Origin of the sequence: Phytobacter massiliensis JC163 (genome assembly GCF_000321045.1) — a bacterium.
Lineage (GTDB): Bacteria > Pseudomonadota > Gammaproteobacteria > Enterobacterales > Enterobacteriaceae > Phytobacter_A > Phytobacter_A massiliensis.
The window spans coordinates 684,620-742,290 of sequence record NZ_HE578946.1 but is presented as its reverse complement, the minus strand read 5'-3'; the positions used below and the strand labels follow the sequence as shown (position 1 = coordinate 742,290).

Genomic DNA, 57,671 nt, shown 5'->3' with positions numbered 1-57,671 from the left:
CAAACCCAAAAGAGATCGCGTGGATGCCTTGCCTGGGGTTGAAGCGTTAAATCTAATCAGGCTAGTCTGGTAGTGGCGTGTCTGTCCGCAGGTGCCAGGCGAATGTAAAGACTGACTAAGCATGTAGTACCGAGGATGTAGGAATTTCGGACGCGGGTTCAACTCCCGCCAGCTCCACCAATTTTTGATATATTGAAGTTCAGTGAAGTCTATCAAGCCCGCATGGAACCAGCCTTGCGGGCTTTTTTACGTCTATAGTAGTCTACCGAGAATTGCTAGAATCTACTCGTTATGGCACCCTTTTTGGGACCCAACACAAAGGGTCCAAACATGAGGGTCCCAAACATGGCAAAAATCGCTAAGAAGCTCACTGACACTGAAATCAAAAGCACCAAACCTGCCGAGAAAGAGGTTAACCTTTTTGACGGCGATGGTTTGCTCCTGCGAATCGCCCCCTTGGCGAAGGGAGGAAAGAAAAATTGGTATTTCAGATATGCAGTGCCTGTGACCAAAAAGCGAACTAAGGTAAGCTTAGGAACCTATCCTTACCTTACACTTGCGAAGGCACGAGCTTTACGTGATGAGTACTTGTCGTTGCTTGCAAATGGTATAGACCCACAAGTTCATAACACCCGCAAAGCCAATGCCCTTAAGGATGCCACGGAACATACATTTCAAGCAGTAGCCAAGAAGTGGCTTGATGAGAAAGTCAAAACGTCAGGCATCTCCCAGGATCATGCTAACGACATCTGGCGAAGCCTAGAGAGAAATATCTTTCCAACGTTGGGTGATACCCCCATTAAGGAGATTCGCCCTAAAATGCTTAAACAGCATTTAGAACCCATAGAAAAACGAGGTGTCCTTGAAACACTTCGCCGCATCATATCCCGCCTGAATGAAATTTTCCGCTATGCAGCAACAGAAGAACTCATAGAATTCAATCCGGCTGACAACCTGGGGAAACGGTTTAGCAAGCCAAAAAAACAGAATATGCCAGCATTACCCCCTTCCGAACTCCCCCGCTTCCTGGTTGCTTTAAACAATGCTTCTGTCCGTTTAGAAACAAGGCTACTGATTGAGTGGCAACTTCTCACATGGGTTCGCCCTGGTGAAGCTGTTCGCACAAGATGGTCAGATATTGATATAGAAACCGGCATGTGGAACATCCCGGCGGAGTTTATGAAAATGAAGAAACCTCACAAAGTTCCACTGAGCAAAGAAGCTTTGCGAGTCTTGGATTCAATGAAAGCCATCAGCGGGCATAGAGAGTGGGTTTTTCCCAGTATCAAAGCTCCACTCAATCACATGCATGAACAAACAGCTAATGCGGCTATAATCCGTATGGGCTTCGGAGGTGAGCTTGTAGCTCATGGTATGCGATCAATCGCCAGAACGGCTGCTGAGGAGTGTGGCAAGTTTAGAACTGATGTCTTAGAAGCCGCCCTTGCCCACTCGAAAAAAGATGAAATAATTGCAGCATACAATCGTGCAGAGTATCTCACAGAACGTGTGGTTCTCATGCAATGGTGGAGTGACTATGTTTCGTCTCAAAAATACAAAGTTATTGCCGCATAACTTTTCCATGTTGGGTTAACTATCTTGATTTATTTGAAGAATTAATGATCACACCATTAACCTATGTGGACTAAGCATAGCCATTTACGAATGGGTACCTTGAGGCCAAATAACGAAAGCTGTCGGTCATATCAGCTAAATAATTCACATCTCTTCTCGATTATCATACACCTCGAAGATCTACCAAATTCGCTCTAATCAATGATAAAACAGTTGAATTCGGTTAAAATTTGATCAATTTTATCCTCTACATTGTATTGAATCATCCATGAGGTTTCGTGCATGGCTAGCGAAAATGACAAAAATCATAGAGTTAGGGTCGCGCAGTACTTGAGGATGTCTACCGACCATCAGCAATATTCTTTACATAATCAGTCCGAATATATCAAAGATTATGCTGAAAAGAACAATATGGAAATCGCTTATACCTACGATGATGCAGGTAAGAGCGGAGTCAGTATCGTAGGCAGGCATTCTTTGCAGCAGTTACTTAGCGATGTAGAACAAAAGAGAATAGATATACAGGCTGTATTATTTTATGATGTGAGCCGTTTTGGTCGTTTTCAAAATAGTGATGAAGCGGCATATTATTCCTTTCTATTTGAGAGAAATGGTGTAGATCTTATATATTGTTCCGAACCTATACCCACTAAAGATTTCCCTTTAGAGTCCTCTGTTATACTGAATATAAAAAGATCTAGTGCTGCATATCACAGCAGGAATTTATCTGAAAAGGTATTTATAGGGCAAGTAAATTTAATAAAGCTTGGTTATCATCAAGGCGGTATGGCTGGTTATGGGCTGAGACGTCTTTTAGTAGACGAAAATGGCATAGCTAAAGAAATATTGAGTTTCCGCAAAAGAAAGAGTATTCAAACAGATAGGGTAATATTAATTCCGGGACCAAAAAATGAAATAAAAATTGTAAATAGAATATATGATCTCTTTATAGATAATAATGTCCCAGAATTCATTATTGCTGAGAGATTAAATGAACAGAACATACCTGCAGAAAATGGAACATTATGGACTCGTGCAAAAATACATCAAATTTTGACAAATGAAAAATATATTGGAAACAACATATATAACAAAACCTCATCTAAACTAAAAAGTAGGCTTGTAAAAAACCCCAAACATGAATGGGTTAGATGTGACAAGGCATATAAACCTATTATTTCAAAGAAAAAATACAATAAAGCTCAAGAAATAATTCAGCTCCGATCCATTCATTTGACTAATGAAGATCTATTAGAAAAACTAAAACAAAAATTAGAATCTAATGGAAAACTATCAGGCTTTATCATTGATGAAGATGATACAGGCCCTTCATCTTCTGTTTATAGAACCCGATTTGGTGGTCTTTTAAGAGCATATACTTTGATTGGTTATAAGCCAGAACATGATTACAGCTATCTCAAAATAAATGAAGCACTAAGATCATTTTACTCAGAGATAATTGAGGATTTTAAGGGTGAAATTTTAAAAGTAACTGTCATATAGACGAGTATAAATATGCCCCAATGCTTTACATCAATGATGAGTTTTTAATTTCCGTCCTTGTTACTAAATGCATACATATGAAATCAGGTAAACTTAGATGGAAAGTCCGGTTTGATAACTCACAGAAAGCAGACATAACAATTGTTATACGAATGAATTCACAAAATATTTCACCTCTTGATTTTTATATCATACCAAAGATTGAAAACGAATATAATAAAATGTGCATGACGGAAACAAACAACATTCGATTAGATCTCTATAGATTTGATAATCTTGATAAACTTCTACAAATTATTACTCGCATGAAAGTGAGGGAACTATATGCTGCCTGAAAAAAATGAATTCCCAATAATTCAAATTGAGATTGCAAAAATAAAATTTCTTAACCCACGAACAAGAAATAAGCTAGTGCATGAAGAAATAAAGGAAAGCATAAAAAAAGAGGATTAAGCAAGCCTATAAGCGTAAGAGCTATTGATGAAGGCGATTTCAAATATGCTTTAATTTGTGGTCAAGGGAGAATAGAGGCTCTCGTTGCATTAGGTGAAACTATTATTCCAGCAATTATAAGAGATGTATCAGAAGAAGATGCTTACGTTATGAGTTTAGTTGAAAACATTGCAAGGAGAAGACCACGTTCTAATGAGTTATTACAGGTGATTAAAGACATGAAAATCAGAGGGCTTTCAGACTCCGAAATAAGTGAGATTACTGGATATTCATCGAACTGGGTGAGCAGTATTAATATGCTACTTGATAAAGGAGAGCATAAACTTCTCTCAGCAGTCGAACGGGGTAATTTGCCTCTGTATCTCGCAGTGCAATTTGCAAGATGTGAAACTGAGGAAGCACAAGATATTCTTACCGAAGCATATGATAAAAAATTAATAAAAAGTCGGGACATTATAAAGATAAAACACATTCTAAATCAAAGAACAGTTGGGAATAAAGGTGCAAAAGCAGCCGGATTTTATTATCACAAACCATCAAAAAGGATGACTGCAGAGGAGTTGATTGAGCTTTATGAAAATAGTATCGCTGAACATAAATCTGTTTATAACAACTCAAAATTCATAAAAACCAACCTACTAATAGTAAATGAGATTTTTAACATCATAATGATGAATAAAAGCTTTCAACATATACTTGAACAAGAGAATCTTTCAGAACTACCATCTCAGATATTAACCCCTGTAAACAAAGAGATATTAAAATGATTCAGATACGTTTTGGCGATAATTTTATTTTCCTGGAAACTAATAAGTTAATTCCATCTAAGGAATTATTAGAAAACGTAAAGCGAAGCCATAAATATCATCAAATAGTTACCTCTATCGAAAGCTTAGGTATTATTGAACCAATAATAGTATTCTATGACAAAGATAAAGATGTCACTAAGATACTTGATGGCCATTTAAGGGTTGAGGCTTTAAAAGACTTAGGTATAGAAAAAGCTCCATGTATACTTTCGAGCATAGATGATGCTTTCACTCCTAACAAACAAGTGAATCATATAAATGTAGTTGAAGAACATAGAATGATAATTAAGTCTCTGGCAAAAGTATCAATTGAAAAACTTAGTGCTGCTTTGGGCATATCTGTTGATGCCATAAAAGATAAAGCGAATGTGATGAACGGCATAGATCCAAGTGTAATTGCGAAACTTTCTGATAAACCTATACCTAAGGCTACATTTGACGTTTTGAGGAAAATGAAGCCAATTCGCCAAATTGAAGCAGTCGGTACAATGATTAATTTTGATAATTATAGTAAAAAATTTGCAATGAGTATCTTGGATGCAACACCGGCATCGATGATAGTAAATAAAGGGAAAAACACTCCCTATAAAAAGGACATAAAAAAAACCATACTTCGTCTGGAACAAGAAATGGCAACAACTTCGGAAGAAACGAAAAAGCTTCAAACCGAGTATGGTTCAGATATGTTGAAATTCGTTATAATCCAGTCATATATTAATAAATTACTTGGCAACTCTAAAGTTCTTCATTGGTTCTTAGAAAACGAGGTTGATTATCTTAATGAGTTAAAAAGAATTTCTAGAATAAATTCTTTGGATGATAAGACTCTTACTGAAAACAGCAAGTCATAGTCATGGTTTTATATAGCCTAAATAAACCAAGAAGTATACTTACACAACGACCTTCACGCCGAAGAAGCTGTCAGATACGCCAGCAACCAAAGCATTACGTTTAAGTGTCAGTCATTGATACGAAGGGATAACTGCGTATCAGCAGCCGGACATTGAGTCGAATAAAGGCTGGTAGAGAGGGACAGTTCTGTGTCACCGGCAGATTAGTCAGAAACATCAGCGGCAGAACAGATGAACCAGCAATTGGTAGTGCACAGAAAACTCTCCAGTATTTAATTATTCAACTTAACACTAAAAAATCACATAGTTAATATCATAATTTTCTTTGGTCTACGTATGCGAGAGATATTGTGGCTTTAACCGGGTATTAGGAGTCGTTTCAGATAAAAGATGTTCTTCGATTCGACTGGACTTGGTAATAGCAATAAGTAATCGTTAATATTGAAGGACGAAAGGCTACTTCAAAACAAAGTAACCTTTCCAATATTCCCATATATGGGACAAGTGGTACATTAACTGCACATAGTGCAGGATACATATGACATAAAACTTTTTATTTATGGCATACATTATAAATAACTTGTATTTTATGAATGTCAATAGGTTCTTGTTTAATACTTTTAAAATAATTAATTGATTGTTTTTATTATAGCTTCGCTTGTACAAGCGAAGATCCTATTGTTCTTGAATGAATAATGCCAATTATAAGAGAAGCAAGGGCTAACCCTGCGAAGCCGCTGCGCTTGCTTCTCCGGATTGTCCTTGCTTTTCTTCCCTTCGGTCAGAAAAGAAAAGCACTACCTGTAATGCTGTTCATTCTACTGATACGTTTCTACTGTGCGCGCTATTCTGTTGGCGGTGTGGATTCACCACCAAAGCTTCCCGACATTATTTCGCATATCAAACCACTATCAGAGAATACATGCAAAATCATGATTAGTTCGGATACTAACTCGTGATTAATTGAGATACTACCTTGCAGGTATTATTCTATATTTATTTATACCAGACAGCTAATCCTTATGTTAATTTAAATGGTATAACACACTCGCATTAAAAATAATTAAAAATAAATTTGAAAAACAAAAATCCATTGATTATTGTTGTTTTGCATTATAACCAAGGAGATAAAATATGAACCAACAATCTTTAATCGATAATAACCTGAAACTTTTTAAAATAAAATCACCAGCAGAACTCATAAATTTATTAAAGACAGGAATTGACATAAACACGCTAAATTCATCGAACCAGAATGCGCTGTTCGGTTGCAGATACCCTGAGCTTATGGAAGCAATGATTAATGCCGGAATAAATATTAATCATACTGACATGTTTAACAGGAATGCGCTTTTCTATGCAACTTGTCCAGAAACCCTGTGTGTGTTGACTGAGAACGGGATTGATATCAATCATACGGACACGCTGGGCAGGAATGCGCTTTTCTACACCAGTGACGCTGAATCAGTTCAGTTACTCGTAAAAAATGGTATCAGCATAAACCACCCTGAACTTGAAGATAAAAATGCGCTTTTCTTTGCGACCAACGAAAGCTCAGCCAGAGAACTCATCGACAGTGGTATAGATATTAACCACACTGACAGCTATGGAAGAAATGCGCTTTTCTACATCTGTGAGGCTGACGTTAAGCGTCTGCTGATTAAGAAAGGTATCAATGTTAACCAAAGGGATATATATGGTCATAATTCCATTAACATTATCGGCATAGATGCTGACTTACTGGATGTTTATTTCGCTGCGGGCCTTGATCCTGACATACAGGATCGAAATGGGAACAGCTTAATTTTTCACCCTTATAAAAAACCAATTACAGACATTTTAATCAACAATGGCTGCGATATAAACCGTGTTAATAATAATGGAGAAACCGTCTTTGAATACATACAGACCATGTTGTTCAGCAACTATCAACTTGACCAGTGTCTCAGAGTGCTTACACCTTACATTAACCTTATTAAAGCAAGACCATTAATTTTCAATCGCCTTACTTATGGCTGCATTGAGCTAATTAAATTTTTGCAAAGCCAGAATATCGATTACAAAATTAATGACCGTTGCGTTGTTAGATACGCCAACAAAGATATTAAAAATTTCATTACTGAAGCGCAGAAAGTTATTGATCTCAGCAATATCACCCTTTGCTCATGGTATGACACCCCGCTGGTCAGCGTAAAAAACAAGGAGATCATTAAATGGTTCATAAGAAACAATGTAAATGTAAATATTAATGACATTGAAGATCAGGACATTCTCACTGAAATTCTTGCCTACCTTGCACTAAGGGAACATAAAACGCTTAAAACCGTAATTAAACCGTATATAAAACGCACCGCCTGTAAAAGAAGGCTGTGAGGATTTTATTCTCATATCCAGTTTTGATTCACTCTCGATACTTACAGTAAGAAATTATGTGTACGTCAATAAATATGGGCGCTGTATAGTGTGATATAGCTATCAGCGTCTCCCTGATTGACTACGTCATAGTAAAGGTTGTATGAATGACGACCTCGGCACTCTGACAGTAATAAATAATACCGCCTTCAACATAGTATAGGAAAACATTCTCACACACTAAATGAACTTAAATCCTAATGTGATAATTAACTAAATGGGGGTTAGATAACCTAAATTCTATTTTCATACATGTAATGATTTGAGTCGATGGCTTAGCCATTGGAAAATTATAGTTTCGAGAAATGGGCTATTGCACTGAAGAAAAATCCAGAAAGAATTATCGGTTTTGGAGGACTTAGCGTTATCCGTTATGACTGATACACAGATAATTAACTTGGGGTATCGTTTCTCTATAAAGTGATGAGGAAAAGGTCTGGCAACAGAGTTAGCTAAATATGTGGTCAGCTATGGAATTAGTATTTTAAAACTGGCTGAAATTTCTGCGTTAGTAAGACCAAACCATCTGGCATCCCAAAAGCTCCTGACTACAGCAGGTCTCCGGTATGTGCGTGATATTCATAATGTGAAAAATGAGCCCGCAAGCATGCTTTTCACTCTGACTCTGGATGAGTGGAACAATACTCTAAGTTTGGATACTACCTCACCCATTAACCACTATAGTTCGTGCGTAACGTCCGCTCTTGACACAAAGCAGGCGTTCGTTACCTTAACGTAACTCTTCTTCATTTAACCCAGTCTTTCAGTACCAGACACGCAAACATATAAGTTGTCCAGGGGTTGCGGATTTATACATATTGATCAGGATAACGTCGGTTGATGACGCTTGAATGTTCGGGCAAGAAAAGCTTTGGCCTGCATAAAAGTCATTACGTCAAATAGTGGCGACCTGAACTAAACCAGGCATTCAGGGTAAGCGGTCAAGGGATAAAATAATATGCAGGTGACTACCGAGGGGAGTAAAGGCTCTTTTGGCGCCCGATTTTACAATGATAGTGGTATTGTAAATCGGGCCGCAGGTTTTCAGATTAATGGAAAACAATAGCACCAATAGCAGCCGGCTCCAGATCTGTGCCGTCATTCATTGCCCAGCGGACAAAGCTGCTGCCTTCAAGGAGACTTAAAATCTGAAACGCTTTCTGCCGGGGTGTGCCTGTTGCCGCGAATTCACCAGCCGCAGTACCTTCCTCTATGGTTTTCTCAAGCCACTGCAGTTGCAGGGTAAAGTATTTCCGCGTAAGGCTTTGCATGGTTTCCGGCAGGGCAGCCATTTCAGCTGCCAGTGCTCCGCATAGCGGTAACATACCATCAGCCATTGCAGCCCGAAACAATGCAGCGAAAGCACAGAGCCGACCAAAAGCATTTGGAAAGTCATGATCGATTTTTTCGAAATCCACAGCCGAACGATTGATGTAGGTTTCAACAATTTCCACACCAAGATCTTCTTTTTTTGGGAAATAATGGTGAATACTGGCCTTTCTGATACCGACCATTTTTTCCAGATCAGCGTAACTGAAGGCAGCATAACCTCTGGAACGCAGCATAAACTCTGCAGAATTGATTAATGATTGTCGGGTATCCATAGACATAAAATCGACCTGTGTGAAAAATGACGAAGCAAGGGCAGGCGCTTGCTCCTGTTTCAAATCAGGGCGTCTGCCATCATGCAACTTAGGTTATTGTGCAATGACGAGTTTCGGCTCCATCTTAATGGAACGCGAGAAATTCGCATAGTTTGGTGACGTCTTCAGTACGGCCTGATGAATTTCTTCAATTTCTGCCGGCTGAGCGTCAGCATCAATAAACGCGGTGTACTGGACTGAATCGTATCCGGGGTTAACATTTTCATCCAGCCCAAGGAAACCACGCAGATCCAGTTCGCCTGACGTTTCGATTTTCAGGGAATTAACCTTAATGCCCTTGCTGGCAGCTACCGCCACATACGCTACGGTCAGACAGGCATTCAGCGCAGCCATGAGCAGTTCCTGTGGGTTAGGTGCAGTATCGCTTCCAAGTATTTCTGATGGTTCATCAGCGGCGACATGGAAGGTACGCTCGATGCTGTCACCAAAGAGTTCATATGACTTCATGGTAGAAACTGAACGGGTCTGTCCTGCCCAGCGGGTCTCTACGTTAAACCTGGCTTTTGCTTTTTCCGGGTTTTGGGTCACTTTTTCGGCGAATTGCTGGAATGCAGCAACATCAATACCGTTCATTTTCTCTGTCATCTTGATATTCCTGTTCATTGAGATTTACCGGGCAGCCGGATTACAGAAGGCGCCCGGATTTGAGTCTGTCGGTAACTAACCGAGCCGGAATTACAGCTCGTCGTAGGCGTCCATTACCCGTGCTGAATAGACAAAAGCAGCACCGGCGTTAAGCGCAATCGCAGTCCCTACTGCAGCACCGATTTCATCTTTCGTTGCACCAGCTTTTTTGGCGGCGGCCACGTGTGCGGAAATACAACCGTCACAACGAGTAGTCACTGCCACAGCAATGGCAATCAGTTCGTGAGTTTTGGCATCCAGAACACTGTTTTCGCGCGTAGCGGTTTCAAGACCATGAAACGCGTTAGCAACAGGTTTATTTGTTTTGGCCAGATTACCGACGCTTTTGATCAGCGCGGAGAGACGATTGCCCCATTCTGCAGACATGATGATTTCCTCTGATTAGTAAAAAATTAATTGCCGAGTTTCCGGGCTGCCATTACACCGCCATCCACATCCCAGACTGCCCCGGTTACCCACGAAGCTTTATCTGAAAGCAGGAAAACAATAGTTTCCGCAACATCGCGCGGTGTACCATTCCGGCCCAGCGGATGGAAGTTATTGAAACTGGCCAGCGCACCATCCAGTTGTTCACCCGGAATAAAACGTTCGAAAATTCGGGTTTCAACAATACCAGGGCTTACTGCATTGACACGGATACCGTGCTCAGCCAGCTCTGCTGCGGCGTGGCGTGTCAGAGTATCCAGACCCGTTTTGGCCATGGAGTAAGCTGAAGCGGTGATGGTTTCTACTGCCTGGCGTGCAGCGACTGCAGTAACATTCACAATAGATCCAGCTTTCTTCTGATCTACAAGTGATGCAGCAACATGCTGTGTAATAAAGAAGAATGCCCGGTTCAGATCGAGGAAGTTGTTGTAATCCACGACTGAATGCTCAAGGAAACTTTTTGGATAGTAAATGCCAGCGGAATTGACCAGCATATCAATATCGCTGTGATCCTCTTTCAGGGCAGCGATGAGCTTTGCAACACTTTCCATACTGGATAAGTCAGCAGTCAGAGCGAATGCATTCTCCTCACCCGAAATAGCCACGAGTTCTTGGCGTGCGGCTTCTGCTTTTTCAGCACGGCTACCTACAATGACAGCCTTTCCGCCCTGCTCTAAAACCATCTTTGCTGTTTCAAGACCGATCCCACTGGTGCCACCAATGATCAGGACTTTATGATTCGTAAACTGTGTATCTTGCATAATGCCTCCGGTGAGGTAAGTTTCTGTAGTTGCCTATCAACTGGTAGGTAGTCTGGGCGAGAGTATTTTCTTTGTCAAGTTTACGTTTTATTTTTTACTGACCGATGTTGGGTTCTGACATCTAAAACATCGTCAAAACCCAACGGATGGTATCGTCAGTGTACGTCTGCTTCGTGTTCGGTAATTGATGAAAAAATAGCTGCGTATTGCTCTGCAGTTTTCTGTCCTGTAAGACGTTTCATCAGCTGACCATTTCTGAACACCAGAACAGAAGGAAGCCCAAAAACCTCATACCGAGTTGATAAAACAGGTGATTTATCAACATTCACCACACCAACTTTGACATGTGGCCCCAGTTTTCTTGCGAATTGCAAATATTCCGCTTCACTCTCACGACAGGGTGGACACCACGGTGCAAAGAACCTGATTACGGCCAGTCCCTCACCCCATGCGATATCATGAAAGTTGTCTTCATTGTAGGTGCGTACATTTGTCATCGTTATCTCCGGCGTTGTACGTATCAGTCATTACGGCACGAAAAAACATATTTTCACTTGCCTACCTAGTAGTAGGTTGGTATGGTACGCACACTTTCACTCGCTGACAAGATTGACCCGACATCCATGATTAATGCTGCGGGTGATTTTTGACGGAGTGACCAGAACGGTCGTTGCGGCCAGAAATTTCGTGACTCTTAAGATGAGGAATGCAATGAAGACGTTATTTACCCCTTACAACCTCGGTGGCGTTGAGCTGAAAAATCGCGTGGTTATGGCACCTATGACACGTACTCGCACGTTGAATGACATCGCTGATGACGTAGTTGCCTTGTATTACGCGCAGCGTGCTTCAGCCGGATTGCTGATCACTGAAGGGCTGCCTGTTTCCGAAGAAGGTCGCGGGTATCTCTATACGCCTGGTCTCTATAATGATGCGCATGTTGAGGGATGGCGTAAGGTAACGGATGCTGTCCATGCGAAAGGTGGCCGAATTTTCGCGCAGCTGTGGCATGTGGGGCGTATGTCTCATACCTCACTACAACCTGGTCATATTGCCCCCGTCTCTTCAGGCACCATTCCTGCGACTAATACAACAGTATTTGCCTGGGACGAAAGTGGTAAACCCGGCCCGGTTGCCCCAAGCATTCCGCGTGCACTCGAAACGTATGAAGTGAAGCGCGTTACCCGCGATTTTGTGAAGTCAGCACAACTGGCGGTGGAAGCCGGGTTTGATGGCGTTGAAATCATGGCGGCTAACGGTTTCATCTTTGACCAGTTCCTGAGCAGTGAGCTGAATACCCGTACCGATGAGTATGGTGGTTCGGTAGAAAATCGTCAGCGCTTCCTGCTGGAGACCATTGATGCCGTTTCCGATGCAATTGGCGGCAACAAAGTCGCAGTACGACTCTCTCCGTTCGGTCGCATCTATGATCTTGCCCCCTATGCCGGGGAAGAAGAAACCTGGTCAGAAATGGCAAAGGCTCTTAGCCAGCGCTCCCTGGCCTACGTGCACCTCTATTTCCAGCCGACCTACGTCACCGCACCGCAAGCCGCTGAGAAATTTAAAGCTGATTTCCGTGAATCATTTGGTGGGACGATCATTGCAGCAGGTGGATTCAGCCGTGATATTGCAGAAGAACGCCTGAATAACAACGAAGTTGACCTGGTTGCGTTTGGTGTGCCATTTATCGCCAACCCGGATCTGGTTGAAAGAATGAAAAATAACTGGCCGCTGGCGGAAAGCGATCGCACGACCTATTACGGTGTAAGCGGCTCTCCGGAAAAGGGCTATACCGATTACCCGGTATACAGCGAAAAATAATTAAGTCGGCCCGGATAATATAAATCCGGGCATTTTACTTTACCTGTCATATATCTTCAGAGTACAAAATGAAATCATTAATGCCCCGAATCTCAGTAGATGTCTGGTCTGATTATGTATGTCCGTGGTGCTGGATCGCTAAAAAAAGATTTGAAAAGGGTCTGGAAGAGTTTGAATATTCTAAACAGGTCGATGTACGTCATCACAGCTATCGTATTGCAAATGACCACCCCCCTATTCCATTCAGATCGGCTTTGTATCAGAAGTTTGGTGGTGAGCATGGCGCAGAGTTAATGATGAACCAGATTGAAAGCACGGGGAAATCAGAGGGATTGATCTATAACTTTGACACTATGCTTTTTGGCGATACACGTGAAGCGCATACCCTTGCAGCTGCTGCGCGTGAGGCAGGGCTCGGAACACAGATGTCAGAAAAGTTGTTCTCTGCGGCCACAACTGAAGGGCGTTCTATTTTTGACAGGGATGTATTGATTGCTCTGGCAATTGAAGCCGGTATGACAGAGTCTCAGGCTGAAAGTGCCCTTGAAAACCCTGTATTCAGGGATTCTGTTGATGACGATGAGGCAAAGGCTCGTGCGATAGGTGCAAGTGGCGTACCTCTATTTGTGATCAATAATAAATATGCAATCAGTGGCGCACAGCCAGCCGCGAATTTTTTGAGCGCCTTGAGACAAGTCTGGGAAGAAACCAAAGATGAGTCCATGTTCATGGAGGGGATGGTCTGCGGAATAGATGGTTGTAAATAATGTCTACAGGCATTCGTGGCTAACCTGGCTTCCGTCAGTAATCTTCAGTCTGAAATTGTTCCGGAAGTCAGCTTAAATTCGCCAATTAATTTTTTCACTTTGCCCCTGTTTCCCGGTTATTTTGCGGGCATCTTCAGGCATTCACGATAATTCGATTTCTAAACATAAATTCAATCTATGCTTCCGTTTTCTATGGTTATTTCTGCCAACACCCTGAATGGCTGTAATAGTACGGAGGGATCACGTGTCCGCCAGACAACTGCAATTTCTAATTCAGGTATCGGTGCTGCTATTTCAACAAATTCTAACCCTTCTGAAGGAATATCCTCTGTTCTGCCAGAGACGAATACTACGCCAAGACCAGCTCGTGCCAGTCCGACACACGTCTGGTTTTCTCCACATGAACGCAGGCGGGGACGAAATCCTGCCTCCTCACAAAGTCGGATAATTTCATCATAAACGGCAGGGAACTGCTCTTTGCAGGGGATAATAAACTCCTCATTTGCAAAAGCAGCCAACGGAAGCGGTTTATTTTTTCCTGCCAGAGCGGCTTGCGGGTGACGGCTGGATACGGCTAATCTGAGTCGCTCTTTATGCAGCGGAATGACTGTCAGCGCCTCATCTTCAACCGGCGTTAATACGAAGCCTACATCAATTTCGGCTGACAGCAGCGCTTCGACCTGAGCATGGGTGGTCATTTCCCTGACGTCCAACTCAATTTCAGGATACTTCTCGCTGAAAAGTCGCAGTAAATCAGGAGTGACCGTCTGCATAGCCAGAGTGGTATATCCCACCGTGAATTTACCGCTTTGTTCAGCCACAACATGACGAACCGTCTGCTGGACAGACTCAACATGTGCGATAAGAGGCCGGACTTCATTAAGCAGAACAGTTCCTGCGGGTGTCAATGAAACGCGGCGGGTGGTTCTGTCAAAAAGCCTGGTGCCAATCTCATGTTCGAGTTGGGCGATAACACGTGTCACTACGGGCTGTGATATGTTGAGCCGTTCAGAGGCGCGATTAAAACTGAGGGTCTCTGCGACTTGCAAAAAATAACGTAATGCTTTGATATCCATCTAACAACCTCAATAATAACATCAAAAAACACCGCCATAGCAGATAAACCATACCATCAATTAATGCAGAAATAGAATTAATATTGATTCGTTATTGCGAATTAACTCTTCCTGTCTTGCAACCTACAATGCAGTCATTCAAGAGCATTGCGAGAGGTATCCTATGTCAGTCAAGAGTGTTAATAAAGAGACGTTTTCACAGGAAGTACTGAACAACAACCTTCCTGTTTTGGTGGATTTCTGGGCGCCATGGTGTCCACCCTGTGTCTCAGTCGCACCAACCATCGAACAACTTTCAGGTGAGCATGAAACCCGGCTGAAAGTTGTGAAGGTCAATATCGATGAAAATGTCGAACTGGCCAGCATCTATGGTATTCGCTCGATACCCTCCTTCAAAGTATTTAATAAAGGGGAGATCGTTCTGGAATTTGGTGGTGCTTTGCCCAAAAAACAGATAGAAGAAAAACTGAATGATTACTTAACTACTGAAAAATAGTTATCGTTAAAAGCAATGAGGAAGATAAAGCAATTGTTTAATTTCATAGACGATAGCGTTATTAAACCATCTCATTAAACTGAAGCACATAAATGAAATTACCATGGGTTATTTTTAACCCGTCACATTTGTATCTTAACTTAGCAAAGTGTTATTAAATAACTGAGGAAATATCATGAAAGCCATTAATAAATTTTTTATCATCACTGCTCTTTCACTGGTTTCGTTAACCAGCTTTGCACAGTCTGTCACCGCAACAGGCAGTACGCTCGATGAAGCCCATGCAAAGATCGCAGCAAAAGCAAAAGAAGCCGGAGCAGAATATTCCATCACTGAAGCATACAGCGGCAACAGAGTGCATATGACTGCAAAATTAACACACTGAACGGGTTTGTGGCAGGCAGTAGGTTTAAGTACTTAATACAAGGCCCTGCAGCGTACAGTTGAATGGCAAAAAGGGAAGTCCTGTTGGTATTTCCTTAAAGGATCTGTTCCTTAACATAGACTGTATCGCTGTTAAAAGCATGCGAAAACAACCCATACATAATGATCAGGGAAGTACGTATTTCTGAGACGAGCCCAACCCGTTCTGAATTCATCATTATTGATGCCGCTGACGGAACGTGCGTCACGTGATCAGGTAGGTAGCGGCGGTGTTTGATGTGCAGGTAATACAAGAAATCGAAACAGAGCATGGAGAGGATATCTCCTCACTACCGTTGGAACAGTACAGGATCTGTTTTGTGTCATCACATTCTGTGGTCACGATGATCCGTTTACTTGGCCAGTCTCAGGACACTGCAACGCATGATCCCTGGAGATAAACAGTCAAAGTCATGTTTTTTAATGTTTGACTTAAAACCAATGACTTAGTTGGGATAATATTTCTTATATTAAATCTACTGTTAAAGAACAAAGTATTGCTGTCGAGGGTGATTCACATACTTCCTCTCTAAGCCCATACTTGCCTTTATTTAATGCAATAGAAAAAGGCCATCAATAGATAGCCTTTTGAGTCAATTATTTCAATTTTAATTAGATGTGTGGAATGCAGGCATCAACGCGCGGTTATGTACAATAACTTCATCCAATGCTTTTTCAAGGGATGCTCCGCTCTTGATTAACGGATTTATTACTAATCCGCGCCATGCTGTATGTCGGTCTCCGGTCACGGCTGCTTCAATAGTCAACTGCTCAAAAGTTTTCATCAGCTGAATTTGGCACATAATATCGTCCGGGAAAGGTTCGACATTGAGCGGTATTGGACCTGAGCTGGTGATCATCGAACTCACTTCTACCGCACAATTATCAGGAAGACCTGATATAGCGCCATTGTTACGCGTATTAACGTGCATAATGATACGTTTATCATTGTAAATTGCGCTCATTAATTCGCAGGCGGCATCGGAGTAAAATTGCCCGCCGCGGCCCTCAAGAGCTTTGGGTTTTTCAGCAAGTTCTGGATTGCGGTAAATATCAAAAAGCTCTTTTTCGAGTTGCTTCACCACTTCACCACGCGTACCTTCTCCTTTTGCTTCACTGAGTTCCTGGCGATACATATCATCACTCATATAGTAGTAACGATGATAAGGACATGGAAGCATCCTCATGTTTTTGAGCATTCCTGCTGGCCATTTAAACGGAGGGATGTTTTTCGGAATAAGTGGATCATTTCCCTGCTCAATATTGCTGATTATGTCCGGAATAATATCTTTCCCTTTAAACCAGACATGTCGGGCAAAAATAAAGTGGTTCAGCCCCGCAACCTGCATGATAAATTCGTTGATATCCTCTACGCCGAACATACCGGCAATACCTTTCTGCATAATTACCGGCACATTACACAATCCCACTGTTTTCACCGAGGAATGCTTAAGTATCGCTTCCGTAACCATGCCTGAAGGATTTGTAAAGTTCAGCAACCATGCGTCTGGACAAAGTTTTTCCATCTCGGCTGCGATTTCCAGTGCAATTGGAATAGTTCGGCAGGCATTAGCAAAACCGCCCAGTCCGTTAGTTTCCTGACCAATCATGTTATATTTTAATGAAATACGCTCATCGCTTATGCGCGCTTCCAGGCACCCAGCCCTGAATTGCGAACAAACAAAGTTAGCCCCAGCCAGCGCCTTCTGGCGATCCAGCGTTTCATGGACGGTAATATCGAGACCATTTTTTTCCAACATTCTGCGTGTCAGCCCAGCGATGATGGCCATTTTTTCGCGCCCGTCTTCAATATCGACCAGCCAAATTTCACGCACCGGGAACTCATGCTGGCGTTTAATAATTCCCTCCATCAGCTCAGGGGTATAACTTGAGCCAGCACCTATAACAACAATCTTCAAACCTTCCATAGGGTCACCTCTTTTAAATGAGTATTAACGGTGCCATTTAAGGCCGTTCATTAGTAATTGACAAACGATCTTTAAGAGGGTATCCATTAGGTGGATTAATGCGTAAAGACGATTAAAGGTACTAAAGGCCTATGTTGGCACAACAAAACATACTGGCACTACTGCATACGTTTGAATGCGCGGCACTTCATATGAGTTTCACCAGGGCGGCTAATATCCTGAACCTTACCCAAGGAGCAGTCAGCCAGCGCATACGTCATCTTGAAGAGATGCTAGGATTTCGGTTGTTTATTCGCTTGACGCGTAAATTGCAGTTGACGAACGAAGGTGCTCGGTTGCTGGGCATTTTGTCGTCTTCACTAAAGCGCATTGATGACGAAATCGAAGACATCCGCGTGCAAGGGCTACGCGGAACGTTATCGGTAGGATTACCACCAACATTTTCCTTTATCTGGCTAATGCCCCGTCTGGAAGAATTCGCCCTGCGTTGGCCAAATCTCAATATCAATTTTCGAGTTCGTGCTGGACTGATTAATTTCAACCATGAACGTGTGGATATAGCAATCTACTACGGCATGCAAAAATATCCTGATCTTTATTGCGAGCGGCTTGCTGATGAGTGGCTGGTACCCGTTTGCACCCCTGCTCTAAGTCAACGAATCAGACAGGATAACAATTGGTTTGAAAAAGTACGGTTTATTCATGCTTCTGAATCCGTTGATTCGCAGGATACATTCTCCGAATGGCGAGAATGGTGTTCCGCAACCCAAACTGAGCTACCTCTTGAAAAAAACTTCATGAGCTTCAATAACTGCCATATGTCGATTGAAGCAGCTCTTACAGGGAGCGGTATAGCGATGGGTAGAAAACAACTGGTTAAAAAGTACATTGCTGAGGGAAAACTTACCATTCCGTTTAACAAAGAGGTGCAGGCTAAGCGCGGATATGATTTGATAATGCCTCGCGAGAACCGTTCAAGGCCGGGCGTTAAGGCATTAACTGAATGGGTACGAAGTATAATTAATGAATAATAACAGCATAAAAAAATGCAGCGATATTATGTAGATCATCCATTACGAGCGTGCAGAATATCTCATTACGCACCGTTGAGGTGCATTGAGCGATAATTATGGTAAGAATATAGGTTAAAAATATGGCAGATCTACTTAGTTAGTCTATTCACATTGGATCGATCCAGCTCTATGAAACCTCTCTGAATCATTTCCGAAAGATTTAAAAAGAAGTCTCACGTAGAGTTGAGGTAGCTATCTTTCAGCTATCGCTCTGGCCAGACGTGTAAAAGAATTCAGGGCTGGATTACTGTTATCTTGATGCCAGATGATAACCTGTTCTATAGCTGGGCTCTGCTCAAGTTCAAGATATTTTACGCCAGCATAATGTAATTTTTTACTGATTCTGGAACAATTGCCACACCAATGCCTTCAGCAACCAGGCTGATAATAGTCTGTTGTAACTGCGTTTCTAGTCGGTAATAAGGCTCGATTCCCCCTTGGCGCAAGTAAAGATCGATCATATCTCTTAATACTGGTGCAACCGAGTGTGGAGTAGCGATAATTGGCTCGTTTTTTAATCGATCAACGCCAACCTTTTTTTCATCTGCAAGAGAGTGAGTTTCATTGACTGCCAGGCACAAGTTTTCACGATGCAATGTTAGACATTGTAGTAAACGAACCGGCCCCGGATTGAAAACCAGACCTACATCATATTTTGCTTCCAGCACGGCATCGACCAGGGTAGCCGGTGTGACTTCCTGCAATATAAGATGTAAATCGGGGAATTGCGTAATCACCTGTTTAGTGAGTTCAGGAAGTGTAGAGTACGCAGCGTGCATCATAAAACCTACTGACAGCTTACCCTTTTCGCCAGTAGCCATTTTTCTGACATTTCGGCAGGCAAGTTCATACGCACTGACGACCGCACGGGTATCGGCGTAGAACATCCTGCCGGCTTCAGTCAGTGAGACACCATAGTGATGGCGATTAAATAACTTCACACCGAGTTGATGCTCCAGTGAAGCAATCTGTCTACTTAAAGGTGGCTGCGAAATGTTAAGTACTTTTGCTGCCTTGCCGTAGTTGAGACATTCGGCAAGGGTCAAGAAATAGTTCAACTGTCTAAAATCGGACATCTGTTCATACCTTTTTTGCATGGATAACAATATAAAAAGGCATTGGAATATATAGGTCAATATCTCTAGAGTAGCTTTTTTCTCTTTTGAGTTCCGTACATGTTATCCACTTTAAACGTTGTCCTGCCTGTATTTGCTCTCATCCTGGTTGGCTGGCTAGCTCGTAAGCTAAAAATATTGGGCGAAACAGCCCTGACTGAACTTAACCGCTTTGTTGTATACCTGGCGTTACCTGCTTTGCTTTTCGATATCATTGCCAATGCAATGTGGGCAGATCTGGCTCAGCCTGCGTTTATCAGTGCCTTTTCGATAGGGATGATGGTGGTGTTTTTCCTGACCTTATTTGTTCAGCTGAGACGCACCCGCCACCTTGTAGATGCAGCTATCGATGCACTGAACGCGGGTTATGCTAATACAGGGTTTATCGGTTTCCCTCTTGTCATCGTTTTTTTAGGCCATGAAGCCCTAGCACCCACACTCATCGCCACAATTTTGACCGTCTCTGTGCTGTTTGGTATTGGTATTATCATTATCGAAACCGGGCTGCAGGGTGAAGTGAAACGGCGCATCATTTTTACGCGTGTAGCGAAGTCCTTGATTAAAAATCCGTTACTCGTATCTCCGGCTATCGCCATATGTATTCCGCTGTCGGGATTAACCGTGCCGGACTCAATAAATGTGTTCCTGAAGTTACTTGGTGGAGCCGCGTCGCCTTGCGCACTTATTGCACTGGGGTTATTCCTTGCCGGTCAGTCAGATAAAAAGACGAACAATGATAATTTTACGGTAACGCTATTAGTAGTACTTAAGTTATTGATTCAACCAGCTTTAACATGGTGGTTTGCTACAAAAGTGTTTCACCTGTCACCTCTTCTGGTTCACACCGCAGTGTTACTGGCGGCATTACCAACAGGTACAGGACCATTTATGCTGGCTGAGTTCTATCGTCGCGAGGCATCAACAACATCGAAATGTGTACTGGTTTCAACAGTGCTTTCTATGTTTACACTTTCTGCTTATCTGTACACCATCGGTTTATAATTAACGGCAGCCGGATCCGTTAGGTTAATCGCCCAGTGAGTGCAGACTGGAGCAAGAATCAAACAATGATCACACTTCTGAATGAAAGTGGGCTCATAAATTTACGCTTCCTTGACAGTTCATAAGTTTGAATTATATCTTCTTGAGATTATACAGCTTGTTACCGTTCGGCGGGCAAAACGTAAACGCAGCCACAGGGGTCTTCCCTGGCTGTACTTATGTTTTGCCCGTTTTGCGTTTCTGGAGTTGGCGATGATTATCAAACAGGTACTTAATAACAACGTCGTCAGCGTTTCCGATGCAAGCGGAGCTGAGTTTATCCTGACGGGCCGCGGTCTGGGCTTTAATGCCAGAGTAGGCGATATTGTTGATGAAAAAAACATTGAAAAGACCTTCAGTCTGGCAGAAGGATCAGTCTCGGATCGCTTTAAGGTTTTACTTAATGAAGTGCCGGTAGAAATCATTCAGTTGACGGATGACATCGTTACGCTGGCGAGAAACTCTCTTGGATACCCCCTGAGCGATACCTTGTATGTCTCGCTGGCAGACCATTTGAACTTTGCACTTAAGCGTTATTCTGAGGGCCTTGAAATTCAGAACCCACTGGAGTGGGAGGTCCGCCATTTATACCGTAAAGAATACCTGGTCGGACGGCAGGCTCTGGCGTTGATCGCTTCGCGTACCGGGCAACTGTTACCGGATGCGGAAGCCTGCAGCATCACCCTTCATATCGTGAATGCCTCCATGAATGTCCCGGATGGGCAGGTTATGGAGATGACCCGGCTAATCTTCCAGATCCAGAATATCGTAAAGTACTGGTTTGCGATAAGTATTGACGAACAAAGCCTGAATTATCAGCGATTTGTTACGCATTTAAAATTCTTTGCTCAGAGGGTAATGGCAGGCGAGATTCTTAATAATGATGATGCAGAACTGTTCGCGCAAATGCCCAAACGTTATGAAAAGACGCTGGAATGTGTTCAGGCGATTAGCGAATTTGTGGCGAAAAATTACAACCATTCCATGAGCAGTTCAGAAAAGTTATACCTGACGGTGCATATCGGCAACGTATTAAGCCGTCAGTAAAATTCCATTTAGGCTTGTTACTGTTAAATCAGGCAAACCCCAGAGGAAGCAAGGTGTCCGGTTAATACCGGCGTTTGTGAACGGGCAGCTGTTGCCCTAAATCTGGAGAGTATTTCTGTGGATTATCAACATACCGCGCGCAGGATTATTGCGCTTCTTGGTGGCGATGCAAACATCAATTCTGTTTTTCATTGCATCACGCGCCTGCGATTCAGTCTGAAAGATAATGATAAGCCCGATCGTGAAGCACTGATGCAACTCGATGGCGTTATGGGCGTTAATCTGTCAGGCGATCAGTTCCAGGTCATTATTGGCAATAAAGTGACGCAGGTACTCAGGGCAATTCAGGATGAGATCCCACGCCTTGTGGCGGAGGATAAGATGGATGAAAAGGTTGAGGAAAAGCGCCGCAATCCCGTGTCTCTGGCCTTCGAAGTCATTTCAGGCATTTTTTCTCCTATCATACCTGCGATTGCCGGGGCCGGTATTCTTAAGGGCGTTTTATCTCTTTTCGTCACCTTCGGCTGGGTGACAGCCACTAATCAGACCTATCAGATCATGACGGCCATCAGCGATGGTGTGTTCTACTTTATGCCAATGGTGCTGGCCTTCAGTGCCGGTCTGAAATTTGGTGCGAACCCGTATCTCTCCGTTGCACTGGCAGCCATTCTTTTTCACCCGACACTGACTACGTTACTGAAATCAGGCGATCCTGTTGCCTTTGCCGGGTTAACAGTCTCACCTGTTTCTTATGCTAACTCCGTCATCCCGATTTTGTTTTCAATCTGGCTACTGAGTTACGTTGAACGCTTCTTTAATCGTGTCATTCCCGCTTCCATTCGAATGATGTTTTCTCCACTGCTGAGCCTGATGATTGTCGCTCCGGTGATGCTTATATTCATTGGTCCGGCCGGAATTTTCATCGGCAACTCACTTTCTGGCGGAATCATCTGGCTTGTGGAGAATATGGGCCCGCTTGCCGGGATTGTGGTGGGCGGGACGTTATCCCTGATGATCATTACCGGTATGCATTATGTGCTCGTCCCCATCATGATCAATAACATCACACGCCTGGGCTTCGATCCCATCAAACCCCTCATGTTTGTCGCAAACTTTGGGCAGGCAGGTGCCGCTTTCGGGGTGTTCCTGCGCTCCCGCAACAAGAAGACCCGGACCCTGGCCTTGTCGACCTCTTTCAGTGCCCTGATGGGTGTATCTGAACCCGCAATGTACGGTATCAACATCCGTTTCAAAAAACCGTTCGCCGCAGCACTGATTGGCGGTGCGGCAGGCGGATGCCTGGCAATGACCATGGGCGTGAAGGCATATGCGTACGCCTTAAGTGGCTTGTCAGGTTTACCTGCACTTGCCGGCGAGGGATTCGGATGGGCGCTGGCCAGCATCGCATTAGCCTTCGCCGTTGCCGCTCTGGTGACGGTAGTGCTGGGCTTTGAGGAAGCGGCTGAAGTTCAGCCAGCTACAGCTACTGAAACTGATATCGTAGCAGCCCAGTCTAAAGATTTGCAGGCGGGTATTAGCCGTGTAAACGTTGCGGCAGGCGAACAACTGTATGCACCGGCAGAAGGGAAACTTATTCCGCTTTCGGAAGTGAGCGACCCTGTTTTTGCCGATGAGGTCTTTGGTAAAGGGATTGCTATCGTCCCGGTGAACGGTCAACTGGTCTCGCCGCTAAATGGCCGGGTAGGTTCTGTATTTGCGACCAACCATGCCATTACGCTGGAGAGCGAATCGGGGGCAGAAATTCTGATTCATATCGGCATCGATACCGTCAAGCTGAACGGGAAAGGTTTTACGCGTCATGTTGACGACGAGCAGCTTGTGAGAGTCGGTGAGCCACTTATCAGCTTCGACCTCGATGCATTACAGGCGGATAACATCGATCCGAGCATCATCATTATCGTGACCAATACAGAACGTTATAACGACATCAGCCTGATTTCACAAACTAAAGTGGAACCACGTGAAGCTTTTTTGAAACTGACAGCAGCAGCTGTGTAAGGGGGAACAAGTGACATTTTCTAAATCATTTCCTGATAATTTCCTTTGGGGTGGCGCAACGGCGGCTAATCAGCTGGAAGGCGCGCATGACGTAGATGGCAAAGGCTTATCAGCCTCCGATGTCTTTATCTTTGATATTAATGCGCCGAAAGAGACATGGCTTGATCAGTGGGCCGGAATGACGCATGCGCAGGTGGCGGAGGCTCAGAACCCGGCCAGCAAAAAGTACTACCCTAAGCGCAAAGGCAATGACTTCTATCACCATTATGAAGAGGACATCGCGCTCTTCGCCGAAATGGGATTCAAATGCTTCCGTATGTCGATTGCCTGGACTCGTATCTTCCCGCGTGGTGACGAATCTGAGCCAAATGAAGCCGGTCTGGCTTTCTATGACCGGGTGTTCGATACGTTGCGTAAGCATAACATTGAGCCAGTGGTTTCGCTTTCACACTACGAAATGCCTCTTACTCTGGTTACTGAATATGATGGCTGGCCAAACCGGAAGATCATTGATTTTTATCTGCAGTTTGCCACTACTGTCTTTAAGCGTTACCGCCACAAAGTAAAGTACTGGATGACGTTTAATGAAATCAACTGCGTTAAACATCATCCGTACGTCAGCGTCGGTGTCATTGAAGAGAATCACCCGGCTCTTGAACAGGCTAAGTATCAGGGCGCGCATCATCAGTTCGTAGCAAGTGCTCTCGCCACTAAAGCCTGCCACGAGATTATTCCGGAGTCTAAAGTGGGTTGCATGATCAGCTATCAGATCCTGTATCCACATACCTGCCACCCTGACGATATTCAGGCCTGCGAGGATGCTCAACGTGTTTCCCTGTTCTTCAGCGACGTACAGGCTCGCGGTGCTTATCCCGCCTGGACAGAAAGAATGTTTGCTACAAAAGGTGTGGTGTTACAAAAAGAACGCGGCGACGATGAAATATTGCGTCAATACCCTGTCGATTTCGTATCCTTCAGTTATTACATGTCAAGCACCGTGAGTGCACATCCCGAAAAATTGGAAGGTGTCAAAGGGAATCTGATCACCGGAGGGATTCGCAATCCTTATCTGCCTGAAAGTGATTGGGGATGGCAGATTGACCCGAAAGGTCTGAGACTGGCGCTGAACCAGTTATATGACCGCTATCAGAAGCCCCTTTTTGTAGCAGAAAACGGTCTGGGTGCCGTAGATGTTCTTGGCAGTGATGGTATCATTCAGGATGACTACCGTATCGATTACCTGCGACTGCATATTGAACAAATGCAGGAAGCCATTGCTGACGGTGTCGATCTATTTGGTTATACGTGGTGGGGACCAATTGATATGGTCAGCGCAAGTACATCACAAATGTCCAAGCGCTATGGTTTTATTCATGTTGATCAGGATGATATGGGCAACGGAACGCTTAAACGTACTCGTAAGAAAAGTTTTAGCTGGTATAAGAAAGTGATCGCCTCGAACGGTAATGATTTGAGTTAAAACTTATTTCAGGGACAGTCATCGACTGTTCCTGAATACACATAGTTCGCATTAAAAGTATTGCTTACAATATTCGCAGGACCGGAGCATAACGTCCCTTATTGTTATCTACATCAAAGTTTCTTACTAATTAAGTGGTTCAAACGAAGTCACAATGAGGATATACACTGTATCCAGTGCTTTAACGGGTGCCTCCGTACCCGCAAACAGAACGGGCAACTTTGTACATACCAGAATGATGGCCTCAATATCTTCATCTTGATACTTTCGCTTCATAACAACATTAAACGTATCACGCGTCTGTGGCCTTATAATACCTCTATTGAGTTCATCTTGGATTTTATTTGCGTTACAATCAATCTCATCTACATAGCAATTGAATAGAAAACTCGGATGCAGTTACACATCTGAAATAAAAATTCATTTCGCTCAGAAAATTGAGCGGCAGCACCTTATCGTCGAAACAAAAAGCAATCCAATTGATCTTGATAATGAAGAAGATGCTAAAATCACTTCTGGCAATGATCATTTTATTGCTCATCTAAAGACCAGGGAGTTAACCCTACAAAATATATACACCCTGAAAATATAAAAACGTTTTGAACAGCCTTCAAAATGGGGAAAAGACGAAATATTTCTTCCCATTAAAACCTTTATTTCAAACCTGATAGCCACCAACCGTTTTTACCATACAAAACAATCATCGATAGCGAATCAAGCCCCCTAATAAATAATGCACTAAATAACCCCCATCACCTTACAATCACAAAACAACAATCGATAATGTATTTAGTTTATAAATAGCACTTTTTGCTAAGCGCGTATATTTTACATCAAAAACATCCAGTTAAATTATTTTTATATTAAGGAAAACGTTTTCTTTTTTTCGTTATTAAAAAATAAATTTGATTTGTATTTATTTAATAATATATATTCATTTCACCAAAATAATAAAGGAGAATAAAAAATGAAAAAACAAAATTACCCAACGCTGACAAACTATCTTGCCAAAACTAAAAAGAACACAGATCCCTATAGATTATATAACCCACAATTTTCTGTATTCGGAAAACCAGTAAGTGAGGAGCAGGATTTTTACTTTTGTTACTTCTCCAGACATATGATTACTGAGAGGAATATCTTAACCCTCTTTTCAATTCATACATTTCTCTCTTACAACGTAAGCAAAAAAGAGACAATTAAATCATTTGTACATTTTCTCAAAAAATCAAACCATGACACCTTCAACAATGCATTCCAGTTTCGCGGGTGCAATATCATTTATCAAAATAAGAAGAGAGAATTTATGGAGATCTCATGGTTTTCTTTCTCACGGATCTATGACGATATCGTAAAAATCAAAGAGTATAGTGCTAACAATGAAATTTATAACAAATTCGTAGCTTAAAAAAGGAGAGCGCCATGACCAATCAAATTATAAATATATTAATCCAAAGTGAGACAAGAGAGGAAGTTATGAATTGCATAAATTCAGGAATAAATATTAATGCTTTTGATTATTGTGGTAGAAATGCCCATTTCTATTGCGACCAATTAGACGCCGCCAAAGCACTGATTGAAGCAGGCATAGAACTAAACCATATAGACAATTGTGGCAATAACGCACTGTTTTGTAACACTAACCCAACCGTTCTGGAATTATTAATCCATTCAGGCATTCATATTCAGCACAAGAATAATCAAGGCCAATCTTGCCTCCACCAACAACGCTATAATATAAAATGTGCAGAAATTCTTATTAATGCAGGTGCTGATATCCACAGTATTGATAATGAAGGCCAGACTGTACTCTACAACCTCTATTCCACAGATAGTTTTGACTACTGGATAAAAAAAGGCTGCAATATTAATCATACTGACCATAATGGTAAATCAGTACTCGATTTGTCTATGAACAATGGAAACTGGCATTACCGATCCAACGTCAGTGCTCTTATCCGGCATATAGAAAAAATCGATAGCACACCTGTTTTAATCAGGCATATCAACTATAACTCTTCAGATCTTATTAAATTACTTAAACATAATGGTGTTAATTTCCTGCTTGCAGAGCATTGTACAGTTGAACTATATGTTAAAGACATGAAATCAATCTTTAACAAACTCAAACAACATATCGAAATCAAGCACACTCAGTTTTATAATTGTCACAATGAGCATATTGGTATCTACACCGGCATAGAGAGAGTGAAATGGTTTATTCGAAATGGTATCAGAATGGACGACGATATACTCAGACAGCGTTCCGACTCCGATAAGATTTTTTCTTATATCGCAGGAAGAGAGAAAAAAGACCTGTTAAAAGAAATGAAGCCAGAACTCCCCCGTGCACCTGTGCGAAAAAGACTCTAAAGCGCTGAAGTAAACAACCCTTTTCTTAGCCTGAAAGGTTTTATTTCATGATCATTAATCTGATATATCCTCTTAGGTATACTATTTGTCAAATGGTATAACTTTTTAAACCCAACCAATTGTATTATTTACCCCGTAACGGCTTGACTTATTCACTGCATCGGTTATCTGTAGTAATAAACATGTAAAAAAGGATAACTATGAACAGTGACATGAGTAATGATGATGATATAACCAGAGTATCAAAACGCGGTAAATTTCATACTGACAAACTTCCTGAGAATGAAATACGACATCACTGCATCAGTGTCAGATTAAATGAAGAAGAGTTAATTATTCTCGACAGTAAAAGAGGTCAGTTTAAAAAAGGAGAATGGCTCAGGATGGCTTCCCTGAATAAACTCCCGCCGGTTCTGCCAGAAATTAATCGTGAAGCATGGATTAAACTTGGCAGCCTTTCACAGGATTTAAACCATCTGCTGAGTCATCTCGACAGCAAAAGCCCTGACAGCGAACTGACCCGTACAGAACTCTTTGCCCTACGTAGACAAATCAAAACTCTCAGAGATCACCTTATTCCTACAACCTTTCTGGAGTCAGACCGATGAAAGGCATGCAGAAAATAAAAAGGGGTAAACAATTCACAGGTGTGGTTCTCTATAGCCTGAAGTCAGGGTCTCACCACAAAATCACGCCTTATGTTATCGGTGGCAACATGACGAGCAGCACTGCTACTGAGCTTATAAGTGAATTTAAAAGCACCCAGCTGCTGCGCCCCGATGTCGCCAAACCTGTATGGCATAATTCGCTTCGCCTGCCAAAGGGTGAGAGTCTGTCAACCAGACAGTGGGCGGCATTCGCTGACGATTATATGACCCGGATGGGATTCACTGACACACATCTTCGCTGTTATATCCTTCACGACGATGCCGACGGGCAGCATATCCATATCATTGCAAGTCGCATTAACATGGTCGGTGGAAAGCTGTACCTGGGGAAAAATGAAAATCTCGTCAGCACCCGAATTATCAGCGAACTGGAGCGAATACACGGACTCACTGAAACAACACCTGCAACCAGTAGTCGCCCTCAGGCTAAAAGAAAACCCTCACGCAATGAGCTGATGATGGCAGAACGAACAGCAGCTCCCTGCCCTAAGTCACAGTTGCAGGCCCTGATCGACAATGCATTAACCCGCCGCCCCGATTTACTAACATTTGTCCGTTTACTGGGACAGGAAGGCGTGAGCTGCAAACCCAATATCGCCACAACGGGTAAAATGAATGGTTTTTCATTTCAGTACCAGGGCATAGCCTTTAAAGCCTCTCAATTGGGTAAAAAATATGGCTGGTCTTCCCTGCAAGCACTGGTTGATTTTACGCCGGAACATCTGATTTTACTGAAAGAAGCACGGCAGCCAACAAAACCTAAAACTGCGTCAGTGCCAGTGCCAGTGCCAGTGCCAGTGCCAGTGCCAGTGCCAGTGCCAGTGCCAGTGCCAGTGCCAGTGCCATCATGCGAGTCTGAAGAACAGGCTGCAAACCGGGAAACGATTCTGGAGAAAATCCTTCAGCTTGAAGAAAAAATGCGTCAGGAAAGACAACAGGAAACAGTGAGTGTCATTCAACTCAGGAGCAAACTGCATAATACAGCTCGTCAGATACCCCGCCAGCGTCGTCTGTATTCGTGGCTTGGATTGCTCGGCCATATTGTGGCGCTTCTCAGGCGCAGGGGCATGTCTCTGTTACATGCCACTGCACATCCTTTCCACCAAATCCTGCATCTGCATCTTCTGACCCCCTGTCATTCCATTACAAAAAATCCCATTAAAGAACAATCAGTTAAAAATAATTCCTATCATGCACCATAAGTAAAAAATCCATGATTTGGTTAAAGTCAACAAATTATTGATCGTTTATATAGATCGATAAAATAGTTATAATAGTCACAGCCTATCAACTGAGATCCATCGATCGGTACAAGCAATTTTACTAAAGCTGATCATTCATCGAAAATGTTCAAAAATACATCACCTTAAATTAGGCCACGGAGTCATGATGGATAATAAAACGATTAGCTGCCCCTTCTGCTTTACACAAAGCCCGCACGGCGTGCGGATTTGCAAAGGTTGCCATGCAAAAGTGGCCTATGGTGAAAGTCCGCTCAGTGTGGCATTCCTTTTTCAATTCGTGGCATTAGCTCTCGCCTGGTTAGTATTTTCATTGACCGGCAGTACTCCTGTCTCAGTCATTACGTTTTTTGCCAGCGTTATTATTCTTATCTGCATAATTAAAAAGACATATGCAGACAGAGTTGTATTTATACGGTGATATTAATCTCACACCACAGCAAATATAAAAAATCAATATGCGAGAACTTATGAACAGATTCATTGTTACAGCATTTTTTATTTCCACCTTCCTTATTTCTGGCTGTTCAACCTCAGGCAACCAGACTCTTAAAAATGAAACATCGAAAAGTCTGCAATCAAAAATCATTAAAAACAAAACAACGAAATCTGAAATTATTACCCGCTTAGGTGAACCGGACACCCGAACTACACTGGACAGTGGCAATGAAGAATGGACTTATTCAATGGATAACAATCAGTTTGATGCCACCACATTCATTCCCATTGTTGGGCTGCTGACAGGGGGCTCACAGACGCAGGCCAAAACGCTGGAAATCGAATTTAAAGGAGAAACGGTCAGCAAGTGGTCGTTCTCTGAAAATAAAAGCAGGATGAATACGGGGCTGATTCAATAACTCACCTTACAGTCAGGGATCTATTTATGAAAACTTATGCCGTTATCACACTCATTACCGCAGCATCGTTGCTGAGTGGCTGTAACAGTGAACCCTCCGAACAGGATATTTACACGGCCATGAATAAGGTCGTGGAACAGACGAATACTTTCGTGAAATCTATAGCAGGCAAGGATGTTCCAAAAGACGCACTGCGCGAATTAAAATCAGTCAAAAAGCATGACTGCGTAGAAGTATCTGATAAAAGCTATAAATGCAATGTGACGGCTCTTGTCGATAACGAAAAGCGTACTGCTGCTGTAACCCTTGTCAAAACGGAAGATGGCTGGCAGGTCGTTGATAAGTAAAGCCACTATAAAGCCATCGCGACAGGTGGGACACCGAATGGGTGGCCCTACTTTTCTATTGCATCTGGTGTCCTGCCGGATACGCCTGCTCCATTTATCTCCAGTATCCCATGTCCTATCCACGCCGCTGTCGCTGTCACAGTCTTTTCCTGACCACTAAGCCTGGTGGAGTATAAGCCAGAGAGCCTGTAATGCGTTTTTTTTCATACTGGGCCAGTAAATCAGCATAAATATGCTCTGCTTCGTCCAGATTGCCTGAAATATAATTCACAAGAGAATTCAGGCAATGCAGCAACGTGTCGCTATTTGCAAGCTTCCTGAGCAACGTTGTGTTCAGGGTCGAAACGACTCCTGTAAACATCTGCATAATATTATCGACGTGATAACATGAATTGCGGTACTGCGCCCGTGAATAGAAATACTTCAGATGATACCCAGCGAAGAGAACATAAAGTTTTTTATAAAAGGCGTTGTTATTAACGCTGCTGTGATTATGGGTTATAAATTTATCAACAACATGTATAAATTTTTCCTCCTGAGATAATACATTAATAGTACTCATAACTTCCTCCATTTTTTGTTTTTATAATTAAGTACTATCATCTTAAAAGTTAAAATCAATAGTAAAATAAAAATATTTCACTATTAATACATGTTTTTCTTCTTTCATAAATAACAATAGATTTTACTATGATAATTTTGTGTCTTCCTGATTGTAATGCTATTTCATATTTCAACCATCTGAGTTATTTCCCTATTGCAGATAAGAAACCCACAGGAATATTTTTTGAGAGCGTGCTACGCACTTGCTTACGCCCCTACTACCGATAAATGTTAATTATTTTTACCGAACAATTGAAAAGCCGTAATTTTGTTTCCTTGGCAGCGCCGCTGAGTGCCCACAGCACTCATTCGCTGAAGTAGAAAGGATTTTTCCGAAGGGTCCCGGCGTGAGCCGTAGTCAGCAAACGGGTAAACCATGTATCTGTGTTCGCTTTCCCGACCAACTCAGCCTCCTGTTTTTTTTTGCGCGAAGCGTATTTGTGCTGACAGCTAAACCCATTTTTATGAACTTCTGCGCGAAGCGTATTTATACTTACAGAAAACACTGTAGTAATGTTCTGAAGCCCAATGGCGCAACACACAGTTGCGTAGGCTTCACTTAATAAATGATATTATGTAAGAAAAACAAGAATAAAAGTTTTTTCATCAGGTACACCAAGGCCTTGAGTATCGATCTAATGCAAAACTGTGGTTTCTTATTTCTTTATCACTCTTTTATCTTGCAGAACACAATTGGAAATTAACCAATAAAATCAAATAATTATATGATCCTTGCGGTTATTATTTTCAGCACCAAAAATTATTAATTACATAACAGGTGATGGTGAAATTTAGCACCCCTTGTTCTAAATTTGACAACCCATTATTTCCCACTAAAAAACTAATACGAAATTGAAAAACAAATATAATTAGAATAATATCACCACCCCAGTTGACAAATAAATTAAATATGTCATATCTGTAATTACAACAATAAAAAGGAGCCATCATGTCAATCACAAGCGTTGTATTAACTAATGAACAAAAGTCCATTATTGCAGAAGCATTGGAGGTTATGCCCGAAGATCTGGAAGAAATAAAAATTAATGCAAGTAGCTATAAAAAGACGTCCTTCAGGGACGATTTCTCAATGATCTTTAAAGGTAATATAGCGACTCTCGCCAAAATGGATTTGACGCCCACAGCATTTAGAATTGTTCTTTATCTCTTCTCAGCCATTGATTATGGAAATATTATTCCTGATTTTTCACAGTCTCGTACTGCCAGAGAGCTTGGACTGAATAAATCAAATGTTTCACGTGCATTCAAAGAGTTATTTGGGAGAAAAATACTTATTCGTGACACCATAGATAATCAGGTATACCTGAATTCTAATTTGTGTGTTAAAGGGATTCCTCGTCGCTTCAATGAAGATCTGATGGATAAATTCAAAAAATCCAGACTGGAGACAGAAGATTTTGCCAATTCGTTTAACTTTTATCGTGCAGGAAGTAAAACAAAGTCGGTTAAAAACTCCAGAAGACGATATCCTGCAGACGGCATTCCATTTTAAAAACATTACAGCGTGGTAATTTTCTCCACGCGAGTGATAACTTTAACAAAATAAGGATATTTTTATGCAAAAAAGAGTCTCCACTTACTTTCAAAATAATCAATCATCAGTTGAAAATCATAATCTTAACAATACTATTCACAATGTATTCTGGTTGCTAACATTAATCGCGTCGTATACGCCAGATAAGAGCATTATTTACCTAAGTTTTCATCGTGCTACGTCCATTTCTCAGCAGGAAGGGATACATATTACACCCACCAGATTTTATCAGGCCATCGATAAAATGATTGACACAAATATCATTATTCCCACTAAATTTAAATACCGGTACCGTTTAAATCCTGTATTTTTCAGTTTTATAAAAAATAAAAAAGAGAAGGATATAAAATCCCAAGAATTATCACCCCTGTAGTTTTGCTATAGAAAAATCAGATGGTCACTACCAAAAGCACATAATTCCTATATATCAGTACCAGTTGAATTAAAATAAGAGGGTACAGACTTGTGTTGTCTGTACCCATGACAATTTACTAAAGACCTTACATCTTTTTATCGGCATTATTATTATTGATACTATTCTTTTCATTGACAATGTGCTCAATACACATTCTTAACTCTTCATTAATGGTAATATCTGCTCCACCCTCAACCAGTATAGAACACAATAAATAAAGAAGGACGTGCTCAAACTCTATCTCTTCGACCGAATGTACGTAATTATGATATGATTCAATAGCCTCATACAAGCTATCTGGTGAAGTCACAAATGCACATACAAAATCTTTATCTTCTGGCACTATGATTGAATTATTCATTTTAAATCTCCTGAACTTATTAATATATAGTGTCACGGCAAACTGTCATAATAACATTCACCAATGACTATTTTTATTACTTCTTAATACTAAATCCTGACCTAATGCTACTTACGACATATCAGGTGGGCCTCTGCTCATTGCTGAATAGCGCCATTTATTTTTACACACTGGATTTAATATACTCATCATTAACTCCGTAATCAGGCTGCATTTTTACGTGAACGCTCAATAGCAGACACTATCCATTCGTCGATTTCACTTTCGATAAAAGCAATTGCACGAACGCCAATCTTTACTGGTTGTGGAAATAAACCTTCGTTGATCAGACGATAAATCCATGCTTTGCCATAGCCGGTTTTATTCATAACTTCAGGAAGTCGGAGCAGGCGTATATTTTTATTATTCATTTTATTATCCTCAATGTGGTGTCTGTGAGAATAACAGTACAGGAGAACGGAAATAAAAAGCAGTGAACTTCGGAGATGTATTCTGAGGGGGTTACGTGAGCTATCAATTTCAGGGAATTTCGTTGCGCCGAAATTCCCCTTTTATGGCATCAATGACAGTTTTGCTTTAGTCACGTGCAGCCAGTGTAATGACATCAGATACCTTCATATCCTTTAGATGACTGTTTTTATTTATAAAAAGATGAAATTGCCTAATGAAATCGATTGTCATCGCTTTCATTGCCAGAGGCCGATCAGTATCTTTTATCTGATTATCATAGCGTACCTCTTCGTCATCAATCGAGTAAAGCAACCGGGACAGCCAGCGTTCTGAGACACGAACGTCCTGTTCCTGTGCCCAGACAAGAATATCAAGCATCGGAATAATCCTGTTATTTATAATTTTTTTATTGTTCCATACCCGAACCGGATAGACTCCAAAGGGTCAGAGGGCATGTGTCTTACTTTACGCCATTGCGGTAACACTGATTTTAGTGATTCGGCTATCTCTTCATCTGTACCACTGGCTAGATCCACTTCAAACATGACCGTCCGGTCAAAAAAATCTGGAACCGCATCACCGATAGGCGTGTCTTCAAAATATTCGTTTAATCCATATTGATTATATCCCTGCCATGTAAAGATCCCACGCTGCATTAGCACAATACTCAATTGTGCGACTCGATCTACTGTTGGCAATACTAAGTGAGGTGGCTGAAAGAGCCGATAGAACGGATCCAAATCTCCCAACCGCCCAGGTGGGACCAGAAAAGGATCGCCATTATAGATTTTTTTGCGGTTGATCGTGACAAAGAGTTCTTCATTGCCTATAAGGGGCGTTTTAAAAAAATAGGTTCTGGCCGAAAGTTCATGGTAGAGCAGGTGCAGTGATAGATTTTCGAATTTTTTATACGTTTCGATGTTAAACCATTTGTTCAGTTCTTGTGTATGTGACTTATCCCAGTTTTGCATGTGATCTCCATGTTCAGGACTACTTCTGCCCATCATAGGTGACTTACACAGAGAGCGAAAGCCATCCGCTTTTCGTGATCACAATTTTTGTAATACTTCCCTGGTCGTTCGACGCGAACCGTCTAACCATGCCTACTGCTCATAGCACTGAAGTGCTCCACTTGCATGACCATATCCTTTTGGCATAAGCTGACTGCTGGCGTTTCTGATGTTTCCAAGGGTGGTTTGTTAAAATTTTACTCCTTACATCAGAAACGCCTGCCCCCACTGTTGCATTCCTCAAAATTTCTGATATCTAATGAATTTAGAAATTTTTTCATAGGGGTGTTTATGGACCTATTAAAGTACTTATCAGAAAAGGGATTAACCGAAAGGGCTCTCGACTTCGTCATATCACAATTATTCTTCAATGCAGAGTCGCCTGATAACCTAAAGTACGCTTTAAAAGCTGGCTATGATATTAATACTGCTGATAGTAGCGGCAACAATGCTATTTTTGGCTGTAGAACACTAGAAGCACTGGATTTTCTGGTTAGCAATGAAGTCAATATACACCATATCAACAAGCAGGGACAAAATGCGCTCTTTCATCAAAAAAATCCCGAAATACTAAGGAAGCTGATTGAACTGGGTTTAGACACCTCGCATACAGATGCTAAAGGCTATACCTGCATTTTTGAACATTACAGGGATCCTGAAGGGCTGACAGAATTAATCAATGCAGGTTGTGACATAAATCACGTCGATAGCAGAGGAAGAAATATTCTATTCCTCCCTCTCTCCCCAGAAGTTTTATCCATAGCAATAGATGCCGGATGCAATGTCAACCTTATTAATCATGAAGGAAAAGGATTTATTGAAGAGGAATATGATGATGAACTACACAAGATCATTCTCTTCCATATTGATAAATTTGAAAGAAGAACGTTGCATGTCGATTTTTGTAACATCAATTCAGTATTATTTTTGCATGAACTCTCTGAGCATGGATTCAAAATAGAGCTCAATAAAGACCGTTTCGTCATTAACAGTTGTATTAGCAATTACAGAGATATTTTAAGTACTCTTTATTGCATCAGTGACATTCAAGATGTTAATTTTTATAAGTATAACGGCGCCCCTCTTTACAAAGATATCGATACGCTAATTGTAAAGTGGATGATAAGAAATGAGTTCCTCATAGATCTAACCAAAATTTCTGATGATAAAAATTATCATAATATATTAAAATACATAACCAGTTACGAGCAGAAGCAAATATCCAAACGTCTAAAGGCCATTAAAAATCAGTCATCAAAAATCAAAAGCGGTGGGCGACTGTGAATAATCACAGGATATAACTCATCATTCCTGACTCTACAGGATAAACCATAAGCATTAAAAATGTATGCATAATCAAGAATGATAACATTCAACAACACATAGTTTATGCATTGTGAATTAGTAAACATTAACATCAACAGACCATTTTGCTATTTTTATTCTCACCTTATGGTAAGGAGTTTCTATGTTCGAAATATTTATTGCTTTAATACCTGTAGTAGGCGGAATTTTAAACTCTTTGATAACACCTATCCTGGGAGGAAGAAAGGACGAATCTGACATTATTGAACAACTCGCTCTGCAACTTGAAAAAGAAAAACTATTTCATTTGTACTTGAAAGCTATATTCCAGTGTTGTTTCGCTGCCGTCCAATTCCATCAGGAGTACTTAAAAACTGCTTTACCTGGAAAATTCATTTGAAATCCTTCAACTCATCTCTCCCTGCCGAAAGTTATTAGTTATGTTCGATTTTGCAGAAAATGATGACAAGATAAAAGTTCAGTACCGCGTACCTTTTATGAAAGCAAGAAACAGATTTGCTTGTGTCATAGTTTGTATAATGATGATGACTTTATTTATTTACACTGCAACTGACAAGTTAGAAAATATTTTATTAACACTATCGAATGAAAATGATATTGGACCGATTTTAAATTCGTTATACTTCATTGGTTCAATGTTAGGCTCTTATATATTTGCATGGCAACTATACATACTTTTATCTGCGTCTAATAGATTGCGTAAAGCGAATGATTTACTTGCTAAAAACGACACTGATTCTTAAGTACTCAGCTAAGATATGAAAATAAATAACTTTACTCATATTACCACACTTGCAATTTTCCGAGAATGCAACAAAATGATCTCGCGATGAAAGTACATTTTTTTCTGTCATACCGTTTACATGTATTAGCTCAGATTTGACCTAACACAGCTACGGCAGAGAGCCAAGTCTAATCTGACAGGCTGCTTCGTGTCAGAAGCCGACGTTAATCACATCATGTAATGTTAGCCAATTGGCTCTGTTTTGCTGAAAATGTGATTTGCTAAAAGTGTACTTTGCTGGACATCAGTACAGGGCTTTTGGTAGATAATCACGTGTAATATAACTTACAATCAGTAGGAAATGACTTAGGTCTTCATTTACATAGACTGGAAACCATTCATGAATTACCTCGATGATTTGCCTAAGCGGGATCAGAATCATGTTCACGATACAATGGCTAAGACTGCGTTCGAAGCTTTTATCGCTTCGTCAAGTGTGGTTCTCAAACAGAGTTCAGATGACAATGATTACGGCACTGATTACCAGCTCGAAATAATGCATGATGGAATGGCGACCAATGTCCGACTTCAGGTGCAACTAAAAGGTACTGCTGCAGGTTTTAATACAGATGGATCTGTCAGTATTTCAGTTAAACGTTCAAACCTGAATTATCTCCTGATGAGTCCGGGTTCACTTTATGTCTGTCTTCATATTCCGACAAACACGCTGAAGGTTACCTCTGCTCAGAGTGTACTAACCCGCTATCAAAATATGGGCCCAAGCTGGCAGTCTCAGAAATCCGTTACCGTCATTTTCGCTGAAGATTTGACCATTCAGCACCTTATCAAGATTACCTCACTGGCTCGCCTTAGCGCACTTGACGCGCGCAACCGACGCGTAGCTCATAGGAAAATGAATGAAAATGACATGGTAGACCATGTAAGGGAATTGCTAACAGTTTATGAAGTCGCAGATGATACTGCTTCTGCGGTTCATCAACTTATAAACCTTTACAATAGTAATCAGACTGAAGTTATCAGTGCTGCATATGAACGATTCAAAACAGTATTAGGCGAAGAACATCCAGTAATGATGTTTTGCTATATGGCCGAGATTGATCTTGCAAGTGCTAATAAAATTTTTGACCGTCAGCGCGTTGAGTTAGGTATTCTGAGAATGAAGGCTTATTCGCTTGCTGATGGTGCAGATCGTGCGGGGTTACATTACTCCATTGGTAATGGATTTGCTGCCCTGAATGATTTCAAAAAAGCACTAGAGGAATATAAAATAGCATGCGAGCTTAATAAGCAGAACTCTGACAATGAACTCATGGCGATGATTTTCAAAAATATGGGGGGCACCTATGCTGCTCTCGAAAATGAAAGTCAGGCTGTCGAGTGTTACCTGCAGGCATTGAAACACAATCCTTATCTAGCTGAAGCCCATTATGCACTGGGTCTTTATTATCACAACACTGGCCAGTTCGAAAAGGCTTTGGAACAACTGGATACAATTGTGTTTTCCAGCGATACGCAAGGAAATTTAATTGATCTTCAGGGATGGCGTATATCGGCTCTCTTCAATGTGGGTGAAGGCAGGTCTGCGTTTAGAGAAATTAACACCCTATTGAGCCAGGCAGATAAGGCACAGTGGATATGGCCATGGTGTTTAAAAATTGTCTCGCAGTTTGGCCGTGAATCGATCGAGAATGCGAAGCTTAGTCTTACCTTTTGGGAATCGGCTTTGCGCCATTCTCCTGAAAACCCTTTAGTTCAACGAGAATTGCTGCTGGCTATAATCTACCTGCGAAATCGCAACATAAATGTTCATAAAACTTATCTCCAATTTAAAAATGATCTTGAGGCCTGCGTAAATAAAATAGGGTCAGATGCAGCAAGTGTACTGTGGGATCTGCTGGGTCATTGGGCAGAGGATGAGGAACTGGGAGATGAAGCTATATTATGTTTTGAAAAAGCCTATTCTCTTCAGAAAGGCGATTACGGGTTATGTCTTTCAATCGCGTTGAATAAACAACACAGATATGAAGAAAGTAAAAACTTGATGAAAATCTATACGTTAGCCTTCCCTAATGACGATCAGGGATGGTACCGATTGGCGAGCACTTATGATTTAATGGGGCAATTGGAGAAATGCATTGAGCCTTATCTTCATAGCTTGTCTCTTAATGTCGATAACGACCATGCATGGTTTAATCTGGGTGGTGCCTTCTTCAATATGGGTAACTATCCGGAAGCACGGCGTGTCTGGAAAGAAGCAGTAAGTAGATTTCCGGACCATGAACTAACTGCGAAAATCAGAGCTGATATCCCCTTCATACTAACCGATGAGCCATTACAATAAAAAACAACACGAATAGCCACGGCTAAAGAGTATTCGCAAGAAGATGGTTAACTTCCGCTTCTCGCTCACAACGGACCTTCGTGTCAGGTTACATGTCCGTTTCGTGCCAATAGCGGAACACACTAATGCTTGTGTACAGGTGCTGACTCATTTCCTCCTCCACTTTCATCCCGTTATACTGTGAAAAAAAGGAGGTAGGTGTGAAACTGAAAATGCAGGATTTGAGGCTGTTTAATCTCGTGTTTGAGAGCGATCCTGGCTGGATACTGGATTTCTCTAACCGCACTTTGTCTGCTTTTTTTGATGAAGAACTGAACATTGATATTGATGATGAATGTTATCAGGAAGAGGGGACGTCAAAAGCCAAACGAGTTAGATGCTTGCTGAAACAGGCTGATCGTGAGACCGCTTTGCGGGTTCTTGGCGCTCTCTGGCAGTATAAAACAGAATCCATGCCTGAACAGGCTGAACAAAGCCGTAATGACTATCTTGCACTGATTTCCCGATTAGAAAACGCTGACACGGATGAAGCCAAAGGCGTAAAGCCTGTCCAAGCATGGCATGGTGTTGACTGGCCTTCACTTATCGCTGAAATGAACGAGATGAAATCTCTGCCGCCACATCCACGTGGTTTTCGGTTTGAAGCCTGGCTTGCTGAACTGTTCAGTATCTTTATGCTTGCTCCCCGTTCGTCTTTCCGAAATACAGGCGAACAGATTGACGGAAGTTTCCGACTGAATGATGAATTTTACCTGATGGAGGCAAAGTGGCACCAGAAAAGAACGTCGGCTGCCGATCTCCATGTATTTGAGGGAAAGCTCAGTACCAAGGCAACCTGGACACGCGGCGTTTTTATCAGCTGGATGGGGTTTACGCCTGAAGGTCTGACGGCTTTTGGTAAAGGGAAGCGTGTTATCTGTGTCAGTGGTTATGATCTTTATCACTCACTGAGTCATGGGATTCCTTTGCCCGACCTTCTGGACGCTAAAACCAGGCACGCCGCAGAAACGGGAGAGCCCTATGCTGAGTTCGACCGACTATATGCACTGAAGAACAAACAGTTCGGCACGCTGAAATAGCGGTTTGGGAAGCGGTGACTGCTCTCATTTGTTTCACACAGAATGCTGTTAGTAATGTCGCATATCCCTCATAGCAGACCTCGCAATGCTTCTGGCGGTCCGCTCCGTGCCAGTAGCGGAAGTTTCTAAAATGGTCTGTACTAACCACAGGGAAGTATGTCAGCCGTGATTTGCCATGAAAGCAGGATTACTCATAAAAAATGATGTCATCCCTATTTCAGTTGTCTCAGAAAGATGCGATAACAGGCTATAAATCAAACAGAAAAGCATGAGCATTGAGACAAGTGCCACGGATGTAAAATTTTCAATACTCTTATTGGAGCTAAGTATGAGCAGAGAAAAGGCTTTCGAAAAATTCAAGGAAGTTCAGGAACGGTATATTGCTCGAAAAGATACTCTTTTTGAAGCGAATGAAGCTGAAAGCCGCTTACTGGTGATAGATGAGATCCTAAATATACTGGGTTGGAATAAAGAAGAATTTACGCCGGAAGCGTATTGCAGAACAGCGGGGTATGCCGATTATATACTGAGTACAGACAGAACACCTCGCCTTGTGGTTGAAGCAAAAAAAATCGGCGTGACCTTCGGACTCCCCAAAAATACCTTAACCTTAAACGAATACTCTGTCGCCTATCTTAAAAAAGCATTCAATAAAAAAATCTCTGAGGTGATCGATCAGGCACAAAGATACTGTGTCGAAAAAGCGGTTCAATATGCATTGATCACAAATGGTGCAGAGTGGTTTGTTTGCCCAATGCTGCCAAAAGCAGGTAAAACAACTGATTCAATGAAAGGCGTTTATTTTGGGAATATCTTTGGAGATGAGTTTTCATTTGATCTCATGTATAACCTCATCTCTAGGGATAGTACAGAAAAGAATAATCTAGACAACTATCTTTCAGAACTGAACCATGTACCGTCAGAAGTGTGTTACATGCTAAAGGATCATGTCCATGATTTCATTTGGGATAGCAACAAAGACAATCAATGGATTGATGATTTTTATGAAAACTTTTTTTCCCAGATAACAGAAAACAATCAACGAAAAATGCTAGAGCACTGCTTTGTCAGTGACTCAAAGTTGGATCAGTTTAAAGGGGAAATAAAAAGAGCGTTAAAAGATTCTAAACCCAGTTTTCTTCCTAATGATGCGTTAGACCTCTCACCTTCTGAAGGTAAAGAATTCATCCTGGAGCATCATACTGGTAAAGTTATCATCATTACTGGTGCCGTTGGATGTGGGAAGACCACTCTGGTAACTAAATGTTTAGTAGAAGCAAGACAGCAAAAAAACATATATGCAACCCCAATCATCATAGATTTGATAAATGACGTATCAAAACATAGCATTGATGTGAAAAATATCGTATTCAATTATCTACATGAAAAGATAAAAAACGAGTATGAAAGCGAGTTTACATTAGATGAACTACGCATCACGTTTGCGCATGAAATTAAAGTGTTAAAAAACGGCCCCTACAAAGATATATTTTCCAAAAATTCAGAAATGCTTATGGTCAAAGAAGCTGAACTACTGGAGAGGGAAAGCGCCAACCGGCAGAATCTAGTATTAAAAATATTCCAAAAGCGTGTCAAGGAAAATAAATCCGTTATTATTGTGATTGATAATGTCGACCGTGCTTCTGAGTCTTTTCAAGAGGAAATTTATGCCTTATCTCATTTAATAACCCAAGCATCGGGTGCAACAGTCATAATCACACTCAGGGAGTTCACCTTCTTTAAGAATAAAGATAAAGGCTTTCTGGACGTTAGGCCAGAAGACAAGATCATTCATCTCAAATCACCGGACTTTAACAAACTAATTTCGACCAGGATAAAGTATATTAAAGAATGTCTGAACGAAGATTTTAGGATTAGAGACTGGAGGAAAAAATATCAGCTTCAAGATTTCTTAGATAAAATGAATTTCTATGCTGATGTGCTGAGGAAAAATCTTCAATTATCAAATGAGAGCATGCCAATTCTAGAAATATTATCTTCCGTGTCTTGGCATAATATCAGAAACTTTTATCAATTGATTAAACACGTTCACTACCAATTGGGAAACGAATCAGCATGGCGTAAAAAGGATGTTATCTCCACGCTCACTTACCATCCCGATCACACGGAAAAAGCATATATACCGAATGTTTACCTGCCCTATCAAAACGTAAACCAGAGTTACTTCCTGAAGTTAAGAATATTATATTTTCTGAATGATGCTGTTTCCCCCGGCGAAATTGCAAAAGGAATTAGCCTTGAAAGGATAATCCGGTTTGCATCACTTTACGGGTATAAAAAAGACTGGATTAGCAAAGCAATTGAGAGTTCGGTTAAAGAAAGGATTATTGAATGTATTGAACTACCCTCTGACAGTGACTTCAACACAGAGTACACCGTTAGCTCAGCCCATACATTTCGTATATCGCCTTTAGGCACTTGTTTGATACTCGATATCTGTCATACATCAATTTATCTGTCTTTAACATCTCTTTATTTGCCTTTCCATGAAAAAAATCCCTATAACGAAGCAAAGCAAGAACTCACCAGACTGATTAATGCGATTTATAATGATAAGAGTATTAACACCAATCATGAAATCATTGATCTAGTCGAAGAAAGTCAGATGCCAATTATAATATCAAAATATTTGTCATCAGAGTATTTAAGAGAAAAAATGACTTTATCATTATTGAGAACTCAAACAGACGTACTCTTAACCGAAAAAAGTATAAACCGACTGGTGGCATCGTTCAGTCGTAACATAGGTAACAACGACGAGTTTACCGCTAACCGTGAGAAATGTGATCACGGTAATTTATCCTTCGATTTCGGTGATGGAATTGAAAAAAACAGTATATCCGGTGAAGAGATAGACATTCCACCTTCATTCAAGCCATTATCTCTTGAAAATGTCATGTCCTGCGGAAGTGAGTATATCCCTCTCATCTTTGTCGCCCTAGTGATACGTTCCTATCTTGGTTTTGAAACCAGCATTGGTATAGAGATTACAGAAACAATTAACGATCACATAGTAAATGATGACAATAAAAAATATACAAATAATGTTTCACGCGCGCTGCGTTCTAACTCTCTAATCAAACAGAAATGGTTGTTGATTAGGACGGATTTGCATCCTAAGTTCAGGAAGTTTTCACTGAGCAGTACTTGGCAGTCAGAATGGATTGAAATATTCGGTGAAGAACCACCAGAAATCGAAATTTGACGCGGGATCTAAGGAGCAAATTGTGCAATTAAACTGTAAAAGTGAAATTGAGGATAAGTCGATAGTCGACCAATTGACTCCCTTCCCGTGGATCCCAACGTGACAACGTTAGCATTACAACTATGTGCGAACTTCCGCTCCTCGCTCATAACAGACATGGCCACTCTGGCATGTTATTTTGAATTCACTTGGCGTGCTAGGACCATGTAACGTGCTGTGGTTATACCTTAAGGTTCCTTTTTGGAACCCTCCACCAAACTTATTTAAATTAAAACATTAAATATCAATGCATTATAATTAAAAGCACAGAGACGCCAGCCCAAAATTCTCCATCGGTGATTACCAGAGTCATCCGATGAAGTCCTAAGAGCCCGCATGGCACAAGCCCTGCGGGCTTTTTTGTGCCTGCAATTTGTCTTTCGCCGCCGAAAGCCTGCCCATTAAATCTGAATCTTTAGGCCCAACGTATCGGTAAAGGGACTTGCTGGCACGTCGCGTGCATGCGCACCCGCAACGGCAGGCTTTCGCAATGGCGGTGCCTGTAGTAAAGCCGCAGCCTCTATTCGGAATTGTACCGTTGGCCGCGCTATTTATTATTTATGTAATGACCATCTCAAATTAGGACAAAGTCTGCTTTTAGAGTGTTTTTTATCAACGCTAAAGTTCCGGAATTTTTTATCACTCTATTTTTTGTATTATTCACGATTTTTATCATATTCATATCACTTTACATTTTCTCTCATGCTTTTATTTTCCGTACTATTATTATTACGCACATTATCGTGTCTTGTGGATGGAGAAAGTTAATGAAAACAGGGCGTAAGCATTTGACGGTCGGGGAAGTTCAGCGTTTGGTTGATGCGGCCAGACGGGGGGCAAACCCTGAACGCGATGTCTGTTTATTATGGATGTGCTTTAATCATGGGTGTCGGGTAAGTGAAATTCGCCACTGGAAGCTCTCCGACATCGATATTCACAGCGGGGTTATTTATATTCGACGGCTGAAAAATGGTTTTTCAACGACACATCCTATTTATAAGCAAGAGATAAAAACGCTTACTGAGTGGCTGCGAGTGCGTAAGAATTATCCGGGCAATAACTCCGAGTGGCTATTTTTATCGCGTAATGGCCAGCCTTTATCGCGACAAAGAATATACCAGATGATGAAAAACCTCAGTCTGGATGCACAGCTGGAGATTAATGCTCATCCGCATATGCTGCGCCATGCATGTGGTTTTGCGCTTGCTAACAAAGGTGTGGACACGCGATTAATCCAGGATTTTCTGGGTCACAGAAATATTCAGCATACGGTTATTTATACGGCGAGTAATGATGCCAGATTTAGAGAGGTCTGGTAAATGAAATAGTCATTTTGTATCAAACTGACTCCCATGTTATCTACAGGTAGCAACAATGTCAATTTATGCCAAGCTTTATTTTTCATGTTATTTTTCAGCAAGTTAAAAGAACCATACACGAAAGCTATTAATCAAGTAAATTAAATTTGCACCGTGTATGGTTTGTTGTAAACCTCGTCCCTTAGTTTTTTATCAGGTTTATTAAGATTTCTCCTGATAAATATAAAACCAGGAACACCTTTCCCGGCAATTTATATTGCTGCCAATTGAAGTGGTCAAATTGATACAAAATGACCACTTCAAAATATCACATCTATTTTACGGATGAATATTGGCTGCGTCATTAATATCAAACGCAAATAAAAGGATGCGCACGGTATTGCGCTTTTAAGTTAATGCATTGACTGCATTGAAAAGGACAAATCATGAAAAAAACATTCCTTGCTGCTTTTGTTGCCGGCTGCGCGACAATTTCTGGCGCTGCGCTGGCAGATGACGGTCAGGTGAAGTTTACCGGCAAAATCATTGATGCTGGTTGTGACGTGATCAACGACCTGTCTAACCCGCTGGTCGTTGATATGGGAGAGATTGCTAAGACTGCCTTTACCGGTACGGGTTCTACCGCGGCTGAGCAAGGTTTCGATATCAAATTAGAAAACTGCCCAACCACCATCAGCAAAGCATCCGTGCTGTTCTCCGGCGATAACGTTGGCGGGGATAACGAAAAACTGAAGCTGACCGGCGCGGGTACCGATCCTGATGTGGCAAAAGGCGTGTCGCTGCAGTTGGTTGACGGTAGCAACAATAACGTCCTTCCGCTGTTTGCACGTTCCACCAGCCTGGCCGTTCCCTCTACCGGCAATATCGATCTGCCGTTCCGCGTTCGCTATATCCAGACCGAAGCTACGGTTGTTGCTGGTAAAGCTGACGGCACAGCTAACTTCACCATCAGTTACAACTGATTCTCCGTCTATTTGATCGTGCTAGCGGGCCGAAATCGGCTCGCTTTTCCAGGGAGTTGGAGATGAAACGATACCTGAAAGTGCTGATGGCTGGATGGCTGTTGGCGGGCGCTGCGGCACATGCTGGCGTCGTCACCGGCGGCACCCGGCTGATTTATTCCGGTGGCAAAAAAGAGTCTTCGCTGAGCATTACCAATAATGATGGTACGCCCTACCTCATTCAAAGTTGGGTAGATACCGATAACGGGACGACTCCCTTTCTGTTAACACCGCCTTTGTTCCGCCTCGAAGGTGAGCAGCAGACCCGCCTGCGGGTGATCTACAGCGGTGGATTGCCCGAAAACAAAGAAAGTATGTTCTGGATGAATATCAAAGCAATCCCCTCCTCACAGGCCAAAGCGGGTGCCAATACGCTACAGATCGCCATTAAAACCCGTATCAAATTAATTTATCGCCCGAAATCCGTCGTGGGAACGCCGGAAATGGTAACGGAGCAGCTCCGCTGGACGCGCAGCGGCAACACGTTACAGGTCACGAATCCGACGGCGTTTTATATGAATTTTGCCGAGGTGAAAATCGGTGGCGCAGAAGTCGATGAAGCCAACTGGGTGGCGCCTGGCGCAACGGCGAGTTTTGCTTTGCCGCGCGGCAGCACAGGCTCTTTGCGGTGGAAACTGATTAATGATTACGGCGGTATTGGCGCGCAGCACAGCGCTAATTTGTAAAAGCTGTCAGGTCAGGGAGTTCCAGAGAGAATGAAAAATAATCATAACAAATGGCGGTTTAACCGGATAGCCGGAGCTCTGGCCGTTGCCTTGATACCGTGGTGTGATGATGCGCTGGCTCGGGATATTTTTAACCCTGCATTACTGGAAATGGATGGCCCGCAGACGGGCATCAGGGATTTATCGGCCTATGAACAGGCCGGAGGGCAGCAGCCGGGAACCTATCGGGTTGATATTTATCTCAATAATGTCTTTATGGAAACCCGCGATGTGGTTTTTCAGCAGAGCCAGCTTAAGGGGTCGGCGGAATTGCAGCCCTGCCTGAAAGTGGAGGAACTCGTTGAATGGGGCGTGCGCGTTAAGCAATTCCCCGAGTTAGGCCGCAAATCGGCGGACTGTGCTGATTTGGCCGTTATTCCGCAGGCAAAGGCAGACTTCCGTTTTAGCCAGCAGCGTCTGTTATTAAGTTTCCCTCAGGCGGCGGTTGCCAGCGCAGCACGAGGCTGGGTAGACCCAAAGCAGTGGGATGACGGTATTACAGCGCTTCTGCTGAATTACTCGTTGAGCGGAGCAAATAACTGGTCGCGTAAAAACGACACGTCGGACAGTGACAATCAGTACGTTAACCTGCGCCCCGGTATAAACATCGGGCCATGGCGTTTACGTAACTATACCACCTGGAACCGCAGCAGCAGCGGCGGCGAGTCCAGTAACAGCTGGGATACGGTTTATACTTACGCGCAGCGTAATATTAATGCCCTGCAAGGGGTGATGACGCTGGGCGACAGCAGTACCGATGCCGACGTCTTCGAAGGCATCCCCTTCCGTGGGGCAATGCTGGCTTCCGATGACGATATGCTGCCGGAAAGCCTGCGCGGCTATGCGCCGGTCGTCCGCGGAATTGCGCGCACCAATGCGCAGGTCATTATTCGCCAGAATGGCTATGAGATTTACCAGGCTTATGTCTCCCCCGGCGCCTTTGAAATTACCGATATGTACTCGACCGGCGGGTCGGGTGATTTAAATGTCACCATTAAAGAATCTGATGGCAGCGAGCAGAACCTGATTGTGCCCTATGCTTCACTGCCCGTCCTGCAACGTGAAGGGCGGTTGAAATATAGCGTAACTTCCGGCGTATACCGGGCTTACGACAACAGCATTGATGAAACCCCTCTTACCCAGGCGACGGCTATTTATGGTCTACCCTGGGTGACCCTTTACGGCGGCGGTCAATTCAGCAGTAAATATCAGGCGCTGGCGCTGGGTATGGGGAAAAACCTCGGCGAGCTCGGGGCTGTCTCCACTGATGTCACTCAGGCCTGGTCTACGCGGCAGGGCGAAGACAAAGAGAGCGGACAGTCGGTGCGCATTCGTTACAGCAAGGATCTGCCAGGACTGGGAACGAATGTCACGCTGGCGGGATATCGCTATGCGACCAGCGGCTACTGGGATATGCAAGAAGTGCTGGATACCTATCGGGATGACAGTTTTACGCCTTCAACTGAGCGGCGTCGTAACCGGGGAGAAGTGACACTCAGCCAGAGCCTCGGTGAGGACATGGGATCGCTATCGCTAAGTTATATCCGCGAGGATTACTGGAATACCGGGCGCTCAATGGAGTCCGTTGGGGTGGGATACAACAATAGCTGGCGCGGTATCAGCTACAGCATGAACTACAGCTATAACCGTAATACTACCGACCAGAACACCGGCAAACGCAATGATGAGGACCACCTGTTCGCTCTGAACATCAGCGTACCGTTGGGGGAATGGCTACCAAAACCGGTTTACGCCAGTTACTCCCTGAACAGTAACAAAAATGGTTCCACCAGTAACAATCTGGGTCTCTCCGGCACCCTGCTGGAACGTAATAACCTGAGCTGGAGCGTACAGGAAGGGTACACCAGCCAGGGCAGAGGAGAGAGCGGCAGCGTCAACGCCGACTGGCGCGCAACCTATGCGGAACTTACCGGCGGTTACAGTCATGATAAATACAGCCATCGCCTGAACTACGCCCTGCGCGGCGGGATGCTGGCGCATGAAAATGGCCTGACGCTGGGGCAGCCTTTTGGTGAAACCCTCGCTTTAGTGAAAGCGCCAGGCGCTTCGGGCGTGGGCATCAACAACCAGACTGGCGTCAGGACTGACTGGCGAGGCTATGCCGTGGTGCCTTATACCTCGCCGTATCGTAAAAATACGCTGACGCTTGATACCAGTACGATGCCGGATGATGTCGATCTTGAACTCACAACCCAGACGGTGGTGCCGACCCGTGGGGCGGTGGTGCGTGCCAGTTATGCCACCAACGTTGGTAGCCGGGTGTTGATGACGGTGCGTCGGGCGAATGGCCAGCCCGTACCTTTCGGCGCGATGGTCAGCGTAGCCGGAGCCGTGACGTCAGAGCAGGCGTTTATCGTCGGCGACGGCGGGCAGGTCTATTTAGCGGGCCTGGCGTCTAACGGGGTACTTAACGTGAAATGGGGATCGAGCGCGCAAGATCGCTGTCGGATTCAGTATTCGCTGCCGTCAGGAAAAACCGTCACCGGCATCATTGTAGCCCAGGGGCTATGCCGTTAATCGAAAGGATGCACAGACAATGAAACGATTTTCATGGGCAATATTAGCAGGCCTGACCGCGCTGGCGCTGTCGCCGCAGGCGATGGCTGCAACCGAGTGGTGTGAAACTATATCAGGGACCCCCGCTCAGGACTCCTTTTCATTTATTCAAACCTTTACCGATCCCGCGCAAAACGAGCCCGGGATGGAGTTTCCCCGTCTGTACCACTGGTCTACAGGGGGGACATATTATGCAAAATGTGATTGCACAGTGGTGAGCGATGCTTTACCCGTTCTCTATAAAGCAACGATCCCAGGGCTAAAGGCAACGAAACCCCGCGGCACGCTGCATTATTATGAGCTTAATCCCTATCTGGAAATTGCTAGCGAGTTATATATTGCTGGCGCGGAGAAGGACTTCTTCCCAACACCCCTGACAGATAAAAGCAATGGAAGTCCCAACTCTTTTACCTGTAATCCAGGCGGAACAATGTTTGATACCGGCTCGGAGGGATATATTTCGCTTTATTTTACACGAGCCTTCGTTGGCCAGGTAATAATCCCACCGACAATCATTCTTAATGTTTACGGAACGAGGCGCGCGGGTAGTTATAGCTCTACGCCTATGGCACAGATCACGATGAGCGGTTCAGTTACGGTACCGCAGTCGTGTGAGATAAACACCGGCCAGCCGATTAATATCAATTTTGGCGATATTGCTGGCAATAATTTCAGGACGGCCAGTCAGATGCCGACGGGATTCACCCCACACGTGGTCGATATGACGGTCGCCTGCACCAATATTTCCACAGGAGTAAAAATCTCCCTTTCATTCCAGGGAACGGCTGACGCTCATGACAACACCGCGCTGGCGACCACCAATAACGATATTGCGGTGCGAATTGAAAGTATTACCGGAACCAAAATCCCTGTAATTTCAGGAATGCTGCCGGTCACGATGAATTACTCAACCCAAACCGGGGACACGGCCATGAAAATCTACCCGATTAATACCACCGGTAATTTACCCGAAGGTGGGGGATTCACCGCCACGGCAACGATTCAGGCCGAAATTGAATAACAGGAGAAAATAATGAAAAAGGCGCTATGGTTGGTATTGTCGCTGCCTGTTTTTTCATCCTGGGGCGGCATACCTTTAAATATACAAGGTAATATTTACTATTTCCCTTGTGAGGTAAGCACGGATACAAGATATCAGGAGGTGGATTTCGGCACGCTGGTGAAAACGCATTTGCAAACGGCCGGGACCGCTTCAGAATGGAAATCTTTTAACTTAAATATCGAAAATTGTCCGGCAGGAACCACTAAAGCAACGGTGAAGTTTGATGGCGTCACTGACGGCGACGACGCCACCCTCTTCGCCAATATGGCGGCCAGCGATGCGGCGCAGAACCTCGCGCTACAGATCACCAATAGCGATCATTCTACCACCTATAAAAACCAGGACGAGATGACTGTTGCGATTGACAGCAGTACCAAAAAGGGCGTTTTCCCGCTGGCGGCGCGCTTATATTCAACGCAAGGTGGAGCGACGTCGGGTAATTTTGAATCAGTGGTGCAACTGACTTTTACCTATCAATAGGCAGATGATTTAAATGAGTGAAAAGGAATGACCCATGCAGGATGAAACCGAATATCCGGGCGTAAAAGATATTGAACGCCTGGTGATTGCTGCACATTATTGCACCCACCCGGAGAGAAACAGCTGCATGATCCAAATGTGTTTTTTGCATGGTTTTAGGATCAACGAAATCACTGCATTAACATTGCAAGATATCGACCTGCCGGGTAAGCGTATTTATATTCGTCGGGCGCGTCAGGGAGTATCAGGCTATCATTATTTACAGCCAAAAGAGATTATTTCATTACAGCGCTGGCTGTTAGCCAGAAAGTCTTATCCGGTCCGTAATGACTTTCTCTTTATTTCCTCCAGGGGAAATAAAATAACCCGACAGCGTTTCTATCAAATCATTCGTGAGTGCTGTGAACTGGCAAAATTCAAGCAATATATTCACCCAAGGATGCTCCGTCATGCTTGTGGATATGAACTGGATAAAAAGGCATTGATAATGATTCTATTCAGGATCATCTCGGTTATCGAAACTTAAAATCTATTCCGCGTTATCACAATTATGTTGAAGAGTAGTTGATTCAGGTATTAGCAGCCCTTTAATGTGCCATGTTCTGGAGTTGGAAATCCCCCTACGCTCACGACAACCTCAAGAGTGACGAAAAAGCGGCACAATGACGGTAGCCCGGATAAGGCGTTACATGAATTCCCGTTGGCTTTGTCAGCAGTCTGAAGCTGCCCGTCGGGCAGCTTTCTGTTGTTTACAGCCCCCTCTGCCAGGCCCCACGTCAGTTCGCAGATGCCGTGGGCCTGATAGTGATTTCCGTGGTATCGACACCCTCCGGAGCCTCAATAACCTGCCGCACGGCGCGGGCAATATCAGCGGGTTTGAGAGAGATGGCGCGGTATGCATCCATCACCGCCATGGTTTCGGGATGGGTAATCGTTGAGGCAAGTTCGCTTTCCACCACCCCCGGGTTGACGCAGGTTACCCGGATATTTGAACTTTCCTGACGTAAACCATCCGAAATAGCCCTTACTGCGAATTTGGTCGCACAGTAGACGGCGGCTGTCGGCACAACAGACAGGGCGCCAATAGAGCCGATATTGATTATCTGCCCGGAATGCTGAGCTTCCATGATGGGAAGAACAGCGCCAATGCCCCACAGCACCCCTTTGATATTGACGTCAATGGTGCGCTCCCATTCATCCTGTTTGCCTGCTGCAAGCGGCGAAAGCGGCATAATGCCCGCATTATTGATTAACACATCAATCCGGCCCCACTTGTCACGCGCTGCCTGCACGAAGGCGGCCATCGAGAGGCGGCTGGTAACGTCTAACTCGTGGGCCTGCGCCTCGCCTCCCGCGCTGCGGATTTCAGCAGCCAGCGCCTCGATACGCTCCACTCTGCGAGCGCCCAGAAATACCTTCGCACCGGCATTTCCCAGTTCTCTGGCAATACCCTCTCCGATACCGCTGGATGCGCCGGTGATTAAGATAACTTTATTCATGCTTTGCACCTTCTGTGAGAACAACCGTTGAGTTCAACACGATGATAGATACTCAGCATTGTTTCTTGTACCCTGCTTTTACTGTACTCACTGGTTAGCAAACTTAAACAATGAAAGTCGACCTTAACCTTTTACCGCTTTTCCTGGCGGTCGCCGGGGAGCGCAGCTTTAGCGCTGCCGCCAGTCGCCTTGGCATCACGCGATCGGCTGTCAGTCAGGGAATAAGACGCCTTGAGGATACGTTTGGAACCCAGCTGGTTATGCGCACCACGCGATCCGTGAATCTGACAGAGGCAGGAGAGCGGCTGTATTCATCGTTATCATCCCCCTTAGCAAACATTGAAGCGGCCTTTGAACATGTGGCTTCGGACAGCACGCCGCGCGGGCTGCTCAGAATAGCGGTGACATCAATAGCGGAAGCGTTTCTTTCAGGCCCGCTGCTCGCTTCGTATGCGGCTGCGAATCCTGCGGTGTCGATTGATATTTTTGTGTCGGATGAGGAGTTCGATATTGTAGCGGCGGGCTATGACGCAGGCGTACGGCTTGGCGAAGTCATTGAAAAAGATATGATTGCCGTCCCCCTGACGGGCCAGCAGCGTGAGATGGTCGTGGCATCCCCCTCTTACCTGGCGGCTCACAGCGCACCGCAACATCCGCGTGAACTTGTTGATCATCAGTGCATTGGCTGGCGTCCTTCCCCGGATGTCGCGCCTTATCGCTGGGAATTTGAGGAGGCAGGCGTCCCTTTTAATGTGGCGATTGAACCGCGAGTCACAACAAACGATCTGCATCTTATGCTAAGCCTCGCGCTTGCCGGTGGCGGCATCACGCTGGCCACGAAAGACACCTTCACGCCCTATATTGAAACAGGGCAGCTCGTTTCATTGCTGGATGATTTTCTTCCCGATTTTCCGGGCTTTTATCTCTATTTTCCCCAACGGCGCAATATGGCACCCAAGCTAAGATCCTTGATCGAGCATATCAGGCAGTGGCGACAGCCAATAATCTATTGAAATTATTCATAATAGCCAGAGACACTCGTGCGGAGGGGGAAGCTAAAAACCTGGGTGCAGAATGAGCTGAAGCAGCGGTCTTAATGTCCGCTATAAGCGAGGAGCGGACGTTAAGGACTCACAACAAAAAAAATCGCCAGATTGGGTAGTAAAGGCTAGATTGAATTCAGGTACCACTGGTATGACCACATAGAAAAGGCTCAACGAATGTATTCAATAAAAATACCCGTAAATGAAGTCGAATTCCTGGCTGCCACGGTTTGGGAAAGAAGCGATGCCAAAGCAGTGGTTATCCTTCATCCAGCAACGGCGGTTGTACAGGCTTTTTATCAGGGTTTCGCAGAGTATCTTTTTAACAGGGGATTCAGTGTCCTGACTTATGATTACCGTGGCACTGGCCATTCTAAATCCGGGATGGTCCGTAGCTACAATGTCTCAATGTCTGACTGGATCGAGCACGACGTCGGATGCATCACAGCCTGGGCTAAAGCTCGTTTCCCCGAACTTAGCCTGCTGGCGGTAGGGCATAGTGTGGGAGGGCATGCCGTTCTGCTTTCGACAGCCACTCACGCCCTGAAGGCTGCGGTTATAGTGGCCTCACATGCCGGTGTGACGAGCACAATAAAACAAACGACAGAAAAAAGTGCGCGTCTGGTGCTTGTTGCGTGTTCTGGCCCCGGTTCTTTGTCGTATCTTAGGGTACATGCCTGCGAAGCGCCTGGGGCTTGGAGAGGATTTACCGGCTCCAGTGATGCTTCAGTGGGGGCGCTGGAGCGCAATGCCAGGTTATTTTTACGACGATCCAGACTGGGATGCACGCCAACGAGCAAGTGAAATAATGTTACCTGTGCTGGTGATGGGTTTTGATGACGACCCCTGGGCTAACCCTGAAGCCATTGCGCGGCTGATGGAACCAGTGCAAAAAGCAAAAATCGAACGCCGCGAGATACGGCACGCTGAATTTGGTCTTCCGGCCATTGGCCATATGGGCTTTTTTCGTACCCGGTGTGCGGAGAAATTATGGCCCGTTGTCGGTCAATGGCTGGAGAGTCAGTGCCCGGATTAAACAAAGCGTGGACATTACGTCCAAAGTACGCCCAGGTTAACATCCACTCATGACGCGAAGCAGATTGCAGAACAATAACCCTGTTCTATTCAACCAACACTCCACTCCTCCAGGCGTAATCCCTTGATACGTTCAAACTCACGCGTGTTATTCGTCACCAGAATCAAACCCAGTGCGCGGGCGTGGGCGGCAATCATGTTGTCATACGGGCCAACGGGCGTACCTGCTTTTGCCAGTAAAGCCCGGATTTGCCCTGTCTGAACTGCCGCATCGATACCATAATTCAGCACCTCCAGCCGGGCGATGAATCCTTCGACCACGCGCAGTTTTTCTTCGGGCTGGCGGACTTTTCCGCGCCGTAAATCAGCGCTATCAGCGTGAGATAACTGATACACATCCGCCCGTAATGCTGGTTAAACGCCTCACGGACGGCCTGCGGTTTATTCAGGCGCTTTTCGGCCCAACATCATCCAGACTATCAGCGCACAGGCCAGCGTGACAGCTGCCAGTACTCTGAACAGAAACATATAGGCAGAGTCATAACTATCGCGGAGCAACGTTCGTGAAATAGCGGGCAATATCGCCGCAGCCCGCTCGGTATTGCCGCCGCCCAGCCAGGCTGCGGCATGATGAATCTCGTCTGGCGCATATCCGTGAACGGTTTTCTGCAAATTTAACGCATTCATTTCCGTCAAAAATGCTGAAACCATCGCCAGGGCTATCCCCTCTCCGGCAACACGCACGGTATTAAAAAGACCAGCTGCCATCCCGGCTTTCTCAACCGGAACCAGTGAAAGGGCCAGACCATCCATCAGCCCCCAGGGAAGCGCGGCTCCGGCACCCGTGATAAACAGTGAAAACAGAAGAAAATAACTGCTGCTACTCTGTAGGGCGTAGCCGAGGAAAAGCAGCCCGGCAGAGGCAATAATGAGTCCCGTCGCAGAAACGGCTGCCGGTGAAAACCAGCGGGTCAGCATAGCGGCCACGGAAGGGAAAAACAGCATCGGAGAGGTCAGCGCCAGAAGATAAAGAGCGCTGCGGGCCTCGCTCATGCCGTCACCCCCCATAAAATGCAGGGGGATAATTATCAGCAGCACAACGTAGCAATAACATGTTGCGACTGGCAGCAGCAGAATACCGGCAAAGCACGGGCGCAGCAGCAGGGAAATATCCAGAGCAGGGTTTGGAGTGTTCTGGCATCGCACCACAAACCCAATGAATAGCAGCATGGCCGACAGGAACAGGGCGAGTACGGTAAGCGAAAAAAAGCCAAAGGCCGGGATAAGCATGACCGCTGATGTAAACAACATCAGGGCTGCGGTGAATAATATCAGCCCTGCGCCATCTGGTTTCTGCTGCTGGCTTTTTTCTGCGCCAGGCAAAAACACCAGCCCGATCAGTAATACCATCCCTGAAAGCAGCGCTAGCATGGCATATACCCATCGCCAGCCCAGCGCATCCGTAATAAAACCAATTACCACAGGGCCGAACGCTAAGCCCACGCCAAACAGCGTGCCAAGCATACTGAATACGCGCGTCCTCTCGGGGCCTTCATAGAGCCGGGCAAGCGCAGCGCTGCCGCTGGCTAATATCATGGCCGCCGCCAACCCCTGTAGTGACCGGAGTAACCCAGCCATCAAAATATGTTGTGTCAGGCCGATCATCGCGCTGCTAAAACAAAACAGGGCCGCACCCGCAACAAAAATGCGTTTTCTGCCGGTGATATCCGCAGCAACGCCTGCCGACAACAGAAAACTGCCGAAAGGGAGCATAAATCCATTGGTCAGCCACGACAGCGCGGCAGGCGAGCCGCCAAGAGCGCGTTGGATGGCGGGCGTAGAGATGACGCCTCCGGTAAAACTTAACGGCAGTAATACCGCCGCCAGGAGTACAGAAAAGGCAGCCATAATCCGGGCGTGTCGGCTGAGCGTGCTGGTTGCAATTGTCATTGAATAACCTTAAGTGTCCGAAGCAGGTGGGCTAACAAATTGCAGCGATGTTATTGCAGACAATATCGTGAATAAATAGACTGGAAATACCTTCTTAGCGGACATTAAGTTCATAATAGATGGATAGTCTGACCTCTCTTACTTCGTTTGTCAGAACAGCAGAGACGCTGAGCTTTGTACAGGCGGCCCGGTTGCTGGGCATTTCAGCCTCAGCGGTTGGCAAAAACGTCGCCAGACTGGAGAACAAACTGGGCGTACGCCTTTTTAACCGCAGCACGCGAAACGTCAGCCTGACAGCGGAGGGGGCGGCTTTATTAATCCGCTGCCAGCATATTCTTGAGCAGTTACACGAGGCGGAGTCAGAACTGACGAACAGTGCCGCGCAGCCCGCCGGCAAGCTCAGGGTCTCACTTCCGGTGATTGGCTACAGGTTAGTCCTCCCTCACCTGCCGGAATTTTCACGCCGCTATCCTCAAGTGGAACTGGATCTGGATTTCAGCGACCGGCTGGTAAACATCATCGATGAAGGATTTGATGTGGCCATACGAAGCGGTGAACTGGCTGACTCCCGACTGAAATCTAAAAAAGCTGGGTGATTTTCGTTTTGTTCTCTGCGCCAGCCCTGCTTATCTGAAGGAGTATGGTCAACCCGGCTCGCCTGAGGATTTGACGGAACACCGATGTATTTTTTTCCGTTTTCCTTCAACGGGGCTGCTCCAGCCCTGGGAACTGCGGGGGATGCGGCCAGCTGCGGATATCAAGGCGGCTTCTGCTCTGACGGTAAATAACATTGAGGCTGCTGTTCGTCTGTGCATGGCGGGCATGGGGATTAGCTATATCCCTGATTTTGCTGTCCGCGAGCCTCTGGCGGCGGGTCAGTTGAAAGAGGTATTGCCCGGAGACTGTATAAAGCAGGGATACTTCTCCGCGCTATGGCCGGCCAGCCGGTATCTCTCGC

Annotated in this window: 47 protein-coding genes, 1 other RNA gene and 6 pseudogenes (2 of these 54 running past the window's edge); 39 read left to right on the top strand and 15 right to left on the bottom strand. The window is 43.8% G+C overall.

Annotated elements, in window-relative coordinates:
* The 6 genes and pseudogenes from ssrA to ENTHG_RS13925 all read left to right on the top strand — a co-directional run.
* Positions 1-180: a transfer-messenger RNA gene (gene ssrA, locus ENTHG_RS24325) on the top strand; it begins 183 nt to the left of the window's first position.
* 165 nt (positions 181-345) lie between these two features.
* Positions 346-1,575 carry an integrase domain-containing protein gene (locus ENTHG_RS13945; RefSeq protein ID WP_044180745.1) on the top strand — a complete coding sequence of 410 codons (1,230 nt, stop codon included), beginning with the start codon at positions 346-348 and terminating at the stop codon, positions 1,573-1,575.
* Positions 1,576-1,857: 282 nt separating this feature from the next.
* Positions 1,858-3,413 (top strand): annotated as a pseudogene (locus tag ENTHG_RS13940) (recombinase family protein).
* Positions 3,403-4,298: pseudogene (locus ENTHG_RS13935) on the top strand (ParB/RepB/Spo0J family partition protein). The pseudogenes ENTHG_RS13940 and ENTHG_RS13935 overlap by 11 nt, the downstream one beginning before the upstream one ends.
* Complete coding sequence (locus ENTHG_RS13930) at positions 4,295-5,191, top strand: ParB/RepB/Spo0J family partition protein (protein WP_044180594.1); 897 nt, start codon at positions 4,295-4,297, stop codon at positions 5,189-5,191. Before ENTHG_RS13935 ends, ENTHG_RS13930 begins: the two are co-directional and overlap by 4 nt.
* A gap of 1,134 nt (positions 5,192-6,325) precedes the next feature.
* Positions 6,326-7,564, top strand: a complete 1,239-nt coding sequence (locus tag ENTHG_RS13925) for an ankyrin repeat domain-containing protein (RefSeq protein WP_044180593.1) — start codon at positions 6,326-6,328, stop codon at positions 7,562-7,564.
* A gap of 1,088 nt (positions 7,565-8,652) precedes the next feature.
* On the opposite strand, the gene ENTHG_RS13920 is transcribed toward ENTHG_RS13925, so the two are convergent.
* The 5 genes from ENTHG_RS13920 to ENTHG_RS13900 form a co-directional block, all read right to left on the bottom strand.
* A complete protein-coding gene (locus ENTHG_RS13920; RefSeq protein ID WP_003863468.1) occupies positions 8,653-9,213 on the bottom strand; it encodes a TetR/AcrR family transcriptional regulator in 561 nt (186 codons plus the stop codon).
* Between the two features lie 87 nt (positions 9,214-9,300).
* A complete protein-coding gene (locus tag ENTHG_RS13915; RefSeq protein WP_003863469.1) occupies positions 9,301-9,852 on the bottom strand; it encodes an OsmC family protein in 552 nt (183 codons plus the stop codon).
* Between the two features lie 90 nt (positions 9,853-9,942).
* A complete protein-coding gene (locus ENTHG_RS13910) occupies positions 9,943-10,278 on the bottom strand; it encodes a carboxymuconolactone decarboxylase family protein (RefSeq protein WP_003863470.1) in 336 nt (111 codons plus the stop codon).
* 26 nt (positions 10,279-10,304) lie between these two features.
* Positions 10,305-11,099 carry an SDR family NAD(P)-dependent oxidoreductase gene (locus ENTHG_RS13905; RefSeq protein WP_003863471.1) on the bottom strand — a complete coding sequence of 265 codons (795 nt, stop codon included), beginning with the start codon at positions 11,097-11,099 and terminating at the stop codon, positions 10,305-10,307.
* A gap of 155 nt (positions 11,100-11,254) precedes the next feature.
* Positions 11,255-11,596 (bottom strand): thioredoxin family protein, encoded by a 342-nt coding sequence (locus tag ENTHG_RS13900; RefSeq protein WP_003863472.1) that lies wholly within the window; start codon positions 11,594-11,596, stop codon positions 11,255-11,257.
* Positions 11,597-11,810: 214 nt separating this feature from the next.
* Between ENTHG_RS13900 and ENTHG_RS13895 the strand changes: the two genes are divergently transcribed.
* A complete protein-coding gene (locus tag ENTHG_RS13895; RefSeq protein WP_044180592.1) occupies positions 11,811-12,920 on the top strand; it encodes an alkene reductase in 1,110 nt (369 codons plus the stop codon).
* Between the two features lie 68 nt (positions 12,921-12,988).
* Positions 12,989-13,687 (top strand): DsbA family oxidoreductase, encoded by a 699-nt coding sequence (locus tag ENTHG_RS13890; RefSeq protein WP_032721142.1) that lies wholly within the window; start codon positions 12,989-12,991, stop codon positions 13,685-13,687.
* Positions 13,688-13,857: 170 nt separating this feature from the next.
* Here the strand turns inward: ENTHG_RS13890 and ENTHG_RS13885 are convergent, their stop codons facing one another.
* Positions 13,858-14,763, bottom strand: a complete 906-nt coding sequence (locus tag ENTHG_RS13885; protein ID WP_003863475.1) for a LysR family transcriptional regulator — start codon at positions 14,761-14,763, stop codon at positions 13,858-13,860.
* A gap of 163 nt (positions 14,764-14,926) precedes the next feature.
* On the opposite strand from ENTHG_RS13885, the gene trxA reads away from it, so the two are divergent.
* Together trxA and ENTHG_RS13875 are read left to right on the top strand one after the other, a co-directional pair.
* Positions 14,927-15,259 (top strand): thioredoxin, encoded by a 333-nt coding sequence (trxA, locus tag ENTHG_RS13880; RefSeq protein WP_003863476.1) that lies wholly within the window; start codon positions 14,927-14,929, stop codon positions 15,257-15,259.
* 175 nt (positions 15,260-15,434) lie between these two features.
* On the top strand, positions 15,435-15,644 hold the full coding sequence (locus ENTHG_RS13875) for a YdgH/BhsA/McbA-like domain containing protein (protein WP_044180586.1): 210 nt from the start codon (positions 15,435-15,437) through the stop codon (positions 15,642-15,644).
* 646 nt (positions 15,645-16,290) lie between these two features.
* On the opposite strand, the gene ENTHG_RS13865 is transcribed toward ENTHG_RS13875, so the two are convergent.
* Entirely contained in the window at positions 16,291-17,610 is a 1,320-nt protein-coding gene (locus ENTHG_RS13865) for a 6-phospho-beta-glucosidase (protein WP_003863483.1), read from the bottom strand.
* Positions 17,611-17,741: 131 nt separating this feature from the next.
* Here ENTHG_RS13865 and ENTHG_RS13860 point away from each other — a divergent pair, with 131 nt between their 5' ends.
* Complete coding sequence (locus ENTHG_RS13860; protein WP_032720466.1) at positions 17,742-18,641, top strand: LysR substrate-binding domain-containing protein; 900 nt, start codon at positions 17,742-17,744, stop codon at positions 18,639-18,641.
* A 353-nt stretch (positions 18,642-18,994) separates the two neighbouring features.
* On the opposite strand, the gene ENTHG_RS13855 is transcribed toward ENTHG_RS13860, so the two are convergent.
* Positions 18,995-19,759: a LysR family transcriptional regulator gene (locus ENTHG_RS13855; RefSeq protein WP_052332713.1), complete on the bottom strand. Its 765-nt coding sequence runs from the start codon at positions 19,757-19,759 to the stop codon at positions 18,995-18,997.
* 99 nt (positions 19,760-19,858) lie between these two features.
* Here ENTHG_RS13855 and ENTHG_RS13850 point away from each other — a divergent pair, with 99 nt between their 5' ends.
* The 11 genes from ENTHG_RS13850 (at position 19,859) to ENTHG_RS13805 (ending at position 30,871) form a co-directional block, all read left to right on the top strand.
* Positions 19,859-20,800, top strand: a complete 942-nt coding sequence (locus ENTHG_RS13850) for an AEC family transporter (protein WP_044180581.1) — start codon at positions 19,859-19,861, stop codon at positions 20,798-20,800.
* 252 nt (positions 20,801-21,052) lie between these two features.
* Complete coding sequence (gene licT, locus ENTHG_RS13845; protein ID WP_003863488.1) at positions 21,053-21,886, top strand: BglG family transcription antiterminator LicT; 834 nt, start codon at positions 21,053-21,055, stop codon at positions 21,884-21,886.
* 117 nt (positions 21,887-22,003) lie between these two features.
* A complete protein-coding gene (locus ENTHG_RS13840) occupies positions 22,004-23,905 on the top strand; it encodes a beta-glucoside-specific PTS transporter subunit IIABC (protein ID WP_003863490.1) in 1,902 nt (633 codons plus the stop codon).
* Positions 23,906-23,915: 10 nt separating this feature from the next.
* A complete protein-coding gene (locus tag ENTHG_RS13835; protein ID WP_044180579.1) occupies positions 23,916-25,385 on the top strand; it encodes a glycoside hydrolase family 1 protein in 1,470 nt (489 codons plus the stop codon).
* A 967-nt stretch (positions 25,386-26,352) separates the two neighbouring features.
* Complete coding sequence (locus tag ENTHG_RS13830) at positions 26,353-26,793, top strand: hypothetical protein (protein ID WP_044180577.1); 441 nt, start codon at positions 26,353-26,355, stop codon at positions 26,791-26,793.
* Between the two features lie 14 nt (positions 26,794-26,807).
* Positions 26,808-27,758 carry an ankyrin repeat domain-containing protein gene (locus ENTHG_RS13825; RefSeq protein ID WP_044180575.1) on the top strand — a complete coding sequence of 317 codons (951 nt, stop codon included), beginning with the start codon at positions 26,808-26,810 and terminating at the stop codon, positions 27,756-27,758.
* A gap of 200 nt (positions 27,759-27,958) precedes the next feature.
* Positions 27,959-28,366, top strand: coding sequence for a hypothetical protein (locus ENTHG_RS13820; protein ID WP_044180573.1), 408 nt, complete (start codon positions 27,959-27,961; stop codon positions 28,364-28,366).
* Positions 28,363-29,628, top strand: a complete 1,266-nt coding sequence (locus ENTHG_RS13815) for a relaxase/mobilization nuclease domain-containing protein (RefSeq protein ID WP_044180572.1) — start codon at positions 28,363-28,365, stop codon at positions 29,626-29,628. The genes ENTHG_RS13820 and ENTHG_RS13815 overlap by 4 nt, the downstream gene beginning before the upstream one ends.
* A gap of 187 nt (positions 29,629-29,815) precedes the next feature.
* Positions 29,816-30,088 (top strand): hypothetical protein, encoded by a 273-nt coding sequence (locus tag ENTHG_RS26045; RefSeq protein ID WP_071825875.1) that lies wholly within the window; start codon positions 29,816-29,818, stop codon positions 30,086-30,088.
* 49 nt (positions 30,089-30,137) lie between these two features.
* Positions 30,138-30,524 (top strand): hypothetical protein, encoded by a 387-nt coding sequence (locus ENTHG_RS13810; RefSeq protein ID WP_044180570.1) that lies wholly within the window; start codon positions 30,138-30,140, stop codon positions 30,522-30,524.
* 26 nt (positions 30,525-30,550) lie between these two features.
* Entirely contained in the window at positions 30,551-30,871 is a 321-nt protein-coding gene (locus ENTHG_RS13805) for a hypothetical protein (RefSeq protein WP_044180568.1), read from the top strand.
* Between the two features lie 136 nt (positions 30,872-31,007).
* Here the strand turns inward: ENTHG_RS13805 and ENTHG_RS13800 are convergent, their stop codons facing one another.
* Positions 31,008-31,433, bottom strand: coding sequence for a hypothetical protein (locus ENTHG_RS13800; RefSeq protein WP_044180566.1), 426 nt, complete (start codon positions 31,431-31,433; stop codon positions 31,008-31,010).
* 990 nt (positions 31,434-32,423) lie between these two features.
* Here ENTHG_RS13800 and ENTHG_RS13795 point away from each other — a divergent pair.
* Positions 32,424-32,987 carry a helix-turn-helix domain-containing protein gene (locus ENTHG_RS13795; protein WP_044180564.1) on the top strand — a complete coding sequence of 188 codons (564 nt, stop codon included), beginning with the start codon at positions 32,424-32,426 and terminating at the stop codon, positions 32,985-32,987.
* Positions 32,988-33,529: 542 nt separating this feature from the next.
* Here ENTHG_RS13795 and ENTHG_RS13785 read toward each other — a convergent pair.
* The 3 genes and pseudogenes from ENTHG_RS13785 to ENTHG_RS13775 all read right to left on the bottom strand — a co-directional run bounded on the left by ENTHG_RS13785 (position 33,530) and on the right by ENTHG_RS13775 (position 35,226).
* On the bottom strand, positions 33,530-33,805 hold the full coding sequence (locus ENTHG_RS13785) for a hypothetical protein (protein ID WP_044180560.1): 276 nt from the start codon (positions 33,803-33,805) through the stop codon (positions 33,530-33,532).
* Between the two features lie 203 nt (positions 33,806-34,008).
* The gene (locus ENTHG_RS13780; RefSeq protein WP_023294357.1) at positions 34,009-34,215 is read right to left on the bottom strand and encodes a helix-turn-helix transcriptional regulator; all 207 of its coding nucleotides are present in this window, start codon (positions 34,213-34,215) and stop codon (positions 34,009-34,011) included.
* Between the two features lie 166 nt (positions 34,216-34,381).
* A pseudogene (locus ENTHG_RS13775) lies at positions 34,382-35,226 on the bottom strand (DUF6387 family protein).
* Between the two features lie 165 nt (positions 35,227-35,391).
* On the opposite strand from ENTHG_RS13775, the gene ENTHG_RS13770 reads away from it, so the two are divergent.
* From ENTHG_RS13770 to ENTHG_RS13715, 13 genes are all read left to right on the top strand, one after another.
* Positions 35,392-36,549, top strand: coding sequence for an ankyrin repeat domain-containing protein (locus ENTHG_RS13770; protein ID WP_237567485.1), 1,158 nt, complete (start codon positions 35,392-35,394; stop codon positions 36,547-36,549).
* A 184-nt stretch (positions 36,550-36,733) separates the two neighbouring features.
* Positions 36,734-36,970, top strand: a complete 237-nt coding sequence (locus ENTHG_RS13765; RefSeq protein ID WP_044180557.1) for a hypothetical protein — start codon at positions 36,734-36,736, stop codon at positions 36,968-36,970.
* Positions 36,971-37,010: 40 nt separating this feature from the next.
* The gene (locus ENTHG_RS25480; protein WP_145973670.1) at positions 37,011-37,334 is read left to right on the top strand and encodes a hypothetical protein; all 324 of its coding nucleotides are present in this window, start codon (positions 37,011-37,013) and stop codon (positions 37,332-37,334) included.
* A gap of 381 nt (positions 37,335-37,715) precedes the next feature.
* Positions 37,716-39,677 (top strand): tetratricopeptide repeat protein, encoded by a 1,962-nt coding sequence (locus tag ENTHG_RS13760; RefSeq protein WP_044180555.1) that lies wholly within the window; start codon positions 37,716-37,718, stop codon positions 39,675-39,677.
* A gap of 200 nt (positions 39,678-39,877) precedes the next feature.
* A complete protein-coding gene (locus ENTHG_RS13755) occupies positions 39,878-40,756 on the top strand; it encodes a restriction endonuclease (protein ID WP_044180552.1) in 879 nt (292 codons plus the stop codon).
* A gap of 328 nt (positions 40,757-41,084) precedes the next feature.
* Complete coding sequence (locus tag ENTHG_RS13750; RefSeq protein ID WP_161624529.1) at positions 41,085-43,982, top strand: AAA family ATPase; 2,898 nt, start codon at positions 41,085-41,087, stop codon at positions 43,980-43,982.
* A gap of 806 nt (positions 43,983-44,788) precedes the next feature.
* Positions 44,789-45,340, top strand: a complete 552-nt coding sequence (locus tag ENTHG_RS13745; RefSeq protein WP_044180548.1) for a tyrosine-type DNA invertase — start codon at positions 44,789-44,791, stop codon at positions 45,338-45,340.
* Positions 45,341-45,765: 425 nt separating this feature from the next.
* Entirely contained in the window at positions 45,766-46,302 is a 537-nt protein-coding gene (locus tag ENTHG_RS13740) for a fimbrial protein (protein ID WP_044180547.1), read from the top strand.
* Positions 46,303-46,364: 62 nt separating this feature from the next.
* On the top strand, positions 46,365-47,027 hold the full coding sequence (locus ENTHG_RS13735; protein WP_044180545.1) for a fimbrial biogenesis chaperone: 663 nt from the start codon (positions 46,365-46,367) through the stop codon (positions 47,025-47,027).
* A 30-nt stretch (positions 47,028-47,057) separates the two neighbouring features.
* On the top strand, positions 47,058-49,604 hold the full coding sequence (locus ENTHG_RS13730) for a fimbria/pilus outer membrane usher protein (protein WP_044180543.1): 2,547 nt from the start codon (positions 47,058-47,060) through the stop codon (positions 49,602-49,604).
* Between the two features lie 19 nt (positions 49,605-49,623).
* On the top strand, positions 49,624-50,664 hold the full coding sequence (locus tag ENTHG_RS13725; RefSeq protein ID WP_044180541.1) for a fimbrial protein: 1,041 nt from the start codon (positions 49,624-49,626) through the stop codon (positions 50,662-50,664).
* 12 nt (positions 50,665-50,676) lie between these two features.
* Positions 50,677-51,186, top strand: coding sequence for a fimbrial protein (locus ENTHG_RS13720; RefSeq protein WP_044180539.1), 510 nt, complete (start codon positions 50,677-50,679; stop codon positions 51,184-51,186).
* A gap of 34 nt (positions 51,187-51,220) precedes the next feature.
* Positions 51,221-51,712, top strand: a complete 492-nt coding sequence (locus tag ENTHG_RS13715; RefSeq protein ID WP_237567484.1) for a tyrosine-type recombinase/integrase — start codon at positions 51,221-51,223, stop codon at positions 51,710-51,712.
* Positions 51,713-51,962: 250 nt separating this feature from the next.
* On the opposite strand, the gene ENTHG_RS13710 is transcribed toward ENTHG_RS13715, so the two are convergent.
* Positions 51,963-52,685, bottom strand: coding sequence for an SDR family oxidoreductase (locus tag ENTHG_RS13710; protein ID WP_044180537.1), 723 nt, complete (start codon positions 52,683-52,685; stop codon positions 51,963-51,965).
* Positions 52,686-52,795: 110 nt separating this feature from the next.
* On the opposite strand from ENTHG_RS13710, the gene ENTHG_RS13705 reads away from it, so the two are divergent.
* Both ENTHG_RS13705 and ENTHG_RS13700 read left to right on the top strand, forming a co-directional pair.
* Entirely contained in the window at positions 52,796-53,698 is a 903-nt protein-coding gene (locus tag ENTHG_RS13705) for a LysR family transcriptional regulator (RefSeq protein WP_044180536.1), read from the top strand.
* Between the two features lie 207 nt (positions 53,699-53,905).
* Positions 53,906-54,764, top strand: a pseudogene (locus tag ENTHG_RS13700) (alpha/beta hydrolase family protein).
* 89 nt (positions 54,765-54,853) lie between these two features.
* Here ENTHG_RS13700 and vapC read toward each other — a convergent pair.
* Positions 54,854-55,212: pseudogene (gene vapC / locus ENTHG_RS13695) on the bottom strand (tRNA(fMet)-specific endonuclease VapC).
* Positions 55,205-56,713, bottom strand: a complete 1,509-nt coding sequence (locus ENTHG_RS13690) for an MFS transporter (protein ID WP_044180534.1) — start codon at positions 56,711-56,713, stop codon at positions 55,205-55,207. Before ENTHG_RS13690 ends, vapC begins: the two are co-directional and overlap by 8 nt.
* Positions 56,714-56,832: 119 nt before the next feature.
* On the opposite strand from ENTHG_RS13690, the pseudogene ENTHG_RS13685 reads away from it, so the two are divergent.
* Positions 56,833-57,671, top strand: a pseudogene (locus tag ENTHG_RS13685) (LysR family transcriptional regulator) (it continues 53 nt past the right edge of the window).

Coding starts and splice junctions, on each gene's coding strand:
- ENTHG_RS13945 (WP_044180745.1), top strand. CDS start 346: ATGGCAAAAATCGCTAAGAAGCTCACTGACACTGAAATCAAAAGCACC.
- ENTHG_RS13930 (WP_044180594.1), top strand. CDS start 4,295: ATGATTCAGATACGTTTTGGCGATAATTTTATTTTCCTGGAAACTAAT.
- ENTHG_RS13925 (WP_044180593.1), top strand. CDS start 6,326: ATGAACCAACAATCTTTAATCGATAATAACCTGAAACTTTTTAAAATA.
- ENTHG_RS13920 (WP_003863468.1), bottom strand. CDS start 9,213: ATGTCTATGGATACCCGACAATCATTAATCAATTCTGCAGAGTTTATG.
- ENTHG_RS13915 (WP_003863469.1), bottom strand. CDS start 9,852: ATGACAGAGAAAATGAACGGTATTGATGTTGCTGCATTCCAGCAATTC.
- ENTHG_RS13910 (WP_003863470.1), bottom strand. CDS start 10,278: ATGTCTGCAGAATGGGGCAATCGTCTCTCCGCGCTGATCAAAAGCGTC.
- ENTHG_RS13905 (WP_003863471.1), bottom strand. CDS start 11,099: ATGCAAGATACACAGTTTACGAATCATAAAGTCCTGATCATTGGTGGC.
- ENTHG_RS13900 (WP_003863472.1), bottom strand. CDS start 11,596: ATGACAAATGTACGCACCTACAATGAAGACAACTTTCATGATATCGCA.
- ENTHG_RS13895 (WP_044180592.1), top strand. CDS start 11,811: ATGAAGACGTTATTTACCCCTTACAACCTCGGTGGCGTTGAGCTGAAA.
- ENTHG_RS13890 (WP_032721142.1), top strand. CDS start 12,989: ATGAAATCATTAATGCCCCGAATCTCAGTAGATGTCTGGTCTGATTAT.
- ENTHG_RS13885 (WP_003863475.1), bottom strand. CDS start 14,763: ATGGATATCAAAGCATTACGTTATTTTTTGCAAGTCGCAGAGACCCTC.
- trxA (WP_003863476.1), top strand. CDS start 14,927: ATGTCAGTCAAGAGTGTTAATAAAGAGACGTTTTCACAGGAAGTACTG.
- ENTHG_RS13875 (WP_044180586.1), top strand. CDS start 15,435: ATGAAAGCCATTAATAAATTTTTTATCATCACTGCTCTTTCACTGGTT.
- ENTHG_RS13865 (WP_003863483.1), bottom strand. CDS start 17,610: ATGGAAGGTTTGAAGATTGTTGTTATAGGTGCTGGCTCAAGTTATACC.
- ENTHG_RS13860 (WP_032720466.1), top strand. CDS start 17,742: ATGTTGGCACAACAAAACATACTGGCACTACTGCATACGTTTGAATGC.
- ENTHG_RS13855 (WP_052332713.1), bottom strand. CDS start 19,759: ATGTCCGATTTTAGACAGTTGAACTATTTCTTGACCCTTGCCGAATGT.
- ENTHG_RS13850 (WP_044180581.1), top strand. CDS start 19,859: ATGTTATCCACTTTAAACGTTGTCCTGCCTGTATTTGCTCTCATCCTG.
- licT (WP_003863488.1), top strand. CDS start 21,053: ATGATTATCAAACAGGTACTTAATAACAACGTCGTCAGCGTTTCCGAT.
- ENTHG_RS13830 (WP_044180577.1), top strand. CDS start 26,353: ATGAAAAAACAAAATTACCCAACGCTGACAAACTATCTTGCCAAAACT.
- ENTHG_RS13825 (WP_044180575.1), top strand. CDS start 26,808: ATGACCAATCAAATTATAAATATATTAATCCAAAGTGAGACAAGAGAG.
- ENTHG_RS13820 (WP_044180573.1), top strand. CDS start 27,959: ATGAACAGTGACATGAGTAATGATGATGATATAACCAGAGTATCAAAA.
- ENTHG_RS13815 (WP_044180572.1), top strand. CDS start 28,363: ATGAAAGGCATGCAGAAAATAAAAAGGGGTAAACAATTCACAGGTGTG.
- ENTHG_RS26045 (WP_071825875.1), top strand. CDS start 29,816: ATGGATAATAAAACGATTAGCTGCCCCTTCTGCTTTACACAAAGCCCG.
- ENTHG_RS13810 (WP_044180570.1), top strand. CDS start 30,138: ATGAACAGATTCATTGTTACAGCATTTTTTATTTCCACCTTCCTTATT.
- ENTHG_RS13805 (WP_044180568.1), top strand. CDS start 30,551: ATGAAAACTTATGCCGTTATCACACTCATTACCGCAGCATCGTTGCTG.
- ENTHG_RS13800 (WP_044180566.1), bottom strand. CDS start 31,433: ATGAGTACTATTAATGTATTATCTCAGGAGGAAAAATTTATACATGTT.
- ENTHG_RS13795 (WP_044180564.1), top strand. CDS start 32,424: ATGTCAATCACAAGCGTTGTATTAACTAATGAACAAAAGTCCATTATT.
- ENTHG_RS13785 (WP_044180560.1), bottom strand. CDS start 33,805: ATGAATAATTCAATCATAGTGCCAGAAGATAAAGATTTTGTATGTGCA.
- ENTHG_RS13780 (WP_023294357.1), bottom strand. CDS start 34,215: ATGAATAATAAAAATATACGCCTGCTCCGACTTCCTGAAGTTATGAAT.
- ENTHG_RS13770 (WP_237567485.1), top strand. CDS start 35,392: ATGACCATATCCTTTTGGCATAAGCTGACTGCTGGCGTTTCTGATGTT.
- ENTHG_RS13765 (WP_044180557.1), top strand. CDS start 36,734: ATGTTCGAAATATTTATTGCTTTAATACCTGTAGTAGGCGGAATTTTA.
- ENTHG_RS25480 (WP_145973670.1), top strand. CDS start 37,011: ATGTTCGATTTTGCAGAAAATGATGACAAGATAAAAGTTCAGTACCGC.
- ENTHG_RS13760 (WP_044180555.1), top strand. CDS start 37,716: ATGAATTACCTCGATGATTTGCCTAAGCGGGATCAGAATCATGTTCAC.
- ENTHG_RS13750 (WP_161624529.1), top strand. CDS start 41,085: ATGAGCAGAGAAAAGGCTTTCGAAAAATTCAAGGAAGTTCAGGAACGG.
- ENTHG_RS13745 (WP_044180548.1), top strand. CDS start 44,789: ATGAAAACAGGGCGTAAGCATTTGACGGTCGGGGAAGTTCAGCGTTTG.
- ENTHG_RS13740 (WP_044180547.1), top strand. CDS start 45,766: ATGAAAAAAACATTCCTTGCTGCTTTTGTTGCCGGCTGCGCGACAATT.
- ENTHG_RS13735 (WP_044180545.1), top strand. CDS start 46,365: ATGAAACGATACCTGAAAGTGCTGATGGCTGGATGGCTGTTGGCGGGC.
- ENTHG_RS13730 (WP_044180543.1), top strand. CDS start 47,058: ATGAAAAATAATCATAACAAATGGCGGTTTAACCGGATAGCCGGAGCT.
- ENTHG_RS13725 (WP_044180541.1), top strand. CDS start 49,624: ATGAAACGATTTTCATGGGCAATATTAGCAGGCCTGACCGCGCTGGCG.
- ENTHG_RS13720 (WP_044180539.1), top strand. CDS start 50,677: ATGAAAAAGGCGCTATGGTTGGTATTGTCGCTGCCTGTTTTTTCATCC.
- ENTHG_RS13715 (WP_237567484.1), top strand. CDS start 51,221: ATGCAGGATGAAACCGAATATCCGGGCGTAAAAGATATTGAACGCCTG.
- ENTHG_RS13710 (WP_044180537.1), bottom strand. CDS start 52,685: ATGAATAAAGTTATCTTAATCACCGGCGCATCCAGCGGTATCGGAGAG.
- ENTHG_RS13705 (WP_044180536.1), top strand. CDS start 52,796: ATGAAAGTCGACCTTAACCTTTTACCGCTTTTCCTGGCGGTCGCCGGG.
- ENTHG_RS13690 (WP_044180534.1), bottom strand. CDS start 56,713: ATGACAATTGCAACCAGCACGCTCAGCCGACACGCCCGGATTATGGCT.